Origin of the sequence: Sphingobium sp. DEHP117 (genome assembly GCF_030867385.1) — a bacterium.
Lineage (GTDB): Bacteria > Pseudomonadota > Alphaproteobacteria > Sphingomonadales > Sphingomonadaceae > Sphingobium.
Window position 1 is genome coordinate 730,809 of record NZ_JAPFBJ010000002.1, and the last position, 56,687, is coordinate 787,495.

Genomic DNA, 56,687 nt, shown 5'->3' on the forward strand with positions numbered 1-56,687 from the left:
TGTCCGCCGCAGTCGTGACGAGGCCGCCGCCATGAAACGAGGCAATCGCGCCCACATGATCCGGCCGCGCCGCCGCCGTGCGAAAGGTGAACGGCCCCCCCATGCAATAGCCGCTGCTGCCCATCTTGCGCTTGGCGTCAACGGCAGGCTGTTTGGCGAGCCAGTCGACGAAGCTGGCGGCGTCCGCGCTCGTTCCTGCGGGCGTGATGGCCGCGATCATCGGCTTGAGGCGCGCCTGCCCCTCTTCCGTCCACCATTCGGCGAGAGTGTTGAGGATTGGCGCCTTGGCAGAGCGGTAATATTGATTGACGACGAGCACCGCATAGCCCGCCTGCGCGAGGCGTGTGCCCATGACCTGATAGGCTTGGCGCAAGCCGGCGATATCGGGCCACAGGATGACGGCTGGGTGTCGCCCTTTTGCCTGATGCACGAAATAGGCATCGGCGGTGCCATCTGCCATCGGGATCGAAACCGTGCTGGCGGTCACCGCCGGTTCTGCCGTGCCGCTGGCCGCCATCGCCGCCCCGGGGAGCATCATCGCGACAGAGGCGCTCGCACCCAGCCCGGCAAATTCGCGGCGATCGAGCGCGCGCGCCTGCATCCAGCGGTCGTTTTCGGCTTCGGAGATTTCATCGCACATCGGATCGCCTTTCGCTCAGTCGGTGCCCAACCGCTGACCGCACAATATCCTCGGCGGGTCACTCCACAAGCCCTTTCCCGCCGCGCGTTGGTGATGCGCACAAAAAAACGGGCCGATGGCCACTCCGGCGCATCGACCCGTTCCTTGATCTGATCCGAAGCGGCAACCGCCTCAGTTAAGGCCGCCCAGCCCCTTGATCGCGCTGTCGACCATTGTCTTGTCGGCCTTGGCGTCGTGGTTCTGCGCGATCAGCGCGGCGGCGGCGCTGGTCGCGGCGCTGACGGCCTTGGCGCGGATGTCGGCAATGGCCGTGCGCTCGGCGGCGGCGATCTTGTCTTCCGCCATCTTCTGGCGGCGCTTCACCAGCGCGGCGGCATTGGTCTTGGCCTCTGCAACGAGGTTCGCGGCTTCGTCTTCGGCGCGGGCGCGCAGCGCTTCGGCCTCTTTCTCCGCTCCGGCGATCTTCTTCTGATACTCGGCCTTCAGCGCCTCCGCCTCGGCGCGCAGCTTGGCGGCCTCGTCGAGCTGGATGCGGATGCCCGCAATCTGGCCATCGAGCGCCTTGCCGATCACGGCGGGCACCTTCTTCCAGATCAACACGAGGATGAACACCGCCATCGCGATGCTGACGACGGTGGTTGCGTTGAGATACCCCCCCGCGCCGCCGATGGCCGGATCGGGCGCGTGATGCTCGGGCCCGCCTACCGCCTCGGTGGTGGCATGCACCTCGCCCTGAATGTCCTGCACCTTGTCGGCGTTTTCGAGGTTATGCGCCACAGCCGCGCTGCTCTCCGAAACATTGTCAACCATTGAGCGCCGCCTTCACTGCCGTCTTCGCCGCATCGGGCGTGATCGACACGCCCGAAATCCGGGCGACCATGTCCTGCGCGGCCTCGGCAGACACCGCCTCGATTTCCGCCAGCGCCTTGGCCGAGGCTGCGGCAATGGCCGCCTCCGCTTCGGCGAGCTTGGCCGCAATCTTCTTGTCCTCGGCAGCGACCTTCTTTTCCGCGTCCTTGGCCGCCTTGGCCTTGGCTGCGGCAACGATTGCCTGTGCCGAAGCGCGGGCTTCCGCGTCACGGGCGCGGTTCTGCTCTTCCAGCTCGTCCGCGCGGGCGAAGCTCGCCTTGGCGGTGGCGAGATCCTCGGCGATCTTTGCGTCGCGCGCATCGACCGTCGATTGCACCTTGGGCACCATGCCCAGGCCGATCACGAAGAATACGAAGCCGAACGTCAGCAGCAGCCAGAAGATCTGGGAGCTGTATGTCGCGGCCAACTGGGCTATCTGAGGCATTGCACCCGTCCCGTTAAGTCACACCATGAAGCGGGCGGGCGCTCAATGGCCCGCCCCGCCTTGTTCCGTCGCTGAAATCAGGCGACGAAGATCAGGATCATCGACACAACGAACGCCAGCAGGCCGAGAAGCTCGGCAGCGGCGAAGCCGATGAACAGGCGGCCCTGCTGGCCGTCAGCGGCCGAAGGGTTGCGCAGCGCGCTCTCGAGGAACGAGCCAAAAACATTGCCCACGCCCAGGGCGGCCATGCCCGCACCGATTGCTGCGAGACCGGCACCGATCAGCTTTGCGGCTTCTGCGTCCATAATGATAACTCCTTTTCTAAACTCGTCTTGAAGATGGATGGAAAACTCAGTGGAGATGCTCGGCGTCGTTGATGTAGAGCGACGTCAGCAGCGCGAAAACATAGGCCTGGATACAGGCGACCAGCATTTCGAGTGCGCTGATGCCGATCATCAGCGTGAAGCTGGGAATGCCGACCAGCGCGCCATAGCCCAGGCCCGCATTGGTTGAGTTGATGACGAACCCGGCGAGAACCTTGAGCAGCACGTGGCCCGCCGTCATCGCGACGAACAGCCGCAGGCCGAGCGAAAACGGGCGCACGAGGAACGACACCAGCTCGATCGGGAAGATCACCGGGATCATCGGCAGCGGCGTGCCATGCGGCACGAACAGCGAGAAAAAGTGCAGGCCATGCTTCCAGAAGCCGACGATCAGCACGATCGAAAAGCTCATGATCGCGAGGACGCCGGTAACGGTGAAGTGGCTGGTGAAGGTGAAGGGGTGCAGGCCGAAAAGGCCGATGGGCAGCAGGCCGAGCAGGTTCGCCATCAGGATGAACATGAAGATGGAGAAGACGTAGGGCACATATTTCTTGCCCGCCGCGCCCACATTTTCCATCATCAGCTTGTTGATGAAGCCGGTGAAAAACTCCACCGCCATCTGCCAGCGGCCGGGAACGAGCTGGCGCTTCATGCCACCGGCAACGAAGATCCACAGCACCACGGCCGTGATGACCATCCACAGCGCGCTGTTGGTGAACGCGATGTTGTAGCCGCCCAGCGCGAGATGATCGGTGCCGAACAGCGGCTCGATCGCAAACTGGTGCATCGGGTCGATTTTGCCGGATTCTGCTGCCACGCTTAGCCCCTAAAAAACCACTCTGTCCTGCGACGAAAGCGCCCTCATTCCTTCGGGCGCTGCATCGAAATCCTGTAGATGTTCCTGAAGGCCACGATAATCCCCAGAAAGAGGAAGACCAGCAGGAGCCAGGGCTGCGTGCCGAGGAAGTGGTCCAAAACCCACCCAACCAGCGCGCCGCCGGCAATCCCCCCGATCAGTTCGGCAAGAACCCGATTGCCGAGGCGGGTGTTTGCATCCGCCTGTTCATCGCGCTGGCCGGTCCTGATCCGCTCGGTCCGCTCGACTTGCTCGATTCGCTCTTTGAGCGAGGCAACGCGCGGGTCTTCGCCAACAGGGTCTTGCCCGGGTTCGTTTTCCGTCATTTCAGCCATCCTTCTCCAGCATGATGCCGGAAATACAACGCTTGAAACGCAAAAGCCGCACCCGTCAAGGCGCGGCCCGTTTAGAAAGGGGAAAGGTTCAAGTCAACCGGCCTTAGGGGTTGATCCGAAACAGGCCGCGTTGCGGCGTTTCGGCTGGTGCGGCCCTCATCCAGCCGTTGCGCAGTAATCGGGCAGGGCGATCGGGCCGCTGCCCTTGGTCTGCCACGGGCCGGTACCGATGCGATAGGCCTGCCCCGGCTTCACCCTCATGGAGAGCGTCTGGCATCCGGTGGCCGCGGCAACATCCGCAACGGTAACGCCGCGCTTGGCGGCGAGGTCGGTATAAGCTGCGCGGCGCTTGATGTTGATGGCGTTCACTTCCTCGCGCACAGCGTCGCTGACCGCGCCGACAATGCCGAGATAGCCGTCGGACTGCTCGCCAACCGATCCGGCGGAAAGCGCCTGCGCCACCGCGCCCTGCGCCCGCACAGGGCCGCTGAGGAGAGCACCGGCGGCAAGCGTGCCCAGCGCGGCGGCGATGAAAAGAGCTTTGCGTGTCATTGCGGAAACAACTCCGGGTTATTCTGGATGAGGTCCTGCGCGTCTTTCTGGAGGCGCACGATCACTTCCTGTTGAACCTTCACATTGAGGTTGATTTCGATCGGCCTGTCTGGCGCCTTCACCGTGATGCACCCGCCCAGAAGCAGGCAGGCCACCCCGATGCCAAACGCCTTTCCAGCCCGCAGACCGGCATCTCCCTCGCCCAATACAACGATCATTTCGTCTCCCCTGATGGCACAGTCTGGCTTTCGCCGGGCTGAACGGCAAGCCCATTTCGCTTCACCGGCGTGTAGCCCTCGCCCAGATGCTGGGATATCAGCAAGGATGGGTCGGTAAACGAACGCGCGGTGTTGATAAGCCCGCGGAACGGCGCGCTTATCTTGATGTTGAAGATGAACGGCAGGCCGACGAACTGCTGCGCGATCGGCTTGGGCACGCTGGAAAGCTCACCCCGGTTGACGCCGTTGAACGCCACCTGCGTCACCACCTCGCCGTCGATGGCGCCATCCATCAGGATGGTGAGGCACTTATATTGCAGGTCCTTCAGCGCATCGAAGGCGAGCCGCCCCATCCGCCCCAGATTTTCGTTGGACACTTGGCCCACATAAGCGAGGCGGCCGCCCTGGCGGGTGCGGTCGCACGGGATGCTCACTCCTTCGACATGATCGAGCACCAGGGGCGGCATGCCGGATTGCCGCGCCGTCAATATCCCGCCGACGATCCGTCCACCCTGCGCATCGAACACCATCGGCAGCAGCCCGTCGAACGTGCCGGTGGCGGAGATATTTTCCAGCTCCATCAGCTGGATGAATGCGCCCGCCTGCAGGCCCACCACGCGGAAGGTCATGGCGCGTGGCTTCTCGGCGCTCATGTCCATCACCGTGGGCAGCATAGAGAGCGCGCCGCCCGCGAACGGCCACTCGCCGCCCAAAATCTGCACCCGCTGGCCCGGCAGCAACGCATAGCGGATCAGCCCGTCGCGCACCTCTACGCCGGGGTTGATGGAGGCAAGGCGCATCTCCTGCGCTGGCGCGGTGACGAGGCCGAGCAGGTCGGTGAAATGCACCCGCGTTGAGAGGCCGCGCACCGGGCCGAATGCGGCGGCGAGATTGGTGCCGTCGGTAAGGAAGGTCCCGCTGCTTGTGACCTGTTGCGGTGTCCAGTCGATCCGCCCGCCGCCCGTCACCATGCCCTCGACATTGGCGACGACGCCGAGCGCGATGTGCGTGATCTCATCCGGCTGAAGCGCCTTGTCGAATCGCAGCGCGCCGATATCGAATTCCGCGCTGCCGCCGCCCGAATCCAGCACATGCCGCACCGATACCGTGGCGATGCGCCGCTCCCGCCCCGGCAGGTGCAGGCTGCCGCCGGCATCGATCCGCCCGTTGGCAAGGGTGAGGCGAAAATCCTCCGACTCGATCGGGTTGAACCGGTCGGGCGTCGCATCGTCTAGCACGAGGATGCGCCCTTTTAGCGCGAGCGCGCCGTTCGCGAACGTCCAGTCGGCGCGGCCTTCGCGCACCAGCAGCGGCACCGTGCCGATCTTCGCCTCGATGCCGCTTGCCGATCCGCTCAGCCCCGCCGCCAAGGCGCGCCCGTCCAGCCGCGCGGCGGAGAGCAGCACCGGCGCATCGCTGCGCCCCAGCCGCAGCCGCGCATCCGCCAGCGCAAAGCCGTCGCGCAGGCTGTAACGCGCGCTCCCGGCCTCCAGCCGCATGGGAGATTCGCCTATCCGCCCATTGAGGTTCGTCTGCCCCAAGGCAACGCCGCCGCCCGGCCGCCCGCCACGCCATACCAGCATCCCGCCATCGACGGGGCAGGCGCGCCCGGTATAGGCGTCTAGGCTGAGCGCGCCTGCCTTGAGGCCGCCGATGCGCAGGGGCGCGCAAGCGGGGTTGACGATCAATCCGCGCGGCCCCCATTCTGCCACCAGCGGCATCGCCAGCCCGCGCAGGCGTCCATCGGGCATCGGCCCATCGAGCGTGAAGGCGGTCGTGATCCGCGTTACCCCGCCCGCACGCGGCGCGAACCGTACTGACGCCAGCTCCAGCCGCGCGTCGCCTGCGGCATAGGGCTGGGCAAACATCTCGCCCGCCAAACCGCCCGCTGTTGGATGCAGCCGCAAGGCAAGCTCTGGCAGGCCACCACCGCTGGCCGTCATTCCTCCTTCGAGCGCCCAGCGCATGTCGGGAAGCGACAGGTCAATCCGTCCGCCGTCACTCAGCGCGATCCGCCCGCCGCGCCCGCCTGTCAGCCCGAGCGCGTTGATCTTCAGCGCGGCCTTGCTGCCCTGCTGGCCGAATGTGAAACGGCTCTCCAAACGGTTGTCTGCCTGCAGCGCGCCCACACTGTCCGCCAGCCTGGCGAGCAGGGGTCCTACAGGCGTGGATGCGGTGCTGCGCGCCGCTGCTCGCAAGGCCTGCGCATCCAATCCCTTCATGCTCAGGCCGCGCGCGTCGAACGCTCCCTCGCCGCGTGTTCCCTTGGCATTGCCTTCAAAGCTCAGGCGCAGGCGGGGCGTGGATGCGAGCAGCCCCGGTGCCCGCGCCGCGCGCGCCTCGCCCACAAGGCTTCCCTGCCATGCGTCCAGCGCAGGAGATAATGTTACATCGGGTTGGATCGCCAGCCCTGCCAGCGTCATCCCCCCACATCCCAGCGCCCCCGCGCGCACCGGGCCAGAGAGGCGCGGCGCCCCGCCATCGTGCATTTCCACGTGGAAAAAGCCACTGACAAGCGGCGTGACGCACCCCCCTGCCTTCACGTCCCGCATCAACGCCGCCGCCGTGCCGGCAAACCCGCCGTGCAGTTCCCCTGCTCCGCTCAGCGCAAGGCCAAGTGGCCCCAGTGGCGTCTCGATCCGCGCCCGCGCATCCTCCAGCGTCAGGTCGATATCGGGCAGGCTGAATGGCGCGGTTGACTGGGGATCGCGAAATTTGTCCAGCTCGCCCAGGTGCAGCCCGCTCGCATCCGCCCGGCCGAACACCCGCACTCCGCGCGCCCGCACCGCCACCACGCGCGGCGCGCGCAGGCCATAGCCAATGTCCACCTCGACAGACCGTGCGACAAGGTCCGGCCGCGCGGGATCCCCCAGAACGAGGTTCTCGATCCGCTGGGTACGCAGCGCGATCTGGCTGACCCGATAACTTGCCCGCACCCCGCGTTCGGCGAGCGCGCGTTCAATATAATGCTCCGCCACCGGCACGCGCCGCAGCCACAGGACCGCGAGTGCCGCTATCAGCAGCAAGCCCAGGAGCGCGACGATCCGGCGTGTCATGAGGGAGGATACGCGCATCGAACCGTAATTATCCTTGCGGGTGCATTTGGCAACGCTTAGCCAGAGGCACATGAATGGTGACTTGCCCGAAAAGGATATGCAAGCGGAACGGCTGAACGATGCCGGATTTCGCCCCCCGGCGGCGGCCAGCCTCCTTGCCGAGTTGCCGGATATCGGGATGGCTCCGGAGCGGGCGTGCGAAAAGCCGGAGTCGCACCACGGCACCGGTCATCGCGCCCGCCTGCGCCAGCGCCTTGCCGAAGGCGGGCCAGAGGCGCTGCTCGATCATGAACTGGTCGAATATCTGCTGGCGCTCGCCATTCCCCGGCGGGACACCAAGCCGCTCGCCAAGGCGCTGATCGCGCATTTCGGCGGCATCAATGGCGTGCTGACCGCTGAGTGGGAAGCGCTGTGTCGCTTTCCCGGCATGGGCGAAACCAGCACGGCAGCGCTGAAGATCGCGCAGGCGGCGGCGCTGCGCCTGCTGCGCGCGCCCGTGGCGCAACAGCCAATTCTCTCCAGCTGGCAGGCATTGCTCGATTATCTGCGCGCCGACATGGCTCACCTCAAGATCGAGCGGGTACGCGTGCTGCATCTCAACGCGCGCAATATGCTTATCCGCGACGAGCATATGGCCGACGGCTCGGTTGATCAGGCGGCGATCTACACGCGCGAGGTGATCCGGCGCGCTATCGATCTCGGCTCGACTTCGCTCATTCTCGTGCACAACCATCCCAGCGGCTCGCCGCAGCCGAGCAAGCAGGACATTGCCGTTACCCGCAACATCATGGAGGCGGGCAAGCGTCTCGGCATCACGGTGCACGATCACATCATCATCGGCACCGAGGGGTATAGCAGCATGCGGACAATGGGTCTGTTCTGAAAAGAGTTCGGCCCACCCCCATACTCACCAGGTGGGCGTGGGAAGTGGGCCGTGGCGCGATCCGAGGCGCCTTATGCTTATGCAGTCAACAAGACCGCGTCTGGCGGGTGATTACCCGCCAAGATATGTGGTCAGTTCGCCTTTTGTGACGCTCTTGCTCTTGTCAGCGTCGGCGGTAGTGAACGCGGCTGTCGCCCATGCACTCAGCTCGTCGCTGGTCGCGGTCTTGCCGGTGGCCTGAAGCTCTTTGCTCTTGAGGTCCAGCACCCATTTTGAAAACTCGGCTTTGTCGAGCTGGCCCGATTTGTCCGCGTCGTAGGTTGGGAATTCCTGGTCAACCACGGCTGCGACCTGAGCGCCGGTGGCTTGAGTGCCGCCGGCTGCGGCGCTTCCCGATGCGCTACCATTGGAAGTGGTTCCGGAAGATGTCGTTCCGGTCGAGGTAGTCCCGGCAGGTCCAGTGGAAGGCATCGTGCTGCCCGACGTGCTGCCCGGTGTGGTTTGCGTAGGGCCAGAAACCGGGTCGGTCGCCGTTTGCGCCATCAGCGTCGCCGGGGCCGCCAGCGCTACACCGGCCATAAGTAAACGAATCATCATATTGCTCCTTCGGAATATCTTTTCGTACCACCCGCCCCTGCCTCAAAATGGCTGTATCGACCCCGAGTTCAACCCACGATTATCGCCGCTCCGCCGCTCACCCGCCCCAACGCGTCGGTCCGCCGCGCCGCCGTGCGATATTTGCGACACCGCGTGTCCAGGGCATGCCATTGCCGCGCGCCCTGCATGCTGCTAGGCGGCCGGTCGTTCCGAACAGCATTTGAAGAAGAGTCGACCATGGTCCCACGCTATGCCCGCCCTGCAATGTCTGCCATCTGGGAGGCGGAAAACCGCTTTCGGATATGGTTCGAGATCGAGGCGCATGCCACTGAGGCTTTGGCCGAATTGGGCGTGGTGCCCAAATCCGCCGCCAAGGCATTGTGGGACTGGTGGGCGACGAATCCGGCGATTGATGTTGCCGCGATTGACGCGATTGAGGCGGTCACCAAGCATGATGTGATCGCGTTTCTCACCTGGGTGGCCGAGCAGGTGGGCGAGGAAGCGCGCTTTATGCACCAGGGCATGACCAGCTCCGACGTGCTCGACACTTGCCTTGCTGTGCAACTTGCGCAGGCGAGCGATCTGCTGCTTGCTGACATCGATGCGCTGCTCGAAGCCATCAAGCGCCGCGCTTACGAGCACAAGATGACGCCGACCATCGGTCGCAGCCACGGCATTCATGCAGAGCCAGTGACCTTCGGTCTCAAACTGGCGGAGGCTTATGCCGAGTTTTCCCGCTGCAAGGCGCGGCTGCAGGCCGCCCGGGCGGACATCGCCACCTGCGCGATATCGGGCGCTGTCGGTACCTTTGCCAATATCGACCCGCGCGTAGAGGCGCATGTCGCGGCGAAGCTTGGCCTCGTTGTCGAACCCGTCTCAACCCAGGTGATCCCGCGTGACCGGCACGCAATGTTCTTCGCGACGCTCGGCGTGATCGCCTCTTCAATCGAACGGCTCGCGGTCGAGGTGCGGCATTTGCAGCGTACCGAGGTGCTGGAGGCGGAGGAATATTTCTCGCCCGGCCAGAAGGGCAGCTCGGCCATGCCGCACAAGCGCAACCCGGTGCTGACCGAAAACCTAACCGGCCTCGCGCGCATGGTGCGCAGCGCCGTGGTGCCCTCGATGGAGAATGTCGCGCTTTGGCACGAGCGAGATATTTCGCACAGTTCGGTCGAGCGGTTCATCGGGCCGGATGCCACCATCACGCTCGATTTCGCGCTGACGCGCCTCACCGGCGTGATCGACAAGCTGCTCGTCTATCCAGAGCGGATGATGAAGAACCTCGACCGCATGGGCGGCCTCGTCCATTCGCAGCGCGTGCTGCTGGCTCTGACACAAGCGGGGGTTTCGCGCGAGGACTCTTACCGATATGTCCAGCGCAACGCGATGAAGGTGTGGGAGTCGGACGGGCAGCTGTCGCTGATGGAACTGCTGAAGGCTGATCCCGAAGTCGCTGCCGCGCTTTCTGCACAGGAGATCGAGGACAAGTTCAACCTCGATTATCACTACCGCCAGGTCGACACCATCTTCGCCCGCGTGTTCGGAGAGTGATGGCGGTTAGGCTGCCTTCCGCCCGCTGAAGCCGCGCTTCCACATCCCTTGCTCGCCCGCCGGACGGAGCTTTTCGCGCCGCTCAAGCAGGAACCTGTCGACCAGCTGCTTCAGCGTGTTCGCCTGGTTGGTGAGTGCGCGGGAGGCGGCGTTGGATTCCTCGACCATCGCGGCATTCTGCTGGGTTGTAACGTCCATTTCAGCGACTGAGCGGCTGACGCGCTTGAGGCTGTCTGCCTGCCTGTCGGCAAATTCGGCAATCTCCTGCGCCTGCGTGGTGGCTTCGCGTACCTGCTGGATGATCTGTTCCAGCGCCTTGCCGGTCTGTCCGACGAGTTCGACGCCCTCGTGCACGTCGGTACCGGATTTGGCGATGAGCTGCTTGATGTTCTTCGCCGACTCGGTGGTGCGGTGCGCCAGTGCGCGTACTTCGCTCGCTACCACGGCAAAGCCCTTGCCCGCTTCCCCGGCACGCGCCGCCTCCACACCCGCATTGAGGGCGAGGAGATTGGTCTGGAAGGCTATGCCTTCGATGACCTCGGTAATCTGCGCAATTTCCTCAGACGAACTCTTGATCTTGTCCATCGCGGTTACCGCGCTCTCCACGATCTCACCGCCCTTGCAGGCCTCGGTGTTGGCATTCGCCACGCTGTGATTCACCTGCTTGGCATTGGCGGCGCAGGTGATCATGCCTTCGGTGATTTCCTTCATGACATCCGTTGTGCTGGCGAGCGCGGAGGATTGCTGCTCGGTGCGCATGGCAAGGTCGTTCGCCGCCGCGCTGATCTGCCCGGAGCCGGTGTTGATATTATCGGCTGTGTCGGCGATCTGCTCGATGATGTCGCTGATCCTGCGGCGCATCGATTGGAAGTCTTCAGCCAGGGTAGTATAGCCTGCGGGCAAGTCGTTCAGCTGGGCACGCAGATCGCAGTCCGCGACCTTGGCGAGCGCGTCGCCGACAGACGCCAGTACCATATTGCGATCGCGCTGCTCGGCTGCAGAATAGGCTGAAAGGGCCGCCTCCATGTCAAGCATCGCGGTCTTGACCAGCGTGCCGATCATGGCGCCCACCTCCCGCCCGTTGAGGCGCTTGTGGATGCCGCCGGAAAGGGCAGCGCCAATGATCTCTTCGAGAACCAGCGCGTAGCCGCCGATGTAATAGGAAGGCGCAAGGCCCACCCGGGCATGAACCTCGCCGATATTGGCTGACCGCGCCTTGGCTGCCGAGTCGAACTCGCCCGAAAAGAGCTGAACCCAGTGGTGGTACTGGGCGCTTGCCGCGCGGTCTCGGATCTCCTTGTTGGGCATCAGCGATGCCGTGACAGGGTGACTGCCAATGCGCGTATATAACTTGTTCAGCGCCTTATCCGCCGCACGCTCGACAAGAGACCTGATCTTCGGGAACACTTTGTAATTCTGCTCCGTAAGGTCCACGAAGGCATGGTCTTGGCTGTTTGCGTTGTAGTTCGCGGGCATGACTCTCTCTCCTCAGAACAAGGATGGATGGCTTGGCGTTCTTGATGTGGGCGAGCGAAATTTAGACCCCAACGTCATTTCGCTCTTTGACCCTTATCCCTAATCGGCATTGGTTGACGGATCATTAATATCGTTTGTTTTCATAGGGTAGCATGCTTCCCTCACCGCCTCTGTTGCACCAGCCGCAGTCCGGATTGCGCCTCATCTATAGTGTATGAGGCGATCAGGCTCCTACTTTGGATGAGACCATGATCGTTTCAGGCGACTCAGCCTGAAACGATCATGGTCTAGTGACCGCTTTCCCATGGTTTCGGGCGCAGTTACCAAATATCAAGGCTTAGCTGATAGGAACCCCCTCCAAAGAGGTTCTTGTAAAGGATATAAGCCGTGCCCAAGGGTATAACCATATCAGCGAAAATGCTGTTCGCATTCGTGGCGCTTCTGGCGCTCGTTGCGGCCATCGGCGGTTTCGCGATGATGAAAATAGGCGAGGTGAACAAGCTCTCCGCTGAAATGCGGTCCAATACGCTGCCTGCCACGCAGCTGATTGGCGACATTCACGCCTACACCTCGCAATATCGCATTCAGCAAAGCGGCATTGTTACCGCGCCGACGCCGGAATCCAAGGCAAAGGCGGAAAAGATGATCCGCAATGCCAGCAACGCGATCTCGGGCATGATGGACGATTATGAGAAGCTGCTCACCACCAAGGAGCAGAAGGACCTCTTCGCCACGCTGAAGACCAATTGGGCGCAATATCAACAGCAGACCGACCAGCTGATCGCACTGGCACAGGCCAATGACCCGGCTGCCGCGATGATGTTTGAAGGCGAGTCGCTCGACATGTTCTACACCGTCGAGGATTCGATCCTGCAGCTCATCGACAATAGTCAAAAAAGCGGTCAGGCCATCAGCGCCAAGAGTGAGAGCATTTATGCCGAATCCCGCAGAACTCTGATCGGGGCTATCGGTCTGGGCCTCGTCGTTACGCTGTTGCTGTCGGCCATATTGATGCAGACGATCGCCAAGCCGATCAAGAAAATGGCTGGCTCCGTCGGCCTACTGGTGGAAGGCGATCTCTCGGTAGAGATTCCCGGCATGAAGCGCAGTGACGAGCTGGGAAGCCTCGCCCGCGCTCTGGACAGCTTCAAGGATCTGTTCGAGGCCGACAAGCGCCGTGCCGAAGCCGAAGCAATCCGCGCCCGCGAAACGGAAGAGACGATCAACGCCATCGGCGCGGGACTCTCTGCTCTTGCCAAGGGCCAGCTCACCCATCGCGTGGACGAGAACGCCAATGGTCCGCTCGCCAAGCTCTACAACGACTATAACGACGCCCTGTCGCATCTTCAGGATGCGATGATGCAGATCGTCGATGGCTGCAACACGATCAAGAATGGCACCAACGAGATCGCGCAGGCATCGTCCGATCTGTCGCTGCGTACCGAGCGTCAGGCCGAGTCGCTGGCGCACACCTCGAAGACTCTGGGCGAGTTCACCGGCTCGGTGAAGGTCGCGGCGGACAATGCCCGCCAGACCAGCAGCCGCCTTGCCGTCGCCCGCGAATCGGCGGAAAAGGTCGATGAAACCGCCAAGCGCGCTGCCGTTGCCATGCGCAACATCCAGGCATCGTCGAAGGAAATGAACGAGATCATCTCGACCATCGACGGCTTGGCGTTCCAGACCAACCTGCTCGCGCTCAATGCGGGCGTGGAAGCGGCTCGTGCCGGGGCGTCGGGCGCTGGCTTCGCGGTCGTCGCGACCGAGGTGCGGCACCTGGCTCAGCGGTCCGCCGAGGCGGCGAACTCGATCCGCCAGCTTGTCGCCACCTCCAGCTCGCAGATTACCGAGGGCGTGTCGCTGGTGGAAAACAGCGGTGAGGCGCTCCGCCAGATCGTGACGGAAGTGACCGAGGTTTCAGACCTCATGGACGAGATTGCGGCAGCTGCGGCGCATCAGGCGAGCGGCCTTGCGGAAATCTCCGACATGGTCACCGCCATGGATACCGCCACACAGCAGAACGCGGCGATGGTGGAGGAGAGCACCGCCAGCTCGCGCAATCTCAATGATGAGACCGAGCGCCTGTTCGAGCAGCTTTCGTTCTTCGAGCTGGGCCGTTCGGCCGGGTATACCGGTGGTCTGGGGGTTTCCGCGCCATCCTATGAAGAACGCGGCCCAAGCCCGCGCAAGGTGGCGTCCGCGCCTGCCAGCCATGGCAATCTCGCGCTGAGCATGGACGAGGACGACTGGGCCGAATTTTAACCCGTCGGCGATAGCCGTCACGATACGCCTCTTTGAACGGCTCGGCCTCCTTACGGAAGCCGGGCTGTTCTTTTTTGCGAGCCGTGAACCGTCAGCCCGGACAGCTGGAGTAACGGAGATATTACAAGGGTTAACGCCAATTTTACCATGCCCGTAAAGCGCATTTTATTGGCCTGGGCCTATACGGAAGTCACCGGTTCAATCTTCATGAAAAATGAAGCTCAGGAAGGAATACGCATAATGTTCAAGAAATACGCAGGCAAAGTCATGGTCGCAGCCATTGTCGCCGCAGTCGCCACCCCCGCTTTTGCTCAGCCCGCCGCCTGGCAGCAGGCCGTTGCGCGCGCCATCGCTTCCAAGCAGACCTACCCCCGCGCGGCGCAAATGCGCGGCGACGAGGGCACCGTGAAGGTGAAGGTCTATGTCAGCGCCACCGGCGCCGTTGAGAAGACCGAGCTTGTCGCACCCTCGGGCTCGTCCGTGCTGGATCGCGAAGCCCTGGCGCTGCCGACCAAGGTCGGCACCCTTCCGGCCCCTCCGGGTGGCGCGGCCGCAGTTGTCCTGCCGCTGACCTACAAGCTGATGTAATATCGACACAGGTCGAATTTCATAGCTGGCTTCGGCCCGCCCTTTCCTCCCGCCGGCAACCGGTCATGGCGGAGGAAGCGGCGGGCCGTTTTATTTTCCCTCAGTCCTAACATCTGTCCAGCGTCGCCGTGTCATCCGGCTCTGGCAAAGCGCGCAGAATGCGCCTAAGCTCTTGCCGCAGTTGCGCATGAGGATATGGCATGCAGATGCTGAGAACCATTTTCTGGGTAGTGGTAGCCGTGGCGCTCGCGCTGTTCACTAAGGCGAACTGGGAGGCGGCAGCGCCGATCATTCCTGGCCGTGTCGCGGTAAAGCTGTGGGGCGATGCGGTGATGGAGGCGAGGCTACCGATCCTGATCCTGTTCGCTTTTCTGCTGGGATTGGTGCCGACTTGGGCGTGGGGCAGCGCGGTCAAATGGCGCTTGCGGCGTCGGCTTGCCAGCGCGGAGCGGGCGCTCGAGAGCATCACCACGCAGCAGCGCGCCACCGATCCAGCCATGCCCGGCGCCCCTGCTTCCCTCGCCCCTTCATCGGAACAGCCATGACCAGCCCGATCTACGTTGCTATCGACACGCCAGACCTCGCCCGAGCGCAAAATCTCGCAAAGAGCGTCCACAGGCATGTCGGCGGCATCAAGCTCGGCCTCGAATTCTTCTGCGCCAACGGGCATCATGGCGTGCACGAAATGGCGAAGATCGGCCTGCCCATCTTCCTCGACCTCAAGCTGCACGACATCCCCAACACTGTGGCGAAGGCCGTGCAGGCACTGCACGTGTTGGAGCCAGCAATTCTGACCGTCCACGCCGCCGGAGGGCGGGCGATGCTGGAAGACGCCAAGGCGGCGGCCGGGGTTCATACCAAGGTGGTGGCGGTGACGGTGCTTACCAGCCTTGATGCCAGCGACCTCAACGAGATCGGCGTTGCCCGCAACGCCGCCGCGCAGGTGGAGCGTTTGGCTGACCTCGCGCAGGACGCTGGGCTGGATGGTATCGTCTGTTCGGGCGAGGAGGTTGGCCTGATTCGCAAACGCTGGCCCGGCGGTTTCTTTGTCGTGCCCGGGGTCCGCCCGGCCGGAGGCGCGATGGGCGACCAGAAGCGGGCCGTCACGCCGCGCGCGGCCATTGATGCGGGCGCATCGATCATCGTCGTCGGGCGGCCAATATCTCAGGCCAAGGATCCGGACATGGCAGCGCGGGAGATCGAGGCCACCTTGTGAGCAGGACGACAGTCGCGGTCCGCCCTGCCGAGCATGCAGATATCTCTGCGCTCCACGCCGTGATCCAGCGCGCCTATCGCGGAGACAGCGCCCGCACAGGCTGGACGCACGAGGCGGATCTGCTCGACGATGAACGGATTACGCAGGCAGCACTGGTAGCAATTGTCGAGGATCCAACCTCACTGCTGCTTATCGCGGAGCGAGACGGCGCAATAATCGGCTCCGTGCAGTTGACAGACAAGGGCGCGGGCGAAGTCTATCTTGGCCTGTTCTGTATCGATCCCGCCATGCAGCGGGGAGGGCGGGGCCGCGCGCTGCTTGCCGCTGCGGAGAATATGGCGCGCCGCCGCCTTGGCGCGAAGACGATGACAATGACGGTGATCGACTGTCGTCCCGAGCTGATCGCCTATTATATCCGCCGCGGCTATCGCGAGGCGGCGTGGGGTCTCGATTTCATAGTGCCGCACGACCCTCCACTGTTCATGACACGCCTGGAAAAAACTCTAGGCGCTTTCCCTTGAGCAGCTAGGCCGGTAAACCGCGCCGATCATGCCCCGAATCGCCATCAAGATCTGCGGCCTATCGACGCCGGAAACGCTCGATGCGGCACTGAAGGCGGGCGCGAGTCATGTCGGTTTCGTCCATTTCTCCAAAAGCCCGCGTCATGTGGAAGCCGAACGACTGGCGCAAATTGCCGCGCGCGTGCCGGATCATGTGATGAAGGTGGGCGTCGTTGTGAACCCGGACGACGCCCTTGTAGACCAGCTGATACAGGCCGGTCGGCTTGATGCGCTTCAGCTCCATGGGCACGAACCGCCCCAGCGGCTCGCCGCCATCCGATCGCGCTTCCCCGCGCTGAAGCTGTGGAAGGCTATCCCGGTAAAGACCGCATCCGATATCGCCAGCGCCGCCTCCTATGCGCAGCTGGCGGACCTTATCCTGTTTGATGCCAAGACTCCTGATCATGCAGACCTGCCAGGCGGCATGGGCCTGCGCTTCGACTGGAACCTGCTCTCCGGCTATCGCGCGCCTGGCCCCTGGGGGCTTTCGGGAGGGCTTGACCCCGCGAATGTGGCGGAAGCCATCCGCATCACCCGCGCGCCGCTTGTCGATGTTTCCTCTGGCGTGGAAAGCGCACCGGGCATCAAGGATGTGGACAAAATCGCCGCCTTCTGCAAAGCGGCTGTGTCATGACAACGGACGTATCAGGATTCCTGCCGACACGATGGCGTTGATCGCTCTCCCACCCGGATCGAAGCGACTGCCCCACCGTGCCATAAAACGAGTATTGCCATGACTGTTCCCAACCCGTTGCCAAATTCTCTTCGCAGCCAGCCCGATGATCGCGGCCATTTTGGCCAGTTCGGCGGGCGCTATGTCGCCGAAACGCTGATGCCGCTCATTCTGGAGCTGGAAAAGGAATATCGCCGCGCCAAGGCGGACCCCGCCTTCGAGCAAGAGTACCAGTATCTTCTCCGCCAATATGTAGGGCGCCCCAACCCGCTTTATTTCGCGCAGCGCCTGACGGAAGACCTCGGCGGCGCGAAGATTTACCTGAAGCGCGAGGAGCTCAATCACACCGGCGCGCACAAGATCAACAACTGCATCGGCCAGATCTTGCTCGCGAAGCGCATGGGCAAGACGCGGATCATCGCGGAGACGGGCGCGGGCCAGCATGGCGTCGCCACCGCGACCGTCGCCGCGCTGTTCAATATCCCCTGCACCATCTTCATGGGCGCGGTCGATGTCGCGCGCCAGCAGCCCAATGTGTTCCGCATGAAGCTGTTGGGCGCGGAAGTGCGCGCGGTGGAGAGCGGCACCGCCACCTTGAAGGATGCGATGAACGAGGCGCTGCGCGACTGGGTCGCGAATGTGCACGACACTTTCTACATCATCGGCACCGTCGCCGGGCCGCATCCTTACCCTGAACTGGTGCGGGATTTCCAGAGCGTGATCGGCAAGGAAACCCGAGCGCAAATGATGGAGGCTGAGGGCCGCCTGCCCGATATGGTGCTGGCTTGCGTTGGCGGCGGATCGAATGCCATCGGCATGTTCCACCCGTTCCTTGATGATCCGGAGGTTGCGATCGTCGGCGTGGAGGCGGCGGGGCGCGGCATAGAGCTGGGCGACGGGCATCACGCAGCCAGCATCGCGGGCGGCGCGCCGGGCGTGCTCCATGGGAACAAGACCTTCCTGCTACAGGATGAGGACGGCCAGATTACTGACGCGCACAGCATTTCGGCGGGCCTCGATTATCCTGGCATTGGCCCGGAACATGCCTGGCTGCATGAAATCGGCCGCGCGCGCTATGTCTCCGTCACCGACGACGAGGCGCTCGAGGCGTTTCAGAAACTCTGCCGCCTCGAAGGCATCATCCCCGCCCTCGAGAGCGCCCACGCCCTCGCCGCTCTGGAAAAACTAGCGCCGCAAATGGGCAAGGACCAGATCATCGCGGTGAACCTCTCTGGCCGGGGAGACAAGGACATCTTCACCGTCGCCAAGGCGCTGGGGGTGGAGATATGAGCGACCGCATCGCCGATGCCTTCGCCCATGCGCGCGCCGAAGGGCGCGCAGCGCTCGTCACCTTTGTCACCGGCGGCGATCCGACGCCGCAAGACACCGCCGCCGTGCTCGATGCGCTGGTCGAAGGCGGCGCGGACCTCATCGAGCTGGGTATGCCGTTCACCGATCCGATGGCCGATGGCACCGCGATCCAGCTCGCCAATCTGCGCAGCCTTGGAGCGGGGACAAAGACGGCGGACATCTTCGCCATCGCGGGTGCCTTCAGGCAACGCCATCCCCTTATCCCGCTGATCCTGATGGGCTATGCCAATCCGATGATCCGGCGCGGGGCGGAGTGGTTTGCGGCGCAAGCCAGGGCTGCGGGCGTCGATGGCGTGATCTGCGTCGACATCCCGCCCGAAGAAGACGCCGAGCTCGGCCCCGCCCTGCGCGCAGCAGGCGTCCACCTCATCCGCCTAGCCACACCGACGACGGATGTCGCCCGCCTGCCCGCGGTGCTGCAAGGGTCTGGCGGCTTCCTCTATTATGTCTCGGTCGCGGGCATCACCGGCAAGCAGCAGGCGGCGCAGGCAAGCATCGAGCAGGCGGTTGAGCATCTGAAATCCGGCACCGATCTGCCCATTGCCGTCGGCTTTGGCGTCCGCACGCCAGAACAGGCAGCCGCCATCGGGCGCGTCGCGGATGGCGTTGTGGTTGGCTCGGCGATTGTCGAGATCGTCGGCCAGCATGGTGCCGCTGCCGCCCCTCATGTGAAGCAATATGTCGGCTCGCTGCGCGCGGCCCTCAACGCAAAGGAACCTGCCCGATGAGCTGGCTCAGCCGCGTCCGCAAGGCAATCCCCTTCATCGCCAAGAAGGAAACCAGCGCTGATACGCTGTGGCAAAAGTGTCCCGGTTGCCATCAGATGATCTTCACCCGCGAGTGGGAGGAGAATTTGTCGGTCTGCCCGAAGTGCGATCATCATGGCCGCATCGGCCCGAAGGAGCGGTTTGCGCAAATCCTCGACGAGGGCAGCGTCAAGACCATGGCGGTCCCTCAGGTGAAGGAAGACCCGCTCAAGTTCCGCGACAGCAAGAAATATACCGACCGCATCAAGCAGGCGCGCGCCGCCACCGGCGATCATGACGCCCTTATCAACGCCTGCGGCACTGTCGATGGCCAGCCGATCGTCATGGGCGTTCAGAACTTCGCCTATATGGGCGGATCGATGGGCGTCGCGGTTGGCGCGGCGTTTGTTCAGGGCGTGGAGGAAGCAATCGCGCGCAAATGCCCCTATGTGATTTTCACGGCGGCGGGCGGTGCGCGCATGCAGGAGGGCATCCTTTCGCTGATGCAGATGCCGCGCGCGACGGTGGCGATCCAGAAGCTGCACGAGGCTGGCCTGCCCTATATCGTGGTGCTGACCGACCCCACTACCGGCGGTGTGACGGCCAGCTATGCGATGCTCGGCGACATTCAGATCGCGGAACCGAACGCGCTGATCGGTTTCGCCGGCCAGCGCGTGATCGAGAGTACGATCCGCGAAAAGCTCCCCGAAGGGTTCCAGCGCGCCGAATATCTCCTCGCCCACGGCATGATCGACATGGTGGTGCACCGCAAGGAGCTGAAGAAACGGATCGCGCAGGTGGCATGCTATCTGATGCCGAAAAAGGCGGCGTAAACTTCCGCTGTGTCGATAGAGGCGACCGAAATTCAGTTCAGGTGGAGCCGAGAATGGTGAGTTTCGAGAACCGGAGCGCAGCGTACTTAAAGGTACGTGAGCACCGGAAGCGCAGAAAGTCGGCTTTCGCAGGCCCGCATGGGCTGAATTTTGGTCGCCTCTGATGGCTGATCACGCCGTTTCCGATGACCCTGCCGTTCAGGCGCAGCTGGATCGGCTCGCCAGCCTTTCTCCCGGCGCGGATGTGCTCGGGCTGGACCGGATCACGCGGCTCCTTGCAAATCTTGGCAACCCGCACCTCTCCCTGCCGCCGGTCTTCCATGTCGCCGGGACCAACGGCAAAGGCTCCACCTGCGCATTCCTGCGCGCGGCATTGCAGGCCGAGGGGTATAGCGTTCACGCCTATACCTCACCGCATCTTGTGCGCTTCAACGAGCGTATCCGCCTGAACGACAGCCTGATCGACGACACCCGCCTTGCCGCATATCTTCAGCGCGTGCTGGATGTTGCGGGCGACATCAGCCCCAGCTTCTTTGAGGCGACGACCGCCGCCGCATTCCTCGCCTTTGCCGAGCATCCGGCCGATGCCTGCATCATCGAGGTTGGTCTGGGCGGCAGGCTGGATGCCACAAATGTGATCCCCACGCCTGCGGTTTGCGGCATCGCGCAGCTCGGCATGGATCACGAGGCGTTTCTGGGGACCGACCTCAAGACCATAGCAGCGGAGAAAGCGGGCATAGCCAAGACGGGTGCCCCGCTCGTCACGCTGGATTACGAGCCGCATATCGCTGCCGTGATCGCGGAAAAGGCGGCAGCAGCAGGTGCGCGCTGGCTGCCGATGAAAAATGCGTGGGATGCCGCACCCTATCGCGAGCGCCTGCATTATCGCGATGACGCGGGACGTATCGACACGCCGCTGCCGCGTCTGGCCGGGCCGCATCAGGTGATCAACCTTGCGCTCGCCCTAGCAATGCTGCGCCACCAGCAGGCGCTGCGGATTGGCGAAGCCGCGCTCCATGCCGCGCCGCTCTGGGCGCACTGGCCCGCGCGGCTGCAACGGCTAAGCCAAGGGCCGCTGGTGGAGCGGCTTGGAGCGGAGCGGGCTATCTGGCTTGATGGCGGGCATAATCCGGCGGCCGGTGAAGCCATCGCTCGCTTTTTCGACGCCGAGCCGGCGGGCGGCAATAAGCTCACTCTGCTCGTCGGCATGCTGGCGAACAAGGACATGGCGGGCTTCCTCGCGCCGTTGAAGGCGCATATCTGCGCGATCCACAGCGTGCCGGTAGACGGTCATGCGCATTACGGAGCAGAGGCATTCGCGGCTTTGGCGGATCAGTGGGGCATAGCGCACACCGCCCATGCCGATCTTGGCGCGGCGGCAGACTATATTTGCCAGACGGAGCCAGGCTCACCGCTGCTCATCACCGGCTCGCTCTATCTGGCGGGCATGGTGCTGAAGGCCAACGACCAGTGGCCGGATTAGCAGGCGTTCGCGGACGAAGATAAGATCAGGTCAGACAGCGGGAGCGATGCCTGCCATAGTCCTTATGCAACAATCCTGATGTCGTCCGGAGCCTGCCCTTTGCAAAAGCGATCATAAGCGGCGAGATAGCCTGCCTCAATGTTGCGGACGAAGCGCTCGGTATCGAACAGGGGGCTGGAGAGGCGATTGGCGGCAAGGCGCTCGCGCAGCTCTTTCAGCTTCTGGGGGTTGGTCGCCAGCTCCAGCGCCTTGGCCTCATAGGCCTCCGAGGTTTCGACCGCCAGCTCCGGCAGGCCCACAGCATGCAGCAGGCTGCCCGCCACGCGCGCAGCAAAGCCTTTGCCCATTCGCGTCAGCAGCGGCAGGCCGCCCCACAGGGCATCACTCGCGGTAGTGTGGGCGTTGACGTTGAACGTGTCGAGAAACAGGTCGGCCAGATGCTGGCGGGCAAGGTGCTCGTCAACCGGCATCGGCTCGGCGAAAATGACGCGGGCCGGGTCTACGCCACGCCGCTCTGCCTCCTTGCGCAGATTGGCCTCGGCCCAGCGATTCGCCTTATAGAGCCAGAGCACGCTGCCTTCCACCTGTTCGAGCAGGCGCATCCAGATATCGAACTCTTCCGGCGTGATCTTGTAGCTGCTGTTGAAGCAGGCAAAAACGAACGCATCTTCCGGCAGGCCCATGTCCGCGCGGGTGAAGGGACGTGCGGAAATTTCGCGGCAATTGTCGTTCGGCTGATAGCAATGCGGCATATACAGCATATTTTCGGAATAATGCGCCCGCCGCTCCTGAGGGATAGTGACCGCATCGGCGATCATATAATCGATGAAGTCCGCGCCTGATGTGCCCGGATAGCCGAGATAGCTGATCTGTATCGGTGCCGCGCCATATGCGAATATGCCCAAGCGCTTCCCTTTGGTGTGGCCCATCAGGTCCACAGCAATATCTATGCCGCACTCGCGGGCGCGCGCGGCTATGGCCCCGTCGTCGAAATGGTCGATCTGATGGAAAACGTCCACTGCGCCCACCAGCCGCTCGTGCATCGCGTCGTGGACCTGCTTGCCGTAAGAGAAGGCGTGAACCTCGAAGCGCGACCGGTCGTGCATTTCGAACAGCCGGGCAATCAAGTGCATGACCGCGTGGCTCCAGAAGTCGGCAGAAAAATAGCCGATGCGTATCTTTTTCCCTGGGTCGGACGCTGAAGGCACGAAAGGATGGCGCTTGATGTTTCCTTTTATCATCGCTGCGGCACATTCCGAACGTGTCCTGTGCCTCGCGGGGTCATCTTCCAGAGATAGCATGCCCCAGACCGCCGTTTTGCCCAATGTCGGTATGCGGTCCGCCGCCGAGGCAATCGCCTCCCAGTCGCACATCTGCGCCTGCTGATGGAGTTTCGCGCACCAGGCGAGGTCATCGTTCGGGTCGGCGGCGATGGCCCGATCGAAAGACAATATCGCCTCATCACGCAGGTCAAAGCCGAGCAATATATTGGCAAGCTCGCGATGGGCCTCGGCATTGTCCGGTGCGTGAACGATCGCGCGCTCCAGCGCCATGATGGCCTCACCCTTTTTACCTTGATCATTATACAAACGGCCAAGGTTGAAGTGCGCCGTTGCGCTGGTCGGCTGAAGGGCAAGCGCCTGTTTGTAATAGGCGACCGCAGTATTGTTGTTGCCGATGTCGCGGAACGCGTTGCCGAGATTGATGTAGGCGTCGATGTAATCGGGCCTCAGCTTGAGTACACCCTGTAGCGCGGCTATCGCTTCGTGAGGGGCGCCCCGTGCGACATAAAGCGCGCCGAGATTGTTATAGGCGTCCGCATAATCCGGCTTGTGAGCAATGGCAGCCTCATAGCTCGCCAGCGCGTCGTCTTCCTTACCCAAATCCTGCAACACGCGGGCGAGATTATAGTGCGCTTCTGCGCAATCCGGACTTACGGCAACGGCGTTGCGGAAGGACGCTGCGGCGCTCTCCAGATTTTTGCAGGCGTAATGGATCCGGCCCACGCCATCGTGCAGCAATACCGAGCGCGGGTAGCTCTCGATCAGCGCTTCACCCACAGAAAGCGCTTCCTCCAGCCGCCCCGCATTCAGCAATGCGAGGAAATGATCGGTATCCTGCGGCGGGGGCGCGCCGTCGAGCGCGACGGCCTCGCCCCGTGCCTTGCGGAGCGCCTCCAGACCCTGGCGCGCGCGGACGTTCTTCGGAAATTCCAGCAGCACCGCTTCATAAATCTGCTGGGCGGATTCGAACTCACCCCGCCTGGCGCAGCGCTTCGCGTTCATGAACATCGTTTCGAGAGGCTTGCCCATGGTCAGCGATATCCCCAGTCCTGCACAATTAGCTGCGGTTATTGCGGCTTATCCCTAAAAAGCCGTTAACCATAATGCAGACGTTAGGAGTGAGCGCCTATACTGGTGCGCTGAACCTCTGGTGGTGGTCAGCCAGACGCGGGTCGAAGATCGCGGCGATGGTGCGGGCATAGGGTGCGGCTGCGGGCTTCAGGCGGACGATGCCGCTGGCTGTCGATATCAGGCCGCGTTGGGCAAAGCGGTCAAGCTGGTCCTTTTGCTCCGTGGTGATGCTCGGCGGCAGGGTGGCCTCGCCGTGGCAGAGAATGGCGCTGATGAGCGCGCCGCAGGCCCGGCTCTCGGCGTCACGCCGAACACCGCGCTCCACGGGCAGCTGCCCGGAGGAAATGGCGGCGCGATAGGCGCCGACATTTTTGGCGTTCTGCGCATAGAGGCCAGGAAATTCGCTGATCGCCGATGCGCCGAGGCCGATCAGATGCTCTGCGTCGTCGTCTGTGAATCCCTGGAAGTTGCGATGAAGCCTGTGCGTGCGGGCGGCCATCGCCACTGGGTCCGGCGGCAGCGCGAAATGATCGAACCCGACGGGGCGATAGCCCTGCGTGAGCAAATAGTCATGGCCGACATTCGCCATCAGGAAGCGCTCGGCTTCGTCAGGGAGGGCCGAGGCGTCGATGCGGCGCTGGCGGGCGATCACGCCCGGGACATGGGCATAGCCGAACAGCGCAATGCGGTCTGGTCGCATCTCTGCGGCGAGGCGCACGGTGTCGATAAGACTGGTGAGATCCTGCCCGGGGAGCCCGTACATGAGGTCGACGTTGAGCGACTTGACGCCCGCGTCGCGCAAGCGCCGAGCCAACGTGGTGATGACGTCGAGCGGCTGGACGCGCCCGATCGCCTGCTGCACGGCAGGGTCGAACGTCTGGACGCCGAGGCTGGCATTGGTGACGCGCGCGGCCTCTATCACCCGCAGCCAGCCGGGAGTGAGGCGGCGCGGATCCAGCTCCAGCGAGATCAACGGCTCCTCGGCGCCGAACGCGACGGTGAGGTCGCCCAGTAGCCGCACGAAATCGAGCGGATCGAGCGCATTGGGGCTGCCCCCGCCAAAGGATATCCGACGCACCCGCCCGCGCCCTTCGAGGAGGCCGGATATCATTTCGACCTCGCGATAGAGCGCTTCGAGATAGGCGGAGAGGCGGGACTGCTTGCCGGCCCTTGCGGTGTTGCAGCCGCAGTACCAGCAAATCTCCTCGCAGAACGGAATGTGGACATAGAGCGAGAGCGCCGTGCCCGGGCCGATCAGCCGCAGCGCCTCGGCTACCGCTTCCGGCCCGACGCTGTCGTTGAAGTCGGCGGCGGTGGGGTAGCTCGTGTAGCGCGGGACGGGGCGTTGCAGCAGGTCCGGATAGTGGGTCCACATGCGCCGCATCATTGGGGGGTTTCCACGGCTTTTTCCTTGCTCAAGATCAAATTGCGATTTGCGCCCAATCAAGGATCGCAGACCGCGAATGCTGCACATGCGGCATGGACCGTGGGAGAAGCAGCCCGGCCATCCAACAGGTATGGAGACGCAGAAATGAATTTAAAAATCAAATACTTGTCTGGCATCGCAGCACTGGCGATGTTCGCAGCACCTGCACAGACGATCGCGCAGGACGACGCCGGAAAATTGCAGGTCAAGCTGCTCGGCACCGCGGTTCTGCCGGATGGCAAGATCAGCAAGGTGCGCAGCAATGCTGTCGGCGCTCCGGCAGGCACACAGGCCAAGGCCAGCGACAACGTGGTGCCGACGCTGGCGGTCGAATATTTCCTGTCACCCAATTTCTCGGTCGAGACCATCTGCTGCCTGACGGCGCATCATATCAATGGCGCGGGCGCGCTGGCCGGCACCAACCTGGTGCGCACGGTCAAGATCCTGCCCGCCACCGTGACATTGAAGGCGCACATGCCGCTCGGCCCGATCAAGCCCTATATAGGCGCAGGGCCGACCTATTTCATCTTCATCAGTGAGAAGTCCGGCACCACGACCACGGCACTGGGCGCGCCGAAGCTGAAGATCGACGACAAGGTCGGGGCTGTGCTGCAGGCGGGCGTCGATGTGCCGCTGGGCGCGAACGGCTTCGGTCTGTCGCTAGACGCCAAACGCTATTTCGTGCGCCCGGTCGCACACTGGCTGACGGCGGGAGGGGTGGAGGCCCTGTCCACCCGTCATAAGCTCGATCCCTGGGTGCTGAGCGCGGGCGTAAGCTATCGCTTCTGACGATCACGCACGCAGTGCGGAAAACCAAGGGCCGCCTTCCACCATCGGAAGGCGGCCTTTTTATATGTCCGTATCTGTGTCGAGCTGGCCCGATTGCGGCTTGCGCTTATCGGGCAGGCAGGCATGGCAGGCTTTGCCTTGCGACGGCTGCTGCTGCGGGCCGCTGGGCGCGGGCCCATCATCCCACACCAGCATTGTGCGCGTTTGCCCATCACCTGTGCACAGCGCCATCACGCGCGCATTGCATGCGCCGGTGATCGGGCTGGCCGCCAGCATCAGCGCGGCGCAACAGGCGGTGGCACCCTCAAGCGCCGACATCGCCGTGGCCCTCATCATCGATCAGGATACGCATGGCCGCGCCGTCCGGATCATCGAACTGGCCATCGTTCATGGCCCACAGGAACGCTCCCAGCCCGCTGAGGCCGAGGCCCAGCGCAATGGGAATGAGGAGGAGAAGGCCGTTCATTGTGCGCACCTCTTGAGCCGCAGGGCGTTGGCGATGACGATGACCGAGGACGTGGACATGGCGATGGCCGCGATCAGCGGCGTGACGACGCCGGCGATTGCCAGCGGCACGGCGAGCACATTATAGCCGATGGCGAGCACAAAATTCTCCTTCACCACGCGCATCGTGCGCCGCGCCGCCGCTATCATGACCGGCACGGCGGAAAGCGAGTCGCCGGTGAACACTGCGTCCGCAGCCTGCTGGCCCATGTCGGTGGCCGAACCGGGCGCGAGCGAGGCGTTTGCCGCTGCCAGCGCCGGGCCGTCGTTGAGGCCATCGCCGACCATAAGCACCTGATGCCCACCGGCCTGGAGGCGCCTGATCGCCGCAATCTTGTCTTGCGGCAGGGCGCGTGCCTGCGCGGTAAGGCCGAGCTGGTGCGCGACCGTCCCAACGGCTTCCGTCCGGTCTCCCGAGATGATGGAGGCGGGCGTACCGATCAGCCCCAGGCGGGTGACGGCCTCGCGTGCATCCGGGCGCAATGCATCGGTGAAGCTGAGGTCGACATGGCGCGCGCCGATGACGAAGCGGGTGGTGGCCCCCGTCGCCGCGATCTGGCCGCTCGGCCGCTCCAGCGCAACGCGCTGACCGCGCCACAGCCCGTGAACGCCGACGCCCTGTTCCTCGCCGATCTGCTCGACCGTAGCAGCTACCACGCCGCGCGCCGAAAGTGCGCTGTGCAGTGCGCGCGAAATCGGGTGGCGGCTCGACTGCGCGAGGGCGAGCGCGACGGATTGTTCCTCCGCCGCCAACGCATCGAGGTTGAGCGGGGTCATGCGGCCCAGCGTCAAAGTTCCGGTCTTGTCGAACAGCACGCGATCGACCTTCGCGAAGCGTTCGAGCGCGCTGCCGTCCTTCACCAATATGCCCCGCCGCATCAGCGCGCCCGCCGCCACGACCTGCGACACCGGCACCGCGAGGCCCAGCGCGCAGGGGCAGGTGATGATGAGCACGGCGGTGGCGATGGTGAGCGCCTGATGCCAGCCCGCGCCAGCTATCAGCCAGCCCGCGCAGGAGAGAGCGGCGAGGCTGTGTACGGCCGGGGCGTAAAGCTTGGCCGCGCGATCGGCGATGCGCACATAGCGCCCGCGTGACTGGCCCGCTTCGTCCATCAGGCGGGCGATGTCGGCGATTATCGTATCCGGCCCGGCGGCGGTGATGCGCACCGTGACGGGGGCGGAGAGGTTTACGGAGCCTGCCAGCACCGTGTCTCCCACCGCGCGGGGCTGTGGCGCGCTTTCGCCGCTGATGAGCGAGAGGTCGCACATCGTCTCGCCGTCCTCGATGATACCATCCGCCGCGAGGTTTTCGCCAGCCGCGACCAGCATCCGCTCTCCCGCTTGCAGGTCCGCCGCCTTGACCCAGCGGGTTGCACCCGTCGCCCCGATCACGAGCGCGCCGGGGGCCTGATTGCGCAGCAGTGCCTCGATCCCGGCGCGCGCCCTGTCTCGCATCATCGCATCGAGCACGCGCCCGGCGAGCAGAAAGAAGAGCAGCATTACCGCGCCTTCGAAATAGGCCTCGCGCCCCCCGAGCATGGTTTCGTAGAGACTCATGCCTGTGGCGAGTATGACGCCAATCGAGATCGGCACGTCCATGTTGGTCCGCCCGTGTCGCAGCACCATCAGTGCGGAGCTGAAGAACGGGCGGCCCGCATAGGCCACCACCGGCACCGCAATCATCGCGGAGAGCCAATGGAACAGATCGCGCGTGATGTCCGCCGCGCCGGACCAGATCGAGACGGAAAGCAGCATGATGTTCATCATGCCGAAGCCCGAAACGCCGAGCGCGCGGGTGAGGCGCTTGCGCTCTTCATGATCGGTGCCGAGCGGGTTGACGCTCAAGGGTTGCGCATCGAAGCCGAGCTTGCCGATTTCCGCGATCAGCGCGCGGTCGTCTATGCTGTCGTCATGCGAGACGGCGAGCTGCTTGGCCGAGAAGTTGACGCGCGCCGCCGCCACCCCGGGCAGCAGGCCGATGCCGCTTTCGAGCTTGGAGATGCACCCGGCGCAGCGCATGCCGGGCACTGCAAAGCGGCTATCCTCCAGATGGCGCTCAGGCGTGGTGAAGTCCGTGGGGTGGGCGAGGTGGTTCATGTCAGTACACCTCTCCGGCGATGTCGAGTGTGTCTGCGCTGCGTGTGATGTGAATGCGCAGCTTCCAGCGGCCATCGGGCAGTGGCCCGGTGCTGCGATATGTTCCGGGCGCGGTCTCGATGAAGCGCAGAGCCTGCTCTGGCGCGCGGCCCAGCGGATGCTCTGCCCGCACCGTCAGCCCCGCGCCGCCGAGCGGTTCCCCGCCAGCGTCTTTCAGGCGGAAGACGATGTGGCTGCTTTCGTCGCGCATGGGAGCGGACACGGCCCAGCCCAGCGCCTTCTCGCGCCGTGCCTCGGCCAGCCAGCGGTTGAACTTCTGGCTGGCGACATAGCTGTTGTCGACCACAGTGCCGCCGAAGGTGCTGGTGGCATAGCGCGCCATGGTGACGTTTACCGCGATGACGACCGCGAAAAAGCCGATGAGGATCGCCGCCATATGATGACCGGTGAAGCGCCGGGCCGTCTTGCTGTTGTGCATCGTCCTACTCTCCTCCACGTTCGAGCACCAGATCATGCCGGTCGCTCGGCGCTGCATCGTCATTTGCCTGAACGACGAGCGCAAATTCCTGCCTGCTGCCATCGCCCGCAGGCGAAACCACGAACAGCCGCAATTTGGTCACCGCGTCCGGTGACAGCTTTACCTCGAAGGCGCGGGACGCGGCCTCGCGGCTGCCGGTCTCGCCCAGCCACATGCTGGCCTGCGGCACGCCTTCCATATGAACACGAACGGTGCGCGGGCGGCTCTCCATATTGCGCAGTTTCACGGTGTAGGCGTTGCGCACCGATCCGTCCGACATGCGCACGAACAGGGGGTTGCGATCATGCTGCGCGCTGATATCGAGCCGGGTGCGGTTGCCGAGCGCGAACAGCAGCGCAAGGCCGATGCCGCCCCAGATCGCGAAATAGGCGAGCGTGCGCGGGCGGAATAACGTCTTCAGGACCGGCGTCGTCGGCTGGCCCGCTTGCTCTCTGGTCGCGTCCTCGAAGGTCACATAGTCAATGAGGCCGCGCGGCCGCCCGACCTGCGCCATTACCGTGTCGCACGCATCGATGCACAAGGCGCAGGTAATGCAGCCGATCTGCGGCCCCTGGCGGATATCGATGCCGGTGGGGCAGACGGCGACGCACTGGTTGCAGTCTATACAGTCGCCGATCGTGCCGGCCCCGGTCTTGGCTGCCGCCTGTGCCTGCTTGAGGCTCCCGCGCGGTTCGCCGCGCCAGTGACGGTAGGTGACGAGCAGCGACTTCTCGTCCATCATCGCCGTCTGGATGCGCGGCCACGGGCACATATAGATGCACACCTGCTCGCGCATGAAGCCGCCGAAGATGAAAGTGGTCATCGTCAGCACGAAGACCGTCATATAGGCGACCGGTGCAGCGGTGCCGTGAAGGAAGTCGTGCATCAGCGTCGGCGCATCCGCGAAGTAAAAGATCCATGCGCCGCCGGTGCCCATAGCAACGGCGAGCCAGATGCTCCATTTGAGCAGGCGCCGCGCGATCTTGGATACCCCCCACGGCGCGTTTTGCAGGCGGATCGCGGCGTTGCGGTCTCCATCCACCGCGCGCTCGATATGCTGGAACAGGTCCGTCCACACCGTTTGGGGGCAGGCATAGCCGCACCATGCCCGCCCCACGGCGGATGTGACGAGGAACAGTCCTATTCCCGCCATCACCAGCAGCCCGGCGACGAAATAGAATTCATGCGGCCAGATTTCGATGTCGAACATGAAGAAGCGGCGGTGGGCGAGGTCGACCAACACGGCCTGATCCGGCGCATAAGGTCCGCGGTCCCACCGCAGCCAAGGCGTGACGTAATAGATCGTCAGCGTCACGACCATGATCGCCCATTTCAGGCGGCGGAACGTGCCGTCCACCGCCTTGGGGAACACGCTCTTGCGCTTCTGGTACTGGCCCAGAGGCGAGTCGGTGATATCCGGGTCAGCCTCCGCCATTGGCTGTTTCCGCCGGAGTCGCCGCTGCCGTTGCGCCTGCTGGCGCGGGCGCCGGGGCGGGAGCCGCCTCGCCACCGCCGAGCGAATGGACATAGGCGGCCAGCATGCGGATCGTCACCGTATCGAGGTGAAGGTTCCAGGCGGGCATCACGCCATAGCGGCTGTTGGTGATGGTCTGGCGGATCGTGTCGCGGTCTCCGCCATAGAGCCATATCCCGTCCGTCAGGTTGGGTGCGCCGACCGTGCGGCTACCCTTGCCGTCCGGCCCGTGGCACACCACGCAGTTGGCGGCGAACAGGGCCTGGCCGCGCCGCGCCGATGCGCTCATCCCCTCCTGACCCGACAGGGTGCGTACATAAGAGGTGACGTCTTCCACCTGCGCGGGCTGGAGGATACCGTCGCGCCCGAAGGCGGGCATCTGCGAGAAACGCGTCGCGTCATGCTCCGGCTGGCGGATGCCGTCCGCAATGGTTTTCTCGAGAGTGGCGAGGTCGCCGCCCCACAGCCAGTCGTCGTCATTGAGGTTGGGATAACCCTTGGCGCCCGCCGCGCCGGATCCATGGCACTGCACGCAGTGGACCTTGAAGGCCGCAGCGCCACCCGCAATCGCCTGTTGCATCAGCTCCGGCTTGCCGGGCAGGGCCGAGATGTCGGTCGCGGCGAGGGCGGCGTGGATGGGCTTAAGCTCTGCCTGCCGGGCCGCCAGCGTCTTTTCCAGTTCCTCACGGCTCGACCATTTGAGGTTGCCGCCCGGCGCGCCGTTCGCCGAGGGGATGGTGGGATACACCACGCAATAGCCGATCGCGAAGGCGACGGTCGCGTAGAAGGTCCACAGCCACCAGCGCGGCAGCGGCGTGTTCAGCTCCTCGATGCCGTCCCATTCGTGGCCGACGGTCTCGGTACCGGTCGGGTGGTCGATGCGCTTGTTCTCAGCCATCGTCGTGCTCCTCATCGAAGATCATATGGGCGGCGGCGCGGTTGCGGTCGCGCGAGCCGGGAAGGAAGGGCCAGGCGGCGAGGACCAGGAAGGTGATCGCCATGAACACCAGCCCCCAGCTGTCGGCAAAGTGGCGCAGGGCGTCATAGTCGCTCATCTCGGCTGCTCCTGCCCTGCGGCGGCGCGGAAATCGACCAGGGTGCCGAGCATCTGGAGATAGGCGACGAGCGCGTCCATCTCTGTCAGGGTCTTGGGGTCGCCGTCATAATCGCGCGCCTGCGCCTTGGGATAGCGCTTCAGCAGGTCTGCGCTGTCCGCCTCCGGGTCTGCCTGGGCGAGGAGGTCCGCGTTCGCTGCCGCAATCGCCTCCTTGCTGTATGGCACGCCGACGCGGGACAGGGCGGTGAGGTGCCCGGTCATATCGCCCGCGTTGAGCGGCCGGTCCTTCAGGAAGGCATAGGGCGGCATGATCGATTCGGGCACCACGCTGCGCGGATCGGCGAGATGCTGTACATGCCACTCATCGGAATACTTGCCGCCGACGCGGGCGAGATCCGGCCCGGTACGCTTGCTGCCCCACTGGAACGGGTGGTCGTACATGCTTTCCGCCGCCAGGCTGTAGTGGCCATAGCGTTCCACCTCGTCGCGGAAGGGGCGGACCATCTGGCTGTGGCAGACATAGCAGCCCTCGCGGATGTAGATGTTGCGCCCGGCCAGTTCCAGCGGAGTATAGGGGCGCACACCCTCAACCTTTTCGACCGTGGTCTTCACCCAGAACAGCGGCACGATCTCCACCAGCCCGCCGACGATCACGGCGAGGAAGGCGAACAGGCCGAGCAGGCTAACATTGCGTTCCAGCGTCTTGTGCTTGTGTGCAAGTGTGCTCATGGCGCTTTACTCCGCGGCGACCGGGACCAGGGGGCGGTCCGCAGCCTCGTTATAGGGGGTTTCGGTCATCGGCTGTTCGGTGCGCAGATGCCCGGCGATGGTCATCCAGATGTTGTAGGCCATCACCAGCGCGCCGCTGAGGTAGAGTACGCCGCCCGCCGCGCGGATCAGGTACATCGGGAACATGGCGGCAACGACTTCGGCAAAGGAGTAGACGAGGTAGCCGTCCGCGCCATATTCGCGCCACATCAGCCCTTGCATGATGCCCGCGACCCACATGGACGCCGCATAGAGCACGATGCCGACGGTCGAGAGCCAGAAGTGCCAGTTGACCATGCGCAGCGAATAGAGGCGCTGGCGGTTCCACAGGCGCGGCGTGAGGTAATAGAGCGCGGCGAAGGTGATCATGCCGTTCCAGCCCAGTGCGCCGGAGTGGACGTGGCCGATCGTCCAGTCGGTATAGTGCGACAGGCTGTTGACCGACTTGATGCTCATCATCGGCCCCTCGAACGTGCTCATGCCGTAGAACGCGAGCGCCATAACCATCATGCGGATGATCGGATCTGTGCGGATCTTGTCCCACGCGCCGTTCAGGGTCATCAGGCCGTTGATCATGCCACCCCAGCTCGGCATCCACAGCATGACCGAGAACACCATGCCCAGCGTCTGCGCCCAGTCTGGCAGCGCGGTGTATTGCAGGTGGTGCGGCCCCGCCCAGATATAGAGGAAGATCAGCGACCAGAAGTGGATGATCGACAGACGATAGCTGTAGATCGGCCGCTCGGCCTGCTTGGGCACGAAATAATACATCATGGCAAGGAAGCCGGCGGTCAGGAAAAATCCGACCGCGTTATGCCCATACCACCACTGCGTCAGCGCATCCTGCACACCCGCGAAGGCAGCATAGCTCTTGGCGCCGAGGAAGCTCACGGGAAGCGAAAGGTTGTTGACGAGGTGGAGCATCGCCACCGTGATGATGAAGCTGAGGAAGAACCAGTTCGCGACATAGATATGCGGTTCGCTGCGCTTCACGATCGTGCCGACGAACACCGCGAGATAGCTCACCCACACGACGGTCAGCCACAGGTCGACATGCCATTCCGGCTCGGCATATTCCTTGCCCTCGGTGATGCCGAGCAGATAGCCGGTCGCCGCCAGCACGATGAAAAGCTGATAGCCCCAGAACACGAAGCGGGCGAGGCTCGGGAAGGCGAGGCGCGCGCGGCAGGTGCGCTGGACGATGTAGAAGCTGGTGGCGATCAGTGCATTGCCGCCGAACGCGAAGATCACCGCCGAGGTGTGCAGCGGGCGCAGGCGGCCGAAGGTCGTCCACTCAAGCCCGAGGTTCAGCACCGGAAATGCGAGCTGCAGCGCGATATAGAGGCCGACGAGGAAACCCGCCAGGCCCCAAAAAACGGTGGCGATCACACCCCAGCGGACGGGATCATCGTCGTACCGGCTCTGGTCCGCGCCATTGCGCAGGGTGCCCTTCGCGATGCCGCTATAGTCGGCGCCGCGCAATGTAACCCACAAGGTTATCAACGCGGCGAGCATGATGATGCCCATATGAATGGCAAAGCCACTGTCGGCGCTGAACGCCAATGCAAAGAAGGCGAGCACGGCCGCAAGCAGCCACCCGCCCGAACGCATTACTAGTGATTCCATGGTGCTTCCCCGCTTTGCTGGGCAGCCGGGCGCATTTGCACCTTGTCTGGCCAGAACTTATGTCAGGGGGAATTATTGGACATCGGGCCGGTGTTCCTTGATGCGTGTCAAGAACCGGCGAGGATCCTAAGTTTCTATCACGCCTAGAAAAAAAAGGCGTCAGGCTGCTTCCGTTATGTTTTCCAGCGCCTCACGGTCCAGAATCTCGATCCGCCGACGCGAGGGAACGGCGATCAGACCCTGCACCTTGAAATCATTGAGGCGTCGACTCACCGTCTCGATCGTGAGGCCGAGAATGTCGGCGATCTGCTGCCGCCCGAACGGCAGGTCAAACCCGTCGATCGGCCCTTCGTTAGCGCAGTCCGGCCGCACCAGCCGCTGCGACATGTCGAGCAGGAAGTACGCAAGCTTTTCCGATGCGGTCATGCGGCCGAGCAGCAACAACCAACGCCGGGTGCGGTCCAGCTCTGTCAGCGTGCGTTCCAGCAGCTTGTGTTCGAGCTGCGGGTGGGTTTGAGCGAATCTGTCGAAGTCCGAGCTGGAAAAGGTGCAGACATGCGCGTCCGTCAGGGCTGTGACATTATGCTGCACTCGGGTGCCGAACGGGCGACCGATGAAATCCGAGGGGTACACGACGCCGACAATCTGCTCGCGCCCGTCGCTCAGCGATGTCGACAGCTTCAGCACTCCCTCGATCACGTTGGCGACGAGCAGCGAATCTTCGCCCTCCCAGATAAGGGTTTGGCCCGCTATCAGCTTGTGATGGCGACCCATCTTGCCCAGCAGGCTGATCTCGTCCATCTCCAGCGCCGAACAAATGGCGCGATTGCGGACAACGCAGGTAGTGCAATGATCCATGTCAACGCTCTAGCAGCGGGTGACGGCGCTGACAATTGCCGGAGTCTATACTTTGGTCCTACAACTTGCCTTTCGTCGGCGCTTCATGGCAGGGGAGCAACACAGTTTCAGACGTGAAAGGACGCAAATGACCGCTTCCCCGACCCTCTACGGCATCCCGAACTGCGACACAGTAAAGAAGGCGCGGACATGGCTTGCGGGACGGGGGATCGACCATGCGTTTCATGACTATAAAAAGGCAGGCGTGAACGCGGCGCTGGTGCGCGGCTGGGTGGATGAACTGGGATGGGAAGTGCTGCTGAACCGCTCGAGCACCACTTTCCGCGCGCTGCCCGAGGCGGACAAGCAGGACATGGACGCGGAAAAGGCGCTTGCGCTGATGCTGGCCAACCCGTCGATGATCAAGCGCCCGGTGCTCGATCTGGGTGACAGGAGGATTGTCGGCTTCAAGCCCGAAATCTACAACGCAGCCTTTTCCTGACTTGAAAGGTTGAAATTCTTCGTCAGGCAGGCAATTGTCTGATCCATGCTCTCGCAAAAGACCCGCTATGCCATTCGTGCCCTCCAGCATCTGGCCGACAAATATGGCGAAGGGCCGATCCCGCTTACCGATATTTCCGAGACGCAGAAGATACCGTCCAAGTTCCTGACTGTCATCCTCTCTGAAATGTCGCGCGAGGGGCTGGTGGATACGCAGCGGGGGCGGGATGGCGGGTACTGGCTGGCGCTGCCGCCGGTGGACATCAGCTATGGCGACATTGTGCGGCTGACGCGCGGCTCGGTGGCGCTTACCCCGTGCGCCAGCCGTTTCGCGCACGAGCAGTGCAAGAACTGCCTGCCCGAGGAGGAATGCCGCCTGCACCGCATCATGCTGCTGGTGCGCGACGAGACGGCGAAGGTGCTCGACGGCATCAGCCTTGCAGAGGACATTCCCGCGCTGGTGGACGATCCCGCAAACGGGTGACGTGCGGGGGCTGGCCCTCGGCCCACAGACGGGCTAGAACGCCCGCATGTCCACCACCTTCACGCTAGACACCGCCACCAGCCGCGCCAACCCGACGCCATCGCCGCTGCGCCGACTCACCGTGCCTGCGATCCAGCAGCGCAAGGCGGGCGGCAAGACCGCAGAGCCGCTGGTCATGCTCACCGCCTATACCGCGCGGCAGGCGCAACTGCTCGATCCGCATTGCGACATGCTGTTGGTAGGCGATTCGCTGGGGCAGGTGATCTATGGCCTCCCTTCCACCGTGCCCGTCAGCCTCGATATGATGTGCGCGCATGGCGCGGCCGTGGTGCGCGGCAGCTATCACAGCGTGGTCCTCGTCGACATGCCGTTTGGCAGCTATGAGGCCTCACCGGCCCAAGCCTTCGAAAGCGCGGCGCGCATCCTCAAGGAAACGGGCTGCGCGGGCGTGAAGCTGGAAGGAGGCGAGGCGATGGCCGAGACCATCGCGTTTCTGACGCAGCGGGGCATCCCGGTCTGTGCCCATGTCGGCCTGACGCCGCAGGCGGTGAATATGCTGGGCGGCTATGGCGCGCGCGGGCGCAGCGCGGCCGAGGAAGACAAGATCCTGCGCGACGGTAAAGCCGTGGCCGATGCTGGCGCCTTTGCCGTGGTGGTGGAGGGCGTGATAGAGCCCATCGCAATCGCCCTCACGCAGGCGCTGGCCATTCCCACGATCGGTATCGGCGCATCGGCGCAGTGCGATGGGCAGGTGCTGGTCGCGGAGGATATGCTGGGCCTGTTCGAGCGGGTGCCCCGCTTCGTCAAGCGCTATGCCGACATGGCCACGTTAATCTCGGAAACGGCGGCGACCTATGCCGCCGAGGTGCGCGCCCGAACCTTTCCGGGCGAGGAGCAGACCTATCAGCCGAAAAAATGAGGTGCTCGATTTGAGGTGCCGCTTCTCATCATTCGCTACTTGGCGAATGATGAATCAGACTCTAAGGTCCGCGCACTCTGGCCCGGAACGGGCCTTCACGCTGGATACTCTGGAGATTTGCCTTGGCTGAAACGCCGCCCGTCAACGAAGCCTTCCTGCGCGAGGTGGACGAAGCCGTCCGGCAGGACCGGCTGCTTGGCGTTTGGCAAAGGTTTGGCCGCTGGATCGTGGTTGCGGTCGTGGTCGGGCTGGCAGCTTTCGGTGCATGGCTGTGGTGGGATCATCACAGCAAGCAGATTTCGGGCGAGGTTGCGGAAAAGGCCCAGGAGGCGCTGCGCTCGGCGGCGGCTGGGCGTACGCCCGATCCTGCAACGCTCGGCGCGCTCAAGGGCGCCGGTCAGCCCGGTTATCGGGCGGTGGGGCTGTTGACCGAAGCCGGAGTGACAGCGCAGAAGGGCGATACCGCCAAGGCCGCACGCCTTTATGCCGCCATCGCCGCCGATGGTAAGGTCGCCCAGCCTTATCGTGACCTCGCCACCGTGCGCCGGGTCGCGCTGGAGTTTGACACCCTCGCTCCGCAGGCGGTTATCGATACGCTGAAGCCGCTCGCGGTGGAGGGCAACCCCTGGTTCGGCAGCGCGGGCGAGATGAGCGCCATCGCCTATATGAAAATGGGCAAGAAGGATGTGGCAGGCGCGCTGTTCGCTGCCATTGCCAAGGATGACGGGGTACCTGCAACGCTGCGTTCACGCGCGCGACAGATGGCGGGGCTATTAGGGGTCGATGCAGGGGCAATGGAAGAGGATGCGAATGGAGCGTGAGCGAGCGGTGATGCGGCTGGAACCGAACGATGGGCTGCTGCGCGCGGGTAAGGCTGTCCTGCTAGCGACGATGTTGTTGTCCGTGGGGGCATGCGGCGTTTTCGGCGGCGGCGACAAGAAGCCCAAGACACCGGTGTTCGGCAATCGTGTGTCGATCCTGTCGTCCGAGAGCGGGGCCGAGGCCGATCCGACGCTGGCGAGCATGCCGGTGGTCCTGCCTGATCCCGTCGTCAATCCCGAATGGTCTCAGCCGGGCGGCAATGCGGCCAAGCTTATTGGCCATGTCGCGCTGGGTGCTCAGCCGAGCGAGGTTTGGTCCACCTCCATCGCGGGAAGCACCAATCGCGCACGCCTGGCCGCTGCGCCGGTGATCGCGGGTGGCAAGCTTTATGTCATCGATGCCGACGCGCGCGTGCTGGCGTTTGATGCCAAGACCGGCGCACGCCTGTGGAGCACGCAGATGCCGTCCGAGGGCAACGGGCGCTCGCTTTTCGGTGGAGGCGTCTCGGTGCTCGATGACAAGCTCTTCGTCACTACGGGCGTGGGCGACGTGGCGGCGCTGAATGCCGCCAATGGCGCGGTGCTATGGAAGAAGCGCCCCGGCGGCCCGCTGCGTGGTTCGCCGACGCTGGCGAACGGACACGCTTATGTGATGAGCCAGGACAATCAGGTCTTCGCGCTCGATCAGCAGAGCGGCGAAACGCAGTGGAGCGATGCGGGTACGGCACAGGCCACCGGCGTGTTTGGCGTCGCTGCGCCCGCCGCCGCGCAGGGCACGGTGATCGCAGGCTTCAGCTCGGGCGAGCTCACCGCCTATCGCTATGAAAACGGACGCGATCTCTGGGGCGATGCATTGTCACGCACCAATATCTCCACCTCGGTCGCGGCGCTGACAGACATTGACGCCGACCCCGTGATCGACCGGGGCCGCGTGTTCGCGATCGGGCAGGGGGGGCGCATGGCGTCCTACGAGCTGGTTTCGGGTCAGCGCCTGTGGGAGATCAACGTGGCGGGCATCTCCACCCCCGCCGTGGTGGACGAATGGGTGTTTGTCGTGACCGATGATGCGCGGCTGCTCTGCGTAGCGCGCACCACTGGCAAGGTCCGCTGGATCAGCCAGCTCAAACGCTGGGAGGACATGAAGGACAAGAAGGGCGCGATACGCTGGACCGGCCCCGTGGCCGCCGGGGGGCGCCTCATTCTGGTGTCGACCGATGGCGATCTGATTTACGTCAATCCGGCGGACGGCGCGGTTACGGCGAGCCGGGATCTGGATCATCGCATGACGCTCAGCCCTGTTGTGGCGGACAATATGCTTTATATCCTCGCCGATGACGGCCGCCTCACGGCCTATCGCTGAGAGATAGCTATAGCTGGAAGGATAAGGGCTTCATGTTGCCCACTGTTGCGATAGTCGGGCGGCCTAATGTCGGCAAATCGACGCTGTTCAACCGGCTTGTCGGCAAGAAACTGGCGCTGGTCGATGATCAGCCCGGCGTGACGCGGGACAGGCGCGAGGGCGAGGCGCATCTGCTCGGCCTGCATTTTCGCATCGTCGATACGGCGGGCTATGAGGATGAGGACCCGCAGAGCCTGCCGGGCCGCATGCGCCGCCAGACCGAAGCGGCGGTGGCGAGCGCCGATGTCGCGCTGTTTCTGATCGACGCACGCGCGGGGCTTACTCCGCTGGACGAGGAGATCGCCCGCTGGCTGCGCAGTTCAGACACGCCGGTGATCCTTGCGGGCAACAAGGCGGAAGGGCGCGCGGCGGAGGATGGCCTGACCGAGGCATGGTCGCTGGGGCTGGACGAGCCGATCGCCCTGTCTGCCGAGCATGGGCAGGGACTGGCCGATCTGTTTCAGGCGCTCTTGCCGCACATTGACCGCGCCAATGCCGAAATCGAGGCGCCCGGGCTGGCGGAAGTCGAGCAGGAAATCGACCCTGACGACGAGGACGCGCTCGATGCCGCGCCGCTCAAGCTCGCCATCGTCGGGCGGCCGAATGCGGGCAAGTCGACGCTGATCAACAAGATCATCGGCGAGGACCGGCTGATCACCGGGCCGGAAGCGGGCATCACGCGCGACAGCATCGCCATCGACTATCAATGGCGGGATTTTGACAATCGTGAACGCATCGTCCGCCTTATCGACACCGCCGGCATGCGCAAGCGCGCCAAGGTGCAGGACAAGCTGGAGAAGCTTGCCGTGGCGGACGGCCTGCACGCGGTCGACTTCGCGGAGGTCGTCGTGCTGCTGCTTGATGCGACGCTGGGGCTGGAGGCGCAGGATCTGCGCATAGCCGACAAGGTGTTGCAGGAAGGGCGCGCGCTCATCATCGCGCTCAACAAATGGGATGTGTCCGAGAACGGTTCGTCACTCTATCAGGGCGTGCGCAAGGCGCTGGACGAAGGGCTGGCGCAGGTGAAGGGCGTGCCCCTGCTCACTGTTTCGGGCGCGACCGGCAAGGGGATCGACGACCTGCTCAAGGCGGCCTTCGACGTGCGCCGGGCGTGGTCTCGCCGTGTCGGCACCGGGCAGCTCAACCGATGGTTCGAGGCCGCGCTGGAGGCAAATCCGCCGCCCGCGCCGGGGGGGCGCCGCATCAAGCTGCGTTATCTTACGCAGGCCAAGACGCGGCCGCCGGGCTTCGTGCTGTTCGGCACGCGGCTCGATCAGCTGCCCGAAAGTTACCAGCGCTATCTCGTCAACGGCATCAGGCGCGAGCTGGGTTTTGGTGCGGTGCCGGTCAGGCTGATGCTGCGCTCGGCGAAGAACCCCTTCGGCAAATGACAGGCGGCCCCCCGCCGTTTGAGGTGGATGCGCGGGGGATGCGCTGCCCGTGGCCTGCCTTGCGCGCGGCCCGGGCGATGCGCGAGCATGACGCTGTGCTTGTTCGGGCGGACGACCCGATTGCGCCGCGCGAGCTGGCCGCCATGGCCGAAGAGCGGGGGTGGGCATTCGAGATCAAGGCCGAGGCGCTGTTCCATCTGGCGCGGTAAACGGGCGCGGTCGATCGCCGCGCTAACCGGAAATTTACCTGACTGAAGTAGTCATCCTGCGTTGTGCTGAATTTCGTCAACGGTACGGGCATGGACGCAGAGCTGATCAACGCTGGAGAATATGAACTGGCGCGCACGCAACTCGGCGCCAATTTCACGCGCATTCTCGGCTATTTTCGTGAGGATGGCATCAAGTCGGTCGAGGAGGTCGAGGCGGCACTGCGTGAGCGCAATTCGGCCGCGATGGTGCGCCCGGCGCATACGCTCAAGGGCGAGTCCCGCCAGTTCGGCTCGCGCGCGTTGGGCGATTTGTCCGAGCGGATCGAAATGACGGCGCGGCATTGCGTGGAACAGCGCACCGGGCCGGAAGAACTTGCTGAAGAGGTAGCCGCGCTGCGCTCGTGCTTCACCCGCACGCTGGAAGAGCTGGAGCGCAACAATGTCGGCCTGGGCCCCGTTGTGACCGCGCGCAAGCCTGTGGGCGGATTCGGTCGCAAGGCAGCGCCCTCACTGACCGGCATGGTCCGCAGCTAGAGCGCGCTGCGTTAAATCTGGATCGGTCAGCGCGCTCTAAGTTTTTGTTTTACCGCATCGTTTTGGCGCAAAACCGGTTCCCACCCTTCGACAAGCTCAGGACAGGCTTTTGCGCACGATGCTCTAGACCCTGTAATAGTCCTTGTACCACGCCGCGAAGCGCGCCAGCCCTTCGGCGAGCATCACCTTGGGCTTGTAGCCGCTGATCGCGTGGAGTTGCGACACATCGGCGTAGGTCGCCGTGACATCGCCCGGCTGCATCGGCCGCATGATCTTTTCCGCCGTGCTCCCCAGCGCCTGCTCCAGCGTTTCGATCATCTCCATCAGGCCGACGGGGTGGCTATCTCCGATATTGAGCACACGATGGTCCTGGCGCGCGGGTGGATTGTCCAGCGCGCCGATGATCCCCTCGACGATATCGTCGATATAGGTGAAGTCGCGCGCCATCTTGCCTTCCCCGAACACCTCGATCGGCTGGCCTGCCATGATTTTCTGGCTGAAGCTGAAATAGGCCATGTCCGGCCGGCCCCATGGGCCATAGACGGTGAAGAAGCGCAGCCCCGTCTGTGGGAAGCCATAGAGCGAGGCATAGCTCTGGCTCATCAGCTCGCAGGCGCGCTTGGTGGCGGCATAGAGCGATACCGGGCTGGTGGCGGGTTCATCCTCGGTGAAGCCCGCGCCGCCCATGGGTTTATCGCCATAGACTGAGCTTGACGACGCATAGACCAGATGCGCCAAGCCCGGCGCATGGCGGCAGGCCTCCAGCACGGAGAGATGGCCGGCAAGGTTGCTATGCTGATAGGCGAACGGATTTTCGATGCTGTAGCGCACGCCTGCCTGCGCGGCGAGATGGATGACGCGCGTGATGCCGTTGTCGCGGATAAGGCGCGCCATGAACTCCGCGTCCGCCACGTCGGCGCGATGAAAGGCAAAGCCCTCCCGCGCCGTCAGCGTGGCCAGCCTGGCCTCCTTCAACGCGGGGTCGTAATAATCATTGACGATATCGACGCCGATCACCCGCTCGCCCCGATCGAGCAGGCGATGGGCGGTCGCATGGCCGATAAAGCCCGCTGCGCCGGTGACGACTATGGGCGCCTCCGCGCTCACGGACGGTTAGCGGCCCACTGCGGAATAGCGGAAGCCAGCCTTCTCGGCCATTTCGCGCGGGTAAACGTTGCGCAGGTCGACGAGGATGGGCTGTTTGAGCAGGCCCTTCACCCGATCGAGGTCGAGCGCACGGAAAGCGTCCCACTCGGTAACGATGACCAGCGCGTCCGCGCCATCCATGGTCTCATAGCTGTTGGTGCAGTAGGTGACATTGTCGAGCACCAGCTTTGCCTGGTCCATGCCCTCCGGGTCATAGGCACGCACGGTTGCGCCTGCATCCTGAAGGGTCTGCACCACGGCAATGGCAGGCGAATCCCGCATGTCGTCTGTGTTGGGCTTGAAGGTAAGGCCGAGAACGGCGATGGTTTTGCCGCGTACATCGCCGCCGCACGCCGCGATCACCTTGCGGCCCATCGCGCGCTTGCGGTTGTCGTTCACCGCCACCACCGCTTCGACGATACGCTGCGGCGCGTCATAATCCTGGCTGGTCTTCAACAGCGCCAGCGTATCCTTGGGGAAGCAGGAACCGCCATAGCCCGGCCCGGCGTGGAGAAACTTGCTGCCGATGCGGTTGTCGAGCCCGATGCCGCGCGCGACATCCTGCACATCGGCGCCCACCTTCTCGCACAGATCGGCGATTTCGTTGATGAAGGTGATCTTGGTGGCGAGGAAGGCGTTACCTGCATATTTGGTCAGCTCCGCGCCACGGCGGCTCATCTCGATAATCGGAGAGCGACCTAATGCCAGCGGGCGATAGATCTGGCGCATCACTTCGAGCGCGCGTGGATCGTCGCCGCCGATGACGACGCGGTCCGGCCGCTTGAAATCATCGATCGCGGCGCCTTCGCGCAGGAATTCCGGGTTGGAGACGACGGCGAAGTCGGCATTGGGGTTGGCGGCGCGGATGATGCGTTCCACCTCGTCGCCGGTACCGACAGGGACGGTCGATTTGTCGACGATCACGGTGAAGCCGGTGATCGCCTCGGCAATTTCCTTCGCCGCGCCATAGACATAAGAGAGGTCGGCATGGCCATCGCCACGGCGCGACGGCGTGCCCACCGCAATGAACACCGCGTCCGCATCCTTGACGCCCTCGGCAAGATCGGTGGTGAATGTAAGCCGACCGGCGGCCACATTGCTGGCGACAAGGTGGTCGAGGCCCGGCTCGAAGATGGGGATTTTCCCGCCAAGCAGCGCGTCGATCTTGGACTTGTCCTTGTCGACGCAGACGACGTCATGCCCGAAATCGGCAAAGCAGGCGCCCGATACCAAGCCCACATAGCCCGAACCGATCATCGTAATCCGCAAGGTCAGTCTCCTTCATCACGCTGCGCCGCAACACGCATAGTGCCCTTGGCGCGGCGGGTCAAAGCGTCACCTGCACCAAGGACGTTTCAATAGGGTAAAAACGGCGTCAATTTTCGCGGAATGACCGCATCAAGGTTACAGCAGGACATGCTCGGATAGCGAGTCAAGCCATTGGATGAGCAACAGTTTGAGATCAGCTGCCTCGCGCCCTTTTGCTTATCAATTGCAGGAGTCGGTAGCGGATCGCATTGAGGGGGGAGTCCACCGCAATGTACAATATGGCAGCGACACCGAATGATACTATGGTAGCGACTAGCTTTTCGGTCACCGTACCATGGACGACGATCAGCGCGATAACCGCAAAATGCGCCAGATATAGCGCGTAACTGTAATCCCCGATCGCACGGTCAGTGCGGCTGGAGTGAATCGACAGCGACCTCTGCAAATAGGGAATGAGCGGAAGCAGCCACAACAGGGCGAAGATGTCCCTGTGAAACGGGTCGTGTGTCATTTTGGTGAAGAACGGTGTGAAATAGGCGCCAACGCTGGCTAATGCGAACAGGCCAAGTGAAGCATGGGCGGAGCGCGCCGATGGTACATGGCGCAACTGATCGGAGAGGGCACCGGCCAAGAAAGCGGGCAGGTACAGCAGCGCGGTCCGTATTCCCAGAGCTGGCGTGACTATCCAGGCAACCGCTGCAACGGCGCTGCAAACTGTCAAGGTAGTCCAAGGGAGACGACGCAGCAGGGGAAGAAGTAACGGGCACAGCAGATAATACTGCATCTCTATGTCAAGCGACCAAGACACTCCGGTTGGGTCGTTGCCTGTGGTGGCTATGCCGAACAGCAGAAAGTTTTCGAGGGATAGCGGTAGACCGCGAAAGATGCTGCTGGCGAGCGAAACCACCAGAAACAGAGGGTAAATGCGAAGTGCGCGCGAGACATAGAAGGGTGCGAACTGCTTTTCGTCGAACTTTTCAGTCCAAATCCTTGATGTCCAGTAGCCACTCAGAAAGAAAAAGAAGATAACGCCGAGCCGGCCAATATCATATTTCGAGATATGAGATATAATGACAGCACTTGCGAGAAGAACTCGTACCGAACCGGGTGAGAGGACAAAAATATCTTCTCGACCGCTCTCCACATTGGGGCGAACAAGGGCATTAAGGGTTATCAGTCGGCGATATCCCTCTATCATGTAAGACCCTGTTCAGCGTAGAGAATCGAATATTTGTATAATTATCGTCTGCCTTACGGCTAAAGTAAAGATGAATACTTTATACGCTGACGCAAAATATGTTTTTGCGCGATGGATTGAGCAGAGTGTGGATATATTATCAGATTTTACTTAAAGACTGTAGTGCTGCTCTTTATTTTTTTGATCGAATATGGATCAATTTTCGCGGAAAGCGCGGCTGAACTGGTCTCGCAGCGGCTTGGTGAGATAAGAGAGCAGGGAACGCTCGCGCGTCTGCACGAAGACCTCCACCGGCATGCCGGGCACCAGCTTGAGATTGCCGAGCCGCTTGCGCTCCTGCTCGCTCACGTCGACCATGATCTTGTAATAGCTCTGGCCGGTCTGCGGTTCGGTGATGCGTTCTGCCGAGATTGTTTCCAGCGTGCCGTTCAACTGCGGTGTGGTCTGCGCATTGAAGGCGGAGAAGCGCAAGGTTGCGCGCTGTCCTACGCTGAGCTGGTCGATATCAACGGGGCTTACCCGCGCCTCGACGGTAAGCGCGTCCTGCGTCGGGACGATTTCCATCACCGTTTCCATCGGCGGGAGCACGCCGCCCACGGTCGAGTAAGCCAGCTTGGCTACCACGCCGCTGTAGGGCGCGCGCACGAGGCTGCGGTTATAGGCGTCGGTAGCGGAGGCAGAGCGGATGCGCGAATCGTTGAGCCGCGATTCTACGTCGACCAGCTCTATGCCCGCCTGATTGCGCATGTCCTGCACCATCTGGATGCCGGACTGGCGGATTTCCGCAATCCGCGCGCGCGCCTGGGCGATCTGCGCGCCGTAAGAAGCGACCGCGCCCTGAAGCTCGACTGCCGTGCGCTCGATCTGGTTGAGGCGGTTGACGGTGACGAGCTGGCGGTCACGCAGCGAGCGCAGGCCTTCGAGTTCCGGCTTCACCAGATCGGCCTGACGCTGGGCGGCGTTCATCTGAGCAGAAAGCGAGCCGATCTGCTGCTCTGTCTGCCGGACGCGCTCGGTAATCTGCGCAAGCTGGTTCTGCTGAAGCTGGCGGCGCAACACGAACAGGCGCTGCGCTTCTGCCATCGCTTCCTGCTTGGCCGGAGTGGGATTCTGCGTGAGCGAGGGCGGGAAGCTGATCGAGGGCGCGCCGTCGCGCTCCGCCGTCAGCCGCGCGGCGGCGGCGGTAAGCTGCTCGAAGGTTTCGCCCGAGGCGCTGGCGCTCGCTCCCGTCACTGTGTCGTCGAGGCGCATCAGCACGTCGCCCTTCTTCACGCGCTGCCCCTCGCGCACCAGCACCGCCGCAATGACGCCGCCCGTCGGATGCGCGATCTTCTTGACCCGCGATTCGACCGTCACCTCGCCGGTGCCGACCACGGCGCCCTGTGTGCCGATCAACGCCGCGAGCGCGAACAGTCCAAAGAAGAGCAGTCCGATCGTGATCAATCCGGCGCGGAAACTGCGGCGCAGGCCCTCCTGCGGATCCTCGATCACGGGAACAAGATCCGTACCGGTGCTGACGGTCGCGGGAAGCTGGTAGCTCATGAAGAGGTTTCCGGTTCGCTGACGGGGTTTTGGGATGTATCTGACGCGGTGCCGGGCTGAGCGCGGGCTGCTGCTTCCTGCTCCACCTTGATGCGTTTGCGTCGCTCGGCCATGCGCTGGCGCACCTCTTCCTTGGGGCCGAAATCAAGCATCGCGCCCTCACGCAGCACGAGGATGTGGGTCGCGACCTGCACGAGGCTGTTGGCGTTGCCAGCCAGGATGGCGATCGCCCCTCGCTTGCGTGCGGCTTCGATGCTCTGCGTGAACATCTGCTCCCCGGCAAGGTCGACCTGCGCGGTCGGTTCGTCGAGCGCGAGCAGCAGCGGCTCGCCATACAGAGCGCGGGCGAGCGCGATCCGCTGGGCCTGGGAGTGGGACAGGCGCGAGCCGTTCGAGCCGACCAGGGTGTTATAGCCTTCGGGCAGCTTCACGATCATCTCGTGCGCACAGGCTGCCTGCCCCGCCGCAACGACATTCTTCGGGTCGGCCTCGGGATCGAACCGGCCGATATTATCAGCCACAGAACCTTCAATGAGCTGCACCGACTGCGGCATATAGCCAATGTGCGGACCCAGCGCGTCCTCGCCCCATTGATCGAGCGCGGCGTCGTCCAGCCTGATTTTGCCGCGAGCCAGCGGGATCGTGCCCGCGATGGCACGCAAGAGCGTCGATTTCCCGCAGGCTGCCGGCCCGACGATCGCCAGCACCTCGCCCGCATTGAGCGTGAACTGCACGTTCTGCACGACCGGTCTGCGCAGGCCGGAATAACCGACGGCGATGTTCTCGCAATCGAGCTTGCGGCTGGGAGGTGGCAGGCGCACAGGGGCAACGGGCGGCATCACCGCGCGGAGCAGCGCGTCCATGCGTGTCCATCCCTGACGCGCGCCGACGAATTGGTGCGCGCCTGCGACCGCATTCACCAGCGGCTCCAGCGCCAGCCAGGTGAGGGCTGCGGCGGCGAAGGTGACGGCCGGGCTGGCCTTGTCGTTGATCGTCAGCGCCGCGCCGATGGCGAGGGCCATGCCGGTCGCAGCGAACAGCAGCGCGCGGGCGATGCTCGCTTTTTGCAGATGGACCCTCACCGCGCGCTCTGTCACCCGGCTCAACGAAGCATTGATGAGTTGCCACACCCGCCGCGCGTGCCCCTTCATGCCCAGGCCCCGGATGATGTCGCTGTGCGAACGACCGAGCGCCGACACCGCCTGCCTGCGCGCGAGCAGGGGCACCACGTCGCGCAGCGGCTGCTCCAGCTGGCTCACCGTCCGCCAGAGCAGGAACAGCAGGCCGCCAGCGAACAGCAACAGCGAGAGCGCAAGCCAGCCATGGAGGAACAACATGACAAAAAGGAGAATGGGCAGCGCGCCGATATCGAGCCACGCGCTTGCCAGCGGTGACTTGAGAAAGCCCGACACCGCGTCGAGGTCACGCACTGCCTGATCGCCGTCGCCCTGGCCCAGCGTGCTCTGCTCGCTCAGCTGCGCGGAAACCTCGTCGAGCCGGGGCAACATGTGGGTGAGGATAATCCCCTGCACATGTCCTAGTATGCGGCGTCGCAGGAACCGGAAATAGGCATGCACCCCTATCAGTGCGAGCATCAGCAGCGAAACGCCGACCAGCGTGCCGATGCTCCGGCCCGGTATGGCGACATCGAACAGAAGCAGGATGTATAGCGCGACCGCCAGTGGAAAGAGCGCGATGACAAACGAAATCGCCGCCAGACCGCCGGCAGCGGGGCGCATATCTCTTGTAGCGCGTTGCGCCTCATCGCTTGTGATCGGCAGTTTCATAGGTTCGGTGCGGGCTTTCGCGTCTTACTATCAGCCCAAGGATATGGGGAGAAGGAGAATCTTTCGAAATTTACCCTCGAGCGTAAATGACGGCTTGGTGGATTCCGCCACGCGCTCCGAAAAAATCTTAACCTTCAGCTGTCCTGTTTTTGAACGAAAACCCCCTATAACACCTAAAAAACCGTCCCGAATTGATACGGTTGCACGATTTTACACATTTCATGGCGTCAATCCGGCATTTCGTCGCTTTAGCCATAAATTGTAGGGATTTCCGTCATATTGCGGGTCGACCGGAAAATGGTTAACGCCGTTGCGTAAATGCAACAGGACGGTCGGCTGGCTTTGGGCAGGTCAGCGCTGGGGAAAGCGGGGTGTGGATTGTCAGGTCGGCGGGGCCGACGGGATGGGTACACACATAATAGGGGCGCAGCTTTGGGGCAAAGCGGTGCGTCTAGGCGGGAGCCAGTTCTGGCGGTCTCGATTCACGCCTAATGCAGGGCTGGATCAGGTCCGGGCGGCAACTTCTGCATAACTGGAGTTATAAGGTGTGGCGGTCGTAACAGTAAATTCTTCTCAAGCCCTGATTGGGGCATTGGCGAAAGCCTCCAACGGCGATGTCATCAAGCTTGCCGCTGGTACATATAGCAATGTCGCGTTGAAGGGCCTTTCTTTCACCACCGGGGTGACGATCACGTCGGCGGATCCGCTCAAGCCGGCGGTGCTGACGGATCTGATGATCACCGGAAGCAAGGGCATCAAGGTTCAGGGCCTCGAACTCGCAAACACAAAGAATGTCGACCTCGCCTTTCAGGTGCAGGGGTCGTCGAACATTGTGCTGGATAATCTCAATGTCCATGGCGCGCCTAATACCGCTGCCGCCATGAACACCCGTCTGATGATGATCCGAAGCAGCAGCAATGTTCAGGTTGTGAACAGCGAGTTCTCGAACGGCTGGCACGGCATCAGCATGCTGAACAACAAGCAGGTGCGGATCGAGGACAATTATTTCCATGACCTGCGCACCGACGGTGTGCGCGGTGGTGGCAATTCCGATCTTATCATCCGCGCCAACATGTTCACCAATTTCCATCCGCAACCGGCCGATCACCCGGATGCAATCCAGCTGTGGACGGCGAACACCAGCCAGTCTTCCAGCAACATCCTGATCGATCAGAATGTCGTTATGCGTGGCACAGGAACCCAGATCCAGGGCATCTTCCTGCGCGACATTACCGGCAGCCTGCCGTTCAACAACGTTACCGTGACGCACAACCTGATCGAGGGCGCGCGCGGCAATGGCATCGCGCTCAACGGCGTCAAGGGCGGCACAGTCGCGAACAACGTCGTCCAGGGATTTGCCGACGCGAAGTCAGGCATCCAGATGTCGAACTCCAGCGCGGTTTCGGTAGCGAATAACCTGTCCACCTTGTTCTTCAACGCGCTCAAGCCGATCGTCGGCACAAACGGAAACACTGTTATTCCTTCGGTCACCGATAATGGTGTGGCGATGGCCGCGACATGGCTCGGTCAGCATTCGGCATTTGCTTCCGCCTGGAAGCTGGTGGATCCCAAGGCCTTGGCAGCGATGTTTCACCTTGGCGGCGGCGGTGGCGTTCCCGCTCCGCTTCCCACGGGCGCAGCCAAAATGGCCGCTGCACTTTCACTTGCCGCTACAACCGATCTCGATACCGGTGCCAGCGACGATACCCTGCTGCTGACGAATGCGATGCAGCTCTCGGCGGGTAAGGGAGAGGCTGCGCTGGTAGCGGCTGATGCTAGCGTTCCGGTAGACCATGGTGATGTGGGGTCGATACCCGATACCGGGACTGGCGATACTGGCGGAACGGCGGATTCCGCTCTCCTGCCTGTGGACGCATCTCCTTTGCAGCACGGCAATGTTGCTGATGACGGCGTTGCTCCTGCCGACTTCGGCGATGGGAGCGCATTGGATGCGGACGATGCGGGCCTCGTCGCAGATACGGAAGTTGCCGACGATGAAGCGGATACCGAGCCGGCCAACATCATCGTTGCCGCGCCGGGTGTCGTCGATGCGGCTCAGGGCGTCGATCATATACAGGTCGCCGTTACCGGTCAGCACAACAAGGACGATATCATCGTTCGGGGGTTTGAGGCTGGCGTTGACAAGATCGTGCTTGCCGATGCGCGCGTTGGCGCGGCTAATCAACCTGCCCCGACATTCCACTTCATCGATACGGCAGCCTTCACCGGCACTGCCGGAGAGGTGCGCTATGTGGACAGCAAGAACGGTGTTGCGGTGATGGTCGATCTCGATGGAGACGGCTTCGCGGATCTGGACTTTTCCTTACGCGATGTTCACGCGCTCAGCGTGAGCGACTTCATACTTTAGCGATTATTGCCTCCATCGCCGCCGCCCTGCGGCGCTTCATCTTTGTAGGAAGCTGAGCTGGGCGCGGAGGAATAATGCCTAAATTCAATGCTATGAATGGTGGACGGAGCGGCTTCGGAGCTCCGTCCCAAATTTTATATAGTGTGTTTGGTCTTAACCATTGGCGGTAGCTCGCGCGAAATAGCGGATCGTTAAAAACGTCTTCATTCGAACTTCTGCGCACATCGCCAAGCTGATGTGGTCGCAATCGGCGGGAGGCATTTTAGTGGCTGTTATTAACGTGAACTCGGTGAGCCAGCTCACCGCAGCATTATCAAAAGCGCAGAATGGCGACGTGATTCAGCTCGCGTCTGGCAATTATTCCAACGTCGTCCTGAGCAACATCAAGATCGCGGGCAATGTAACCATTACCTCTGCCGATCCCCTCAAGCAGGCGGTGCTGTCTGACCTGACCGTTAAGGGCAGCAGCGGACTCACCCTCAAGAATCTCGACCTCAGCAACCCGGTTGCAGGCAAGAACTTCGCGTTTCAGGTGCTCGGGTCTTCCAACATCGTGCTCGATCACCTCAAGGTGCATGGCCCCAACAACATCGGCTCCGGCAACGAAGTCGCGCTGATGATGGTGCGGAGCAGCAGCAATGTGACGGTGAAGGATTCAGAATTCTTCCACGGCTATACCGGCATCTCGATGCTGGACAACAAAGGGCTCACCATCGCCAATAACTATGTCCATGACCTGCGCATGGATGGCGTACGCGGCGGTGGCAACTCTGATCTTACCGTCACGCAGAACACCTTCACAAACTTCCACCCGGCGCCGCTGGACCACCCGGATGCGATCCAGCTCTGGACGAACAACACCAGCACCTCGGCGACGAACATCAATATTACGGACAACCTTGTCGTGCGCGGTAATGGAGCGCCGATCCAAGGCATCTTCATGCGTGACATCATCGGCAACCTGCCGTTCAAGAACCTCAACATCACCGGCAACATGATCGTCGGCGCGCGCTACAACGGCATCTCGGTCGAGCATGCCGATGGTGCTACCATCGCCAACAACACGGTGGCGGGTTTTGTGGGCGAACAAAGCTGGATCCGCACCAACAACTCCACCAACGTCACGGTCAGTAACAATCAGGCGACCGCCTTTGTAGCGCAGCAGCTGAATGCCGCCGGCACAAATGGCAATGTTCAGATCGCACCTGTGTTCGACCTGGGCATGAGCTACGTCAGCAACTGGTTGGCGAGCCACTGGGGCTTCTCGGGTCACTGGGCTGGCTCCGACAGCTTGTGGATGGACGCGCTGGGCCTCACGGCTGCCAATCTCGCCGCAGCGACGGCGCTGCGCGCGCAAGTCGTCACCATAGACGGTACTGCCGGAGCAGATCGTCTCTTCGCGTCGTCCACCAATGACTCGGTTGTAAATGCAGGTGACGGCAATGACTCCATTGATGGCGGTAAATATTTCAACCATCAGCTCAATGGCGGCAATGGTGACGACACCTATTTCATCCGGTCGCAAACCGCGACGGTGGTCGAGGGTGCCGGGGCAGGGTGCGATACGGTACGCACCTTCGTCGACTATACCCTGGCAGCGAATGTCGAGAATTTGCGGCTCGAAACAGGCGATCTTATCGGCGTCGGCAACGACCTGAACAACACCATCACCGGGTCCATGGGCGATGATACCGTCTATGGCATGGATGGCAACGACAACATCCAGGGCCGTGACGGTGATGACGTCATCTATGGCGGGACCGGTATCGACTCCTTGCGCGGCGAAATCGGCAATGACAGCCTGTTCGGTGAAGCGGGAGACGACAAGCTCGACGGCGGCGTCGGCAACGACATCCTCGATGGCGGAATCGGTAACGATCTTCTGCTCGGCGGTGCCGGAAACGACGTGATGACAGGAGGTGCCGGCTCGGACATCTTTCGATTTTACGCCGCGGACGTTGCAGCATATTCGTTTGACGAGATAACCGATTTTACCTGTGGCGCAGACAAGATCGACCTGAAGCAGATCTATCCGGGCGGTGGGCGCTTCACCTTCATCGGCACGCAGGGTTTCCACAACAAGGTTGGCGAGCTGCACTATACGGTCGTCAACGGCAGCGCGATCGTGGAAGGCGACGTCAACGGCGACGGCAAGGCTGACTTCGCCATCAAGGTCGACAATGTCACCAAATTGTCCGCCACCGATTTCGTGATCTGAGTTCCGTTCCCTCGGGCGAACCTCGTCCCCTGCCTAACTCTGGTTTGGCAGGGGATTTTCTATGCAGGTAGGGGTGCGGCCGAAGGCATCAGGATCCGCTCGCTTCCAGTGTCGGTAGCGGCCATCTTTTTCTGTTGATAAGACAGTGCGACCAGCATGGCCAACATCATGTACATGAACGAGGCGTTGTCTTCCTGCGCGAGCACGATGCGGGACACCAGCCAGAAGGAGACGGCGACGGCGGCCGGCATAGCATAGGCTATCTCGCGGTCGCGCGCGTTGAAGGCCAGCTTCATGCCCATGATCAGCATGAAAATGAACATGCCGAAGTAGAAGACCGCGCCCACCGCGCCATAGCAGAGCGGGATATTGAGCAGCCCGCTGTCGATCGACAGCTCGCCCGCCGGGTTGCGAAAGTTCAGCGCCTTCGCGCCCTGCGCCGGACCATAGCCGAACAGAGGTTTCTGAATGAAGACCGGGGGAAATGCCTCCGCCTGCGCAAAACGACCGAGCGTGCTCGCTCCCTCAGTTGCGCCGCCCATCCACAGCCCGCGCAGGCGACCAATGAAAATCATCGCCAGCGCGAATACCGTCAGACCAACTGGATATGACAGGGCTAGCGCCGGGCCAAACAGGCTGTCTTTGTGAGTGCGCCAGAAGCGGATCGACCAGATGAAGCCGTAGATGCCGTGCGTCACCATGATCCCGACGATGCCGACGCGGGCCTGAGTCAGGAATATGGCGTTGATGACGAGCGCGTCGCAGATCAGCAGGATGATCTTGTATCCGCGCTTTTCCCCGAACAGCATATAATGCAGGAAAAACGGCAAGGTCAGCGCCATGAACTCGGCATAGCAGAGCGGGACCGAGAAGGTACCCACCACACGATAGTCGCCAGCACGGAACGCGGAATCAAGCAGGTTGGTCATCGCCGGATCGTCGACCTGCAGGAACGACGGAATGTGGTGAGCCCACAAGATGCCTTGATTTTCATATTCGAGGACCGCGATGATGGCGAGGATGACAGCGACGATACGGATCATGTTTGCGAAGAACAGGACCCGACCCGGCTTAGAAAGAACATAAATCGCCATAAAAAGAGCGCCGGTGCAGGCCAGCTGGATGCGCATATACGCGCTAAACGCGCTTGAGACGTCGTTGGAATCGATGACAGAAATGGTCTGTGCGATGACCAGGCCCATCAGAATCTTGAAGAAAACCGGCTCCGCACCGATGATGTCCTTCATTTCGCGGATGAACTTGGACGATACCGAGATGCTGACGAGCATAGTCAGAATGCCGAGAAACAGAAACGTTCGCCGGATTTCGATCAAGGGCGCGCCAGGCAGCTGAATGGCCAGATAATAGGGCCACAGGACCAGTGCGACAAAATAGCAGAAAAACATCTTCGCGAGAAAATTCGTCGGCGGTTTTCCGGTTTCGGGCAGCAGCCAGACGATCAGGGCTGCCATGACAAAGAGCGGAATTGTCATCATGGCCTTGGACTGCTCTGGCAAGACCGAAAAGAAAAAGCCGAGGATGAAGTTGACGAAGACGAAGCCATAGAGCAGCCGCCGCCGCGCCTTGGGCGACAGGCTATTCTGGTGATAGCGCGCCAGAACAGCGTTTCCTGCGGCCGGTGCCTGGCCCGTTCCCGCGCGTTTTTTTGGTATAAATCTACCCAACATACCCAGCCCTTTGAACTCGCCCGGCGCAACGGCGCGCTTCCGCCCTGTTTAATTGCATTTAACCGTTTTGCCCGATAACGCCATGGCTATACAACGCTCTCCCGCGCTTGGCGATACGAACGAGGACACTAAGCTTGACCAACCTTGCGGCGGATAGAAACGGTTCGTCCCAAAGCGCGGTCGGTGCCGCTCCGGCTGCACGCGGTTATCTTCATGATATTACGATCGCCAAGGGTCTGGGAATCTTTCTGGTCGTGCTAGGGCATATCGTAACCGGCCGACCGCCGGCAGGTAATGGCTGGTACGAGGTGATGCGCACCGCGCTTTACGCCTTTCACATGCCCTTTTTCATTTATCTGAGCGGCTTTATCTTTTTCTACACCGGCTCGCACATCAAGGCGTGGCAGGGTCTGTCAACCTTCGTCGCGCGTCGGGCCGAGCGCCTGTTGGTGCCGTTCGCGCTGTTCGGTCTTTTCATCGTCGTTGGCAAGCATGTGGCCAGCGCGTTCATCCATGTCGACAATATCGCGCCCAACATCGCGACGGATCTGGTAAACCTGTTCTGGAACACGAGCCAGAGCGCGGCAAAGTCCGTCTGGTACGTGTTCGTGCTGTTCGAGATGACGCTGTTTGCGGTCATCGCCATGCGCGTTGTCAAATCGCCGCTGATCTGGTTCGTGATCGCGCTGCCGCTCAGCGTGCTGCCGGTCATTCCCGTACTCTATCTCGACCGCTTCTTTCTCTACCTTCCCTATTTCTTCTTCGGCGGGATCGTGGTCGCGCACCGCGAGGGCTGGGGGAGGCTCGTAGACCGTGGACTGTGGCTGTGGTTGCTGCTCTTCGCGGTCGTTATCGTGGCAACGCGCTTCGCCGGCATCTATAATCTCTCGATCATAGCCTGCGGGTTGGCCTCAATCCCTGCGCTGCACGGCCTGTGCCGCCGGCCCTCAGTACAAAAGGTCCGCTGGCTCGAAACGCTCGGGCAGTACAGTTTCGTGATCTATCTGCTCAACACGGTGGGCATCGGCCTCGCCAAAGGGGTGCTGCTGCTTGTGATGCCGTGGGATGGCGCGAATTTCCTCGTCTTCCTGCCGATACTCATGTTCGCGGGCGCCGTTGGACCGATCATAGTGAAGAAGCAGCTGTTGCGCCGCTCCGCCTATCTGGACAAAATCACGGACTGAGCCACAAAGGGCCGGGCCGCTATTCCATCTCGTAGCCGAGTTGTGCCAGATCGACTGGGCAATAGGGCTGGAGCGCGCGATTGGACGCGCCGAACTTGCCGCCGAGATGGCGTTTGATCGTCGCGCGCATGCGCTTGCGGGCACCCTCGTCCCCCAGCTTCCAGCGGTAGGCGATGCTGTTGAGCGCGGCACCGACCCAGCGCAGGGACTGGATCGCATTGGGATTCATCGTGCCCGCGCGGAAGATGTTTGCCGCGCGCAGCAAGGGGATGCCGCTGACCGGAGGGCTGACGCCTTCGCGTGGGCGATCATCCAGCGAGATATCACCCGCAAAATCCGGGCCATGCAGGAAGCGAAACAGATGGCCGAGCCACGCCGTCCGGTCCTTTGCCAACAGCTCCTGTGGCAAAACAAGGATGTTCTCATGTCCGAACAGGTCGCCATAGCAATGCGCCAGCTTGGCGTAGCTGACGACAGAGGGATTGAACCAGTCATAGCCTGGCTCGGGCCGGTAGGAGAGGTAATCGTCGATCGAAAGCCGCCCGCTGCGTTTGAGATACTGCATGTAGATGGACTGCGTGGCGGAGAGCTGACCGCGCACGGTGAACAGAATCTTCGCCGGGCCGCAGCTGTCGGCCAGCCGTTGGGCCGTCACCTTGCTGAGGCGCGAGCCGAGAAACATCTGGCCGCAGAGGGTTTCCGACGAAATGACGTCGATCAGGCCGCTATCGGGCGGGCTGCGGCGGGCGTCCACCTCCGCCGTGGCTGCATCGGCTGAGAAATCAAGATCGTGCGGGCTGACGAACAGCCGGTCGATGTCGACATGGTCGAACATCATATGGAAATGCCGCCTGTCGGTGAACAACTGCTGCTGCAGCCAGGTCGTCCCTGTCTTGTGAAACCCCGGATGGATCAATAGCGGCATTCAAATACTTCCTCTTGGCCCGTCATGCCGTGTGATGGCGGGCAGTACAATATCCAGCTCCTATCATCGGGTTATTGAAAATTCTTTCACTTAGTTTTGGGGGCGGTAAGCCGTGCCTGAAGCATGCTGTCCGCCCGGCGGCGGC

Annotated in this window: 55 protein-coding genes (2 of these 55 cut by a window edge); 24 read left to right on the forward strand and 31 right to left on the reverse strand. The window is 62.8% G+C overall.

The features are described 5' to 3' along the window. From OOT33_RS10605 to OOT33_RS10645, 9 genes are all read right to left on the reverse strand, one after another. On the reverse strand, window positions 1–640 hold the 5' portion of the coding sequence (locus tag OOT33_RS10605) for a dienelactone hydrolase family protein (protein WP_307749995.1). The gene continues 251 nt to the left of window position 1, outside the view; only the first 640 of its 891 coding nucleotides appear in the window; the start codon lies at window positions 638–640; the stop codon falls past the left edge of the window. Between the two features lie 171 nt (window positions 641–811). Beyond that, a complete protein-coding gene (locus OOT33_RS10610) occupies window positions 812–1,450 on the reverse strand; it encodes a F0F1 ATP synthase subunit B (protein ID WP_307749996.1) in 639 nt (212 codons plus the stop codon). Next, entirely contained in the window at window positions 1,443–1,934 is a 492-nt protein-coding gene (locus OOT33_RS10615) for an ATPase (RefSeq protein ID WP_307749997.1), read from the reverse strand. The genes OOT33_RS10610 and OOT33_RS10615 overlap by 8 nt, the downstream gene beginning before the upstream one ends. Before the next feature lie 77 nt (window positions 1,935–2,011). Next, on the reverse strand, window positions 2,012–2,239 hold the full coding sequence (locus tag OOT33_RS10620) for a F0F1 ATP synthase subunit C (protein WP_070157997.1): 228 nt from the start codon (window positions 2,237–2,239) through the stop codon (window positions 2,012–2,014). Window positions 2,240–2,285: 46 nt separating this feature from the next. After that, entirely contained in the window at window positions 2,286–3,044 is a 759-nt protein-coding gene (locus OOT33_RS10625; protein WP_307750363.1) for a F0F1 ATP synthase subunit A, read from the reverse strand. Window positions 3,045–3,118: 74 nt separating this feature from the next. Further along, complete coding sequence (locus tag OOT33_RS10630; RefSeq protein ID WP_307749998.1) at window positions 3,119–3,439, reverse strand: AtpZ/AtpI family protein; 321 nt, start codon at window positions 3,437–3,439, stop codon at window positions 3,119–3,121. Window positions 3,440–3,604: 165 nt separating this feature from the next. Continuing rightward, the gene (locus OOT33_RS10635) at window positions 3,605–4,000 is read right to left on the reverse strand and encodes a DUF1318 domain-containing protein (protein ID WP_307749999.1); all 396 of its coding nucleotides are present in this window, start codon (window positions 3,998–4,000) and stop codon (window positions 3,605–3,607) included. Further along, window positions 3,997–4,218 carry a YnbE family lipoprotein gene (locus OOT33_RS10640; protein WP_307750000.1) on the reverse strand — a complete coding sequence of 74 codons (222 nt, stop codon included), beginning with the start codon at window positions 4,216–4,218 and terminating at the stop codon, window positions 3,997–3,999. Before OOT33_RS10640 ends, OOT33_RS10635 begins: the two co-directional genes overlap by 4 nt. Further along, a complete protein-coding gene (locus tag OOT33_RS10645) occupies window positions 4,215–7,292 on the reverse strand; it encodes a YdbH domain-containing protein (RefSeq protein WP_307750001.1) in 3,078 nt (1,025 codons plus the stop codon). Before OOT33_RS10645 ends, OOT33_RS10640 begins: the two co-directional genes overlap by 4 nt. A gap of 160 nt (window positions 7,293–7,452) precedes the next feature. Between OOT33_RS10645 and radC the strand changes: the two genes are divergently transcribed. Then, window positions 7,453–8,157 (forward strand): DNA repair protein RadC, encoded by a 705-nt coding sequence (radC, locus tag OOT33_RS10650; RefSeq protein WP_307750364.1) that lies wholly within the window; start codon window positions 7,453–7,455, stop codon window positions 8,155–8,157. A gap of 111 nt (window positions 8,158–8,268) precedes the next feature. Here the strand turns inward: radC and OOT33_RS10655 are convergent, their stop codons facing one another. Continuing rightward, a complete protein-coding gene (locus tag OOT33_RS10655; RefSeq protein WP_307750002.1) occupies window positions 8,269–8,751 on the reverse strand; it encodes an EF-hand domain-containing protein in 483 nt (160 codons plus the stop codon). 240 nt (window positions 8,752–8,991) lie between these two features. Here OOT33_RS10655 and purB point away from each other — a divergent pair, with 240 nt between their 5' ends. Then, the gene (purB, locus tag OOT33_RS10660) at window positions 8,992–10,305 is read left to right on the forward strand and encodes an adenylosuccinate lyase (protein ID WP_307750003.1); all 1,314 of its coding nucleotides are present in this window, start codon (window positions 8,992–8,994) and stop codon (window positions 10,303–10,305) included. 6 nt (window positions 10,306–10,311) lie between these two features. On the opposite strand, the gene OOT33_RS10665 is transcribed toward purB, so the two are convergent. Then, a complete protein-coding gene (locus OOT33_RS10665; RefSeq protein ID WP_307750004.1) occupies window positions 10,312–11,781 on the reverse strand; it encodes a methyl-accepting chemotaxis protein in 1,470 nt (489 codons plus the stop codon). 387 nt (window positions 11,782–12,168) lie between these two features. Here OOT33_RS10665 and OOT33_RS10670 point away from each other — a divergent pair, with 387 nt between their 5' ends. From OOT33_RS10670 to OOT33_RS10715, 10 genes are all read left to right on the forward strand, one after another. Beyond that, window positions 12,169–14,040, forward strand: a complete 1,872-nt coding sequence (locus tag OOT33_RS10670) for a methyl-accepting chemotaxis protein (RefSeq protein ID WP_307750005.1) — start codon at window positions 12,169–12,171, stop codon at window positions 14,038–14,040. A gap of 240 nt (window positions 14,041–14,280) precedes the next feature. Next, window positions 14,281–14,628 (forward strand): TonB family protein, encoded by a 348-nt coding sequence (locus OOT33_RS10675; protein ID WP_307750006.1) that lies wholly within the window; start codon window positions 14,281–14,283, stop codon window positions 14,626–14,628. A 200-nt stretch (window positions 14,629–14,828) separates the two neighbouring features. Continuing rightward, a complete protein-coding gene (locus OOT33_RS10680; protein ID WP_307750007.1) occupies window positions 14,829–15,173 on the forward strand; it encodes a lipopolysaccharide assembly protein LapA domain-containing protein in 345 nt (114 codons plus the stop codon). Further along, entirely contained in the window at window positions 15,170–15,844 is a 675-nt protein-coding gene (gene pyrF / locus OOT33_RS10685) for an orotidine-5'-phosphate decarboxylase (RefSeq protein ID WP_307750008.1), read from the forward strand. Before OOT33_RS10680 ends, pyrF begins: the two co-directional genes overlap by 4 nt. Further along, window positions 15,841–16,365, forward strand: coding sequence for a GNAT family N-acetyltransferase (locus OOT33_RS10690; RefSeq protein ID WP_307750009.1), 525 nt, complete (start codon window positions 15,841–15,843; stop codon window positions 16,363–16,365). The genes pyrF and OOT33_RS10690 overlap by 4 nt, the downstream gene beginning before the upstream one ends. Window positions 16,366–16,393: 28 nt before the next feature. Next, window positions 16,394–17,038: a phosphoribosylanthranilate isomerase gene (locus OOT33_RS10695; protein WP_307750010.1), complete on the forward strand. Its 645-nt coding sequence runs from the start codon at window positions 16,394–16,396 to the stop codon at window positions 17,036–17,038. A gap of 99 nt (window positions 17,039–17,137) precedes the next feature. Then, window positions 17,138–18,367, forward strand: a complete 1,230-nt coding sequence (trpB, locus tag OOT33_RS10700; RefSeq protein ID WP_307750011.1) for a tryptophan synthase subunit beta — start codon at window positions 17,138–17,140, stop codon at window positions 18,365–18,367. Further along, the gene (gene trpA / locus OOT33_RS10705) at window positions 18,364–19,176 is read left to right on the forward strand and encodes a tryptophan synthase subunit alpha (RefSeq protein WP_307750012.1); all 813 of its coding nucleotides are present in this window, start codon (window positions 18,364–18,366) and stop codon (window positions 19,174–19,176) included. The genes trpB and trpA overlap by 4 nt, the downstream gene beginning before the upstream one ends. Continuing rightward, window positions 19,173–20,027 (forward strand): acetyl-CoA carboxylase, carboxyltransferase subunit beta, encoded by an 855-nt coding sequence (accD, locus tag OOT33_RS10710; protein WP_307750013.1) that lies wholly within the window; start codon window positions 19,173–19,175, stop codon window positions 20,025–20,027. Before trpA ends, accD begins: the two co-directional genes overlap by 4 nt. A gap of 163 nt (window positions 20,028–20,190) precedes the next feature. Next, window positions 20,191–21,510: a folylpolyglutamate synthase/dihydrofolate synthase family protein gene (locus tag OOT33_RS10715; protein WP_307750014.1), complete on the forward strand. Its 1,320-nt coding sequence runs from the start codon at window positions 20,191–20,193 to the stop codon at window positions 21,508–21,510. A gap of 62 nt (window positions 21,511–21,572) precedes the next feature. Here the strand turns inward: OOT33_RS10715 and OOT33_RS10720 are convergent, their stop codons facing one another. Then, a complete protein-coding gene (locus OOT33_RS10720; protein WP_307750015.1) occupies window positions 21,573–23,822 on the reverse strand; it encodes a tetratricopeptide repeat protein in 2,250 nt (749 codons plus the stop codon). 97 nt (window positions 23,823–23,919) lie between these two features. Further along, entirely contained in the window at window positions 23,920–25,239 is a 1,320-nt protein-coding gene (hemN, locus tag OOT33_RS10725) for an oxygen-independent coproporphyrinogen III oxidase (RefSeq protein WP_307750016.1), read from the reverse strand. A 156-nt stretch (window positions 25,240–25,395) separates the two neighbouring features. Between hemN and OOT33_RS10730 the strand changes: the two genes are divergently transcribed. Beyond that, complete coding sequence (locus tag OOT33_RS10730; RefSeq protein WP_307750017.1) at window positions 25,396–26,079, forward strand: OmpW family outer membrane protein; 684 nt, start codon at window positions 25,396–25,398, stop codon at window positions 26,077–26,079. A 60-nt stretch (window positions 26,080–26,139) separates the two neighbouring features. Here the strand turns inward: OOT33_RS10730 and OOT33_RS10735 are convergent, their stop codons facing one another. From OOT33_RS10735 to OOT33_RS10780, 10 genes are all read right to left on the reverse strand, one after another. Beyond that, window positions 26,140–26,397, reverse strand: a complete 258-nt coding sequence (locus OOT33_RS10735) for a hypothetical protein (RefSeq protein WP_307750018.1) — start codon at window positions 26,395–26,397, stop codon at window positions 26,140–26,142. Beyond that, a complete protein-coding gene (ccoS, locus tag OOT33_RS10740) occupies window positions 26,384–26,545 on the reverse strand; it encodes a cbb3-type cytochrome oxidase assembly protein CcoS (protein ID WP_307750019.1) in 162 nt (53 codons plus the stop codon). The genes OOT33_RS10735 and ccoS overlap by 14 nt, the downstream gene beginning before the upstream one ends. Further along, window positions 26,542–28,680: a copper-translocating P-type ATPase gene (locus OOT33_RS10745; RefSeq protein ID WP_307750020.1), complete on the reverse strand. Its 2,139-nt coding sequence runs from the start codon at window positions 28,678–28,680 to the stop codon at window positions 26,542–26,544. The genes ccoS and OOT33_RS10745 overlap by 4 nt, the downstream gene beginning before the upstream one ends. A gap of 1 nt (window position 28,681) precedes the next feature. Continuing rightward, window positions 28,682–29,158 carry a FixH family protein gene (locus tag OOT33_RS10750; RefSeq protein ID WP_307750021.1) on the reverse strand — a complete coding sequence of 159 codons (477 nt, stop codon included), beginning with the start codon at window positions 29,156–29,158 and terminating at the stop codon, window positions 28,682–28,684. Window positions 29,159–29,162: 4 nt separating this feature from the next. Beyond that, window positions 29,163–30,632, reverse strand: coding sequence for a cytochrome c oxidase accessory protein CcoG (gene ccoG, locus OOT33_RS10755; protein WP_307750022.1), 1,470 nt, complete (start codon window positions 30,630–30,632; stop codon window positions 29,163–29,165). After that, window positions 30,619–31,569 carry a cytochrome-c oxidase, cbb3-type subunit III gene (ccoP, locus tag OOT33_RS10760; protein WP_307750023.1) on the reverse strand — a complete coding sequence of 317 codons (951 nt, stop codon included), beginning with the start codon at window positions 31,567–31,569 and terminating at the stop codon, window positions 30,619–30,621. The genes ccoG and ccoP overlap by 14 nt, the downstream gene beginning before the upstream one ends. Then, entirely contained in the window at window positions 31,562–31,726 is a 165-nt protein-coding gene (locus OOT33_RS10765; RefSeq protein ID WP_307750024.1) for a CcoQ/FixQ family Cbb3-type cytochrome c oxidase assembly chaperone, read from the reverse strand. Before OOT33_RS10765 ends, ccoP begins: the two co-directional genes overlap by 8 nt. Beyond that, window positions 31,723–32,457, reverse strand: coding sequence for a cytochrome-c oxidase, cbb3-type subunit II (gene ccoO, locus OOT33_RS10770; protein WP_307750025.1), 735 nt, complete (start codon window positions 32,455–32,457; stop codon window positions 31,723–31,725). Before ccoO ends, OOT33_RS10765 begins: the two co-directional genes overlap by 4 nt. Window positions 32,458–32,463: 6 nt before the next feature. Then, a complete protein-coding gene (ccoN, locus tag OOT33_RS10775) occupies window positions 32,464–34,122 on the reverse strand; it encodes a cytochrome-c oxidase, cbb3-type subunit I (protein WP_307750026.1) in 1,659 nt (552 codons plus the stop codon). Window positions 34,123–34,281: 159 nt separating this feature from the next. After that, window positions 34,282–34,980, reverse strand: a complete 699-nt coding sequence (locus tag OOT33_RS10780) for a helix-turn-helix domain-containing protein (protein ID WP_307750027.1) — start codon at window positions 34,978–34,980, stop codon at window positions 34,282–34,284. Window positions 34,981–35,107: 127 nt separating this feature from the next. Between OOT33_RS10780 and OOT33_RS10785 the strand changes: the two genes are divergently transcribed. The 8 genes from OOT33_RS10785 (at window position 35,108) to OOT33_RS10820 (ending at window position 41,217) form a co-directional block, all read left to right on the forward strand. Next, window positions 35,108–35,461 (forward strand): Spx/MgsR family RNA polymerase-binding regulatory protein, encoded by a 354-nt coding sequence (locus OOT33_RS10785; RefSeq protein ID WP_307750028.1) that lies wholly within the window; start codon window positions 35,108–35,110, stop codon window positions 35,459–35,461. Window positions 35,462–35,506: 45 nt separating this feature from the next. Then, a complete protein-coding gene (locus tag OOT33_RS10790) occupies window positions 35,507–35,944 on the forward strand; it encodes an Rrf2 family transcriptional regulator (protein WP_307750029.1) in 438 nt (145 codons plus the stop codon). A 46-nt stretch (window positions 35,945–35,990) separates the two neighbouring features. Continuing rightward, on the forward strand, window positions 35,991–36,863 hold the full coding sequence (gene panB, locus OOT33_RS10795; protein ID WP_307750030.1) for a 3-methyl-2-oxobutanoate hydroxymethyltransferase: 873 nt from the start codon (window positions 35,991–35,993) through the stop codon (window positions 36,861–36,863). 122 nt (window positions 36,864–36,985) lie between these two features. Then, complete coding sequence (locus tag OOT33_RS10800) at window positions 36,986–37,684, forward strand: tetratricopeptide repeat protein (RefSeq protein WP_307750031.1); 699 nt, start codon at window positions 36,986–36,988, stop codon at window positions 37,682–37,684. After that, window positions 37,674–39,044 (forward strand): PQQ-binding-like beta-propeller repeat protein, encoded by a 1,371-nt coding sequence (locus OOT33_RS10805; RefSeq protein ID WP_307750032.1) that lies wholly within the window; start codon window positions 37,674–37,676, stop codon window positions 39,042–39,044. The genes OOT33_RS10800 and OOT33_RS10805 overlap by 11 nt, the downstream gene beginning before the upstream one ends. A 32-nt stretch (window positions 39,045–39,076) precedes the next feature. Continuing rightward, a complete protein-coding gene (gene der / locus OOT33_RS10810) occupies window positions 39,077–40,474 on the forward strand; it encodes a ribosome biogenesis GTPase Der (protein ID WP_307750033.1) in 1,398 nt (465 codons plus the stop codon). Continuing rightward, the gene (locus tag OOT33_RS10815) at window positions 40,471–40,683 is read left to right on the forward strand and encodes a sulfurtransferase TusA family protein (protein WP_307750034.1); all 213 of its coding nucleotides are present in this window, start codon (window positions 40,471–40,473) and stop codon (window positions 40,681–40,683) included. The genes der and OOT33_RS10815 overlap by 4 nt, the downstream gene beginning before the upstream one ends. 90 nt (window positions 40,684–40,773) lie before the next feature. Beyond that, window positions 40,774–41,217 (forward strand): Hpt domain-containing protein, encoded by a 444-nt coding sequence (locus tag OOT33_RS10820; RefSeq protein ID WP_373690570.1) that lies wholly within the window; start codon window positions 40,774–40,776, stop codon window positions 41,215–41,217. Between the two features lie 123 nt (window positions 41,218–41,340). Here the strand turns inward: OOT33_RS10820 and OOT33_RS10825 are convergent, their stop codons facing one another. The 5 genes from OOT33_RS10825 to OOT33_RS10845 all read right to left on the reverse strand — a co-directional run bounded on the left by OOT33_RS10825 (window position 41,341) and on the right by OOT33_RS10845 (window position 48,111). Further along, window positions 41,341–42,324: an NAD-dependent epimerase/dehydratase family protein gene (locus OOT33_RS10825; RefSeq protein WP_307750036.1), complete on the reverse strand. Its 984-nt coding sequence runs from the start codon at window positions 42,322–42,324 to the stop codon at window positions 41,341–41,343. 6 nt (window positions 42,325–42,330) lie between these two features. Continuing rightward, window positions 42,331–43,632, reverse strand: coding sequence for a nucleotide sugar dehydrogenase (locus OOT33_RS10830; RefSeq protein WP_307750037.1), 1,302 nt, complete (start codon window positions 43,630–43,632; stop codon window positions 42,331–42,333). Window positions 43,633–43,825: 193 nt separating this feature from the next. After that, window positions 43,826–44,830: an acyltransferase family protein gene (locus OOT33_RS10835; RefSeq protein ID WP_307750038.1), complete on the reverse strand. Its 1,005-nt coding sequence runs from the start codon at window positions 44,828–44,830 to the stop codon at window positions 43,826–43,828. A 195-nt stretch (window positions 44,831–45,025) separates the two neighbouring features. Then, window positions 45,026–46,372, reverse strand: coding sequence for an HlyD family type I secretion periplasmic adaptor subunit (locus tag OOT33_RS10840; protein WP_307750039.1), 1,347 nt, complete (start codon window positions 46,370–46,372; stop codon window positions 45,026–45,028). Beyond that, entirely contained in the window at window positions 46,369–48,111 is a 1,743-nt protein-coding gene (locus OOT33_RS10845) for an ATP-binding cassette domain-containing protein (RefSeq protein ID WP_307750040.1), read from the reverse strand. The genes OOT33_RS10840 and OOT33_RS10845 overlap by 4 nt, the downstream gene beginning before the upstream one ends. Before the next feature lie 640 nt (window positions 48,112–48,751). Between OOT33_RS10845 and OOT33_RS10850 the strand changes: the two genes are divergently transcribed. Together OOT33_RS10850 and OOT33_RS10855 are read left to right on the forward strand one after the other, a co-directional pair. Further along, window positions 48,752–50,527, forward strand: a complete 1,776-nt coding sequence (locus OOT33_RS10850) for a right-handed parallel beta-helix repeat-containing protein (protein WP_307750041.1) — start codon at window positions 48,752–48,754, stop codon at window positions 50,525–50,527. Window positions 50,528–50,792: 265 nt separating this feature from the next. Continuing rightward, window positions 50,793–52,745, forward strand: coding sequence for a right-handed parallel beta-helix repeat-containing protein (locus OOT33_RS10855; protein WP_307750042.1), 1,953 nt, complete (start codon window positions 50,793–50,795; stop codon window positions 52,743–52,745). A 59-nt stretch (window positions 52,746–52,804) separates the two neighbouring features. Here OOT33_RS10855 and OOT33_RS10860 read toward each other — a convergent pair whose 3' ends face one another. Beyond that, complete coding sequence (locus OOT33_RS10860) at window positions 52,805–53,992, reverse strand: O-antigen ligase family protein (RefSeq protein WP_307750043.1); 1,188 nt, start codon at window positions 53,990–53,992, stop codon at window positions 52,805–52,807. A gap of 575 nt (window positions 53,993–54,567) precedes the next feature. Here OOT33_RS10860 and OOT33_RS10865 point away from each other — a divergent pair. Next, a complete protein-coding gene (locus tag OOT33_RS10865) occupies window positions 54,568–55,617 on the forward strand; it encodes an acyltransferase family protein (protein WP_307750044.1) in 1,050 nt (349 codons plus the stop codon). A gap of 19 nt (window positions 55,618–55,636) precedes the next feature. Here the strand turns inward: OOT33_RS10865 and OOT33_RS10870 are convergent, their stop codons facing one another. Both OOT33_RS10870 and OOT33_RS10875 read right to left on the reverse strand, forming a co-directional pair. Further along, window positions 55,637–56,542, reverse strand: a complete 906-nt coding sequence (locus OOT33_RS10870) for a hypothetical protein (RefSeq protein WP_307750045.1) — start codon at window positions 56,540–56,542, stop codon at window positions 55,637–55,639. 86 nt (window positions 56,543–56,628) lie between these two features. After that, window positions 56,629–56,687: the final stretch of a right-handed parallel beta-helix repeat-containing protein gene (locus OOT33_RS10875; protein ID WP_307750046.1), read on the reverse strand. The gene runs 1,273 nt beyond the window's last position; 59 of the gene's 1,332 nt are visible here — the last part of the coding sequence; its start codon lies beyond the right edge, outside the window; it ends in the stop codon at window positions 56,629–56,631.

Bases quoted from the DNA above. Each gene is read 5' to 3' on its own strand.
- OOT33_RS10615 (WP_307749997.1), bottom strand. From the start codon at position 1,934: ATGCCTCAGATAGCCCAGTTGGCCGCGACATACAGCTCCCAGATCTTC.
- OOT33_RS10840 (WP_307750039.1), bottom strand. From the start codon at position 46,372: ATGAGCTACCAGCTTCCCGCGACCGTCAGCACCGGTACGGATCTTGTT.
- OOT33_RS10790 (WP_307750029.1), top strand. From the start codon at position 35,507: ATGCTCTCGCAAAAGACCCGCTATGCCATTCGTGCCCTCCAGCATCTG.
- OOT33_RS10845 (WP_307750040.1), bottom strand. From the start codon at position 48,111: ATGCGCCCCGCTGCCGGCGGTCTGGCGGCGATTTCGTTTGTCATCGCG.
- OOT33_RS10675 (WP_307750006.1), top strand. From the start codon at position 14,281: ATGTTCAAGAAATACGCAGGCAAAGTCATGGTCGCAGCCATTGTCGCC.
- accD (WP_307750013.1), top strand. From the start codon at position 19,173: ATGAGCTGGCTCAGCCGCGTCCGCAAGGCAATCCCCTTCATCGCCAAG.
- OOT33_RS10655 (WP_307750002.1), bottom strand. From the start codon at position 8,751: ATGATTCGTTTACTTATGGCCGGTGTAGCGCTGGCGGCCCCGGCGACG.
- OOT33_RS10835 (WP_307750038.1), bottom strand. From the start codon at position 44,830: ATGATAGAGGGATATCGCCGACTGATAACCCTTAATGCCCTTGTTCGC.
- OOT33_RS10745 (WP_307750020.1), bottom strand. From the start codon at position 28,680: ATGAACCACCTCGCCCACCCCACGGACTTCACCACGCCTGAGCGCCAT.
- ccoS (WP_307750019.1), bottom strand. From the start codon at position 26,545: ATGAACGGCCTTCTCCTCCTCATTCCCATTGCGCTGGGCCTCGGCCTC.
- trpA (WP_307750012.1), top strand. From the start codon at position 18,364: ATGAGCGACCGCATCGCCGATGCCTTCGCCCATGCGCGCGCCGAAGGG.
- OOT33_RS10735 (WP_307750018.1), bottom strand. From the start codon at position 26,397: ATGTCGGCGCTTGAGGGTGCCACCGCCTGTTGCGCCGCGCTGATGCTG.
- OOT33_RS10620 (WP_070157997.1), bottom strand. From the start codon at position 2,239: ATGGACGCAGAAGCCGCAAAGCTGATCGGTGCCGGTCTCGCAGCAATC.
- panB (WP_307750030.1), top strand. From the start codon at position 35,991: ATGTCCACCACCTTCACGCTAGACACCGCCACCAGCCGCGCCAACCCG.
- radC (WP_307750364.1), top strand. From the start codon at position 7,453: ATGGCTCCGGAGCGGGCGTGCGAAAAGCCGGAGTCGCACCACGGCACC.
- der (WP_307750033.1), top strand. From the start codon at position 39,077: ATGTTGCCCACTGTTGCGATAGTCGGGCGGCCTAATGTCGGCAAATCG.
- hemN (WP_307750016.1), bottom strand. From the start codon at position 25,239: ATGTGGACCCACTATCCGGACCTGCTGCAACGCCCCGTCCCGCGCTAC.
- ccoO (WP_307750025.1), bottom strand. From the start codon at position 32,457: ATGAGCACACTTGCACACAAGCACAAGACGCTGGAACGCAATGTTAGC.
- OOT33_RS10640 (WP_307750000.1), bottom strand. From the start codon at position 4,218: ATGATCGTTGTATTGGGCGAGGGAGATGCCGGTCTGCGGGCTGGAAAG.
- OOT33_RS10870 (WP_307750045.1), bottom strand. From the start codon at position 56,542: ATGCCGCTATTGATCCATCCGGGGTTTCACAAGACAGGGACGACCTGG.
- purB (WP_307750003.1), top strand. From the start codon at position 8,992: ATGGTCCCACGCTATGCCCGCCCTGCAATGTCTGCCATCTGGGAGGCG.
- OOT33_RS10695 (WP_307750010.1), top strand. From the start codon at position 16,394: ATGCCCCGAATCGCCATCAAGATCTGCGGCCTATCGACGCCGGAAACG.
- OOT33_RS10665 (WP_307750004.1), bottom strand. From the start codon at position 11,781: ATGCCCGCGAACTACAACGCAAACAGCCAAGACCATGCCTTCGTGGAC.
- pyrF (WP_307750008.1), top strand. From the start codon at position 15,170: ATGACCAGCCCGATCTACGTTGCTATCGACACGCCAGACCTCGCCCGA.
- OOT33_RS10750 (WP_307750021.1), bottom strand. From the start codon at position 29,158: ATGCACAACAGCAAGACGGCCCGGCGCTTCACCGGTCATCATATGGCG.
- ccoN (WP_307750026.1), bottom strand. From the start codon at position 34,122: ATGGAATCACTAGTAATGCGTTCGGGCGGGTGGCTGCTTGCGGCCGTG.
- trpB (WP_307750011.1), top strand. From the start codon at position 17,138: ATGACTGTTCCCAACCCGTTGCCAAATTCTCTTCGCAGCCAGCCCGAT.
- OOT33_RS10860 (WP_307750043.1), bottom strand. From the start codon at position 53,992: ATGAAGGACATCATCGGTGCGGAGCCGGTTTTCTTCAAGATTCTGATG.
- OOT33_RS10630 (WP_307749998.1), bottom strand. From the start codon at position 3,439: ATGACGGAAAACGAACCCGGGCAAGACCCTGTTGGCGAAGACCCGCGC.
- OOT33_RS10645 (WP_307750001.1), bottom strand. From the start codon at position 7,292: ATGCGCGTATCCTCCCTCATGACACGCCGGATCGTCGCGCTCCTGGGC.
- OOT33_RS10625 (WP_307750363.1), bottom strand. From the start codon at position 3,044: ATGCACCAGTTTGCGATCGAGCCGCTGTTCGGCACCGATCATCTCGCG.
- OOT33_RS10715 (WP_307750014.1), top strand. From the start codon at position 20,191: ATGGCTGATCACGCCGTTTCCGATGACCCTGCCGTTCAGGCGCAGCTG.
- OOT33_RS10805 (WP_307750032.1), top strand. From the start codon at position 37,674: ATGGAGCGTGAGCGAGCGGTGATGCGGCTGGAACCGAACGATGGGCTG.
- OOT33_RS10820 (WP_373690570.1), top strand. From the start codon at position 40,774: ATGGACGCAGAGCTGATCAACGCTGGAGAATATGAACTGGCGCGCACG.
- OOT33_RS10815 (WP_307750034.1), top strand. From the start codon at position 40,471: ATGACAGGCGGCCCCCCGCCGTTTGAGGTGGATGCGCGGGGGATGCGC.
- OOT33_RS10610 (WP_307749996.1), bottom strand. From the start codon at position 1,450: ATGGTTGACAATGTTTCGGAGAGCAGCGCGGCTGTGGCGCATAACCTC.
- OOT33_RS10780 (WP_307750027.1), bottom strand. From the start codon at position 34,980: ATGGATCATTGCACTACCTGCGTTGTCCGCAATCGCGCCATTTGTTCG.
- OOT33_RS10730 (WP_307750017.1), top strand. From the start codon at position 25,396: ATGAATTTAAAAATCAAATACTTGTCTGGCATCGCAGCACTGGCGATG.
- ccoG (WP_307750022.1), bottom strand. From the start codon at position 30,632: ATGGCGGAGGCTGACCCGGATATCACCGACTCGCCTCTGGGCCAGTAC.
- ccoP (WP_307750023.1), bottom strand. From the start codon at position 31,569: ATGGCTGAGAACAAGCGCATCGACCACCCGACCGGTACCGAGACCGTC.
- OOT33_RS10635 (WP_307749999.1), bottom strand. From the start codon at position 4,000: ATGACACGCAAAGCTCTTTTCATCGCCGCCGCGCTGGGCACGCTTGCC.
- OOT33_RS10765 (WP_307750024.1), bottom strand. From the start codon at position 31,726: ATGAGCGACTATGACGCCCTGCGCCACTTTGCCGACAGCTGGGGGCTG.
- OOT33_RS10720 (WP_307750015.1), bottom strand. From the start codon at position 23,822: ATGGGCAAGCCTCTCGAAACGATGTTCATGAACGCGAAGCGCTGCGCC.
- OOT33_RS10785 (WP_307750028.1), top strand. From the start codon at position 35,108: ATGACCGCTTCCCCGACCCTCTACGGCATCCCGAACTGCGACACAGTA.
- OOT33_RS10680 (WP_307750007.1), top strand. From the start codon at position 14,829: ATGCAGATGCTGAGAACCATTTTCTGGGTAGTGGTAGCCGTGGCGCTC.